The organism is Bacillus sp. EE-W1 (assembly GCF_009760835.1).
In the GTDB taxonomy this organism is placed as follows: domain Bacteria; phylum Bacillota; class Bacilli; order Bacillales; family Bacillaceae_G; genus Bacillus_A; species Bacillus_A wiedmannii.
Genome location: NZ_WIPE01000052.1, coordinates 70,540 through 120,258 on the forward strand (window position 1 = coordinate 70,540; position 49,719 = coordinate 120,258).

The following is a 49,719-nucleotide window of genomic DNA, read 5'->3' on the forward strand; positions in this document are numbered from 1 at the left end:
GTCCAGTTGGCCCAGTTGGCCCAGTTGGCCCAGTTGGTACAGTTGGCCCAGTCGGCCCAGTCGGTCCAGTCGGCCCAGTCGGTCCGGTAGGAAGGGTAAACGGTGGTATTGGTGGTAATGTTGGTCCTACAAGATTAGGGTCAAATGCACTAGCTGATAAAGATTCATCGGGATTCAATCCATCTGAATAATTATTATTTGACATAAATTCACCTCCATAAAGCGTTCATTATATAGTAGATGCAAAACCGGAAGAAAATGACACGGACATTTGAATTATTGAAAAGAAATCTTAAACTGCTTGTGCAAGTTAAAAAAGTGGAAAGTTTATTGTATGTATAACATATGATTGATTTGGAAGAGGGTGATTATGTTGAACAAGCAAGGAATTACAATTAGTTTATGTATGATTGTTCGAGATGAGGAAGATACAATAGGTCGATGTTTAGATGCAGTAGAAAAAATTGTTGATGAAATTATTATAGTTGATACAGGTTCCATTGATCGAACGAAAGAAATTGTAGCTCAATATACCTCTAACATATATGACTTTCCATGGATTAATGATTTTGCGGCAGCAAGAAATTTTTCTTTTTCAAAAGCAACGCAAGAGTATATATTGTGGCTAGATGCAGATGACGTATTATTAGAAGATGCTCAAGAAGCATTGAAACTCTTAAAAAGAGAATTAGATCCTAAAATTGATGCTGTTTCGATGCCTTATCATCTTGCAATGGATTCTAACGGGAAACCTTTATATTGTACAAAAAGAAATCGACTTGTAAAGCGTGAAAAACAATTTCAATGGTTTGGAAAGGTTCATGAGTATTTAGCTATTTCTGGTGAAACTTTTAGTAGTAATGTTGCTATTACACATAAAAAAGAAAAAAAGGTAACAAATCGTAATTTGAAAATTTTTCAAAATGCTGTAGCAGCTGGAGAAGAATTGAGTCCGAGAGATTTATTTTATTACGCAAATGAATCTATGGATAACCAAAAATATGATGATGCAGTTATGCTATATGAAACATTCCTTAATCAAGACGAAGGATGGTATGAAGAGAAAATTTATGCATGTGGTAAGTTAGGGGATTGCTATGCAAAGCTTGGATCATGGGAAAAGGCAATTGAATCTTGCGTGAAGTCGTTTCGATATGATGTTCCTAGAGGAGAGAATTGTACAAGAATAGGATATATATATATGGAACAACAAAAATATAACGAAGCGATATTTTGGTTTAAACTTGCAACGGAAGTACCAATGGCGACGGAGAGTCCGTTTCATAGTCCAGCGAGCTACACATGGCTTCCCTATTTACAAATGTGTATTTGTTATAGCAAGTTAGGAGAGCAAGACAAGGCTTATTATTACAATGAATTAGCAGCTGCTTATGTTCCAAATAATGCTGCAATCGAATATAACCGCAAATATTTTCGGGATGTTTTTGATAAACAATATAAAGTGTAATAAGTTTCGTTTTGTTAGAAATGGTTTATCGTTATTCTAACTCTAATAGATTGGTTATATATTAGTGTATCAGTAATGGAACCAATATTAGGTGAATGAGATTTATATTTCAAATTCAATTTGCATAAGGAGTGTGTAAAATGAATCGTGAAAAAAGTTCTCTATATGAAGAAAAGTCCGAGCATTATTACAATGCAGCGAATCCGAATTTATTAAAGCACATAAAAAAGGAATGGAAAGAAGTTCTTGATATTGGTTGCTCGGGCGGTGCATTGGGAGTAGCTATAAAAGAAAATGGCACACGTGTATCTGGAATTGAGGCATTCCCAGTGGCGGCAGAAAAAGCAAAAGAAAGACTTGATCATGTGATTTTAGGGGATATAGAAAAAATAGATCTTCCTTATGAGGAGGAGCAATTTGATTGCGTCATATTTGGGGATGTATTAGAGCATTTATTTGATCCTTGGGCTGTAATAGAAAAAGTAAAGCCATATATAAAAGAAAATGGTGTAATTTTAGCAAGTATACCAAACGTTGCTCATATTTCAGTATTAGCGCCGTTACTTGCTGGAAATTGGACGTATACAGAATATGGTTTATTAGATAAAACGCATATTCGTTTCTTTACATTTAATGAAATGCTCCGAATGTTTTTAAAAGCAGGATATTCGATTAGTAAAGTAGATCGTGTATATATTGATCATAAAATGTATGAACCGTTAATTGAGGAGTTATATGGAATTTGTAAGAAATATCGTCTTGGAAGTGGCTTCATGGCTGAGACGGTCGTATTTCAGTATATTATTGAAGCAGAAAAATCGCAGTTATGAGTGCTGCTGAAAAAACAATATTATTTGTTACGTGTATAAATGATCGGAAAATGTATGCACAGTGCGTGCGGCATATATTGAGATTGGGAGTGCCTCCAGGATATATTGTACAATTTATGCCAATTCGGAATGCGAAAAGTATGACGAGCGGATATAATCAAGCGCTTTCGCATCCAGCGAAATATAAAGTATATATACACCAAGATGTTTTCATTATGAATGTGGCATTTTTATATGGATTACTTCAATTATTTAACGAACATGAACATCTTGGAATGATTGGAATGATTGGAGCCCAATATGTTCCTCCAAACGGGATATGGAATGAAGGCAGAGGAGTTGTTGGGAAAGTAATTGGTTATATGAACGATTTATTTTATATGGCAACTCAAGAACAGCCATACCATGAGTCAAAAACATTTATGCCTGTGGAATGTATCGACGGTTTATTGATGGCAACGCAATACGATATTCCGTGGCGAGAAGACTTGTTTGATGGGTTTGACTATTATGATGTATCTCAGTCATTTGAATTTAGAAAAGCTGGCTATACAGTTGGGGTTCCTGTACAACGTGATGCGTGGTGCATTCACTATCATATTGATGTGAATATGACCAACTATGACAAGTATAGAAAGATATTTGTGGAGAACTATATGTCAGATGTAAATCAAGACGAATAGAGGGGCTACAAAATGAAGGATCGTACAATATTAGTTGTTGTTTGTGTAAATAATGAAGAGCTATTTGAACAATGCGAGAGACAAATAAGAAACCTTTTTGTTCCCCCTGATTATGTCGTACAAATTTTTCCGATACGAGATGCAAAAAGTATGGCAAGTGCATATAACCGAGCACTTTCATATCCCGCGAAGTATAAGGTTTATATACATCAGGATACTTATCTTATTAATCGAGAGATGTTTTATACACTCATTTCTCTTTTTAAAGATAACGAAAAACTTGGTTTAATTGGGGTAGCTGGTGCACAGTTTTTACCGAGTAACGGGATATGGTGGGAAGGGAAAAATTTAGTAGGAAAAGTGATTGAGCATAGAAGACGGAATTATCAATTATTAAATTTAGATCAGGGGTTTTATGGAAGCCAATCTTTTATGTCGGTGCAGGCAATTGATGGCTTATTCATGGCAACGCAGTATGATATTCCATGGCGAGAAGATTTGTTTCAAGGGTTCCACTTTTATGATGTATCACAGTCTTTAGAGTTTCAAAGGGCTGGTTATTTAATTGGTATCCCAAATCAATCAAATTTATGGTGTATTCATTATAACGGAGATGAATTTGATGCGGATACATATGAGAAAGATCGAAAAGTGTTTGTAGAACAGTATAAAGATATATTATCTCCATCATAAGGGAGAGATGCGGAGTGAAAGGGATTATTTTAGCAGGCGGTACTGGATCAAGGCTATATCCAATAACGAAAGTAACGAATAAACATTTGCTTCCTGTTGGACGTTATCCAATGATTTATCATGCAGTATATAAGCTAAAACAATGCGAAATTACAGATATTATGATTATTACAGGTAAAGAGCATATGGGAGATGTTGTTAGTTTTTTAGGAAGCGGTCAAGAGTTTGGCGTGTCCTTTACGTATCGTGTGCAAGATAAGGCTGGCGGAATTGCACAAGCATTAGGGCTTTGTGAAGATTTCGTTGGGAATGATCGTATGGTAGTTATATTAGGGGATAATATCTTTTCAGATGACATTCGTCCGTACGTGGAAGAGTTTGCAAATCAAAAAGAAGGTGCGAAAGTACTGCTGCAATCTGTAGATGATCCGGAGAGATTTGGCGTAGCAAATATTCAAAACCGCAAAATAATTGAAATTGAAGAAAAGCCGAAAGAGCCGAAAAGTTCCTATGCAGTTACAGGAATTTATTTGTATGACCCGAAAGTCTTTTCTTATATAAAAGAATTAAAACCTTCCGCAAGGGGAGAACTTGAAATTACAGATATCAATAATTGGTATTTAAAGCGAGGGGTACTTACTTATAATGAAATGAGTGGTTGGTGGACTGATGCGGGAACTCATGTTTCTCTTCAAAGGGCGAATACGTTAGCGCGGGATATAAACTTTGGTAAACAGTTTAACGGAGAATAGGTGAGAATATGAAAGTTCTAGAAACAAACTTTACCGACGCAAAATTGTTGGAACCGAGGTTATTTGGAGATGAGCGGGGCTTTTTTACTGAAAGTTATAATAAGAAGGTGCTAGAAACATTAGGGATTACGTATTCATTTGTACAGGATAATATTTCTTATTCAGCAGAAGCGGGAACGATTCGGGGATTACACTTTCAAAAAAATCCGAAAGCACAAACGAAACTTATTCAAGCTATGCAAGGAGCAATCTATGACGTTATCGTTGATTTGCGAAAAGATTCACCAACGTTTAAACAGTGGAGAGGATATATTTTAAGCGCGGATAATCATCGGCAATTGTTAGTGCCAAAAGGATTTGCACATGGTTTTTGTACACTTGTACCGCATACTATTGTTATGTATAAAGTAGATGAGTATTATAGTGCCGATCATGACTCAGGGGTACTTTGGGAAGATAAAGAATTAGCAATTCCATGGCCGGTAACAAATCCTATTTTGTCTGACAAAGATCGAATATTACCGTTGCTTCAGGAATGTGAAGATAGCTTTTGAGTAGGAGAGTTGTTTATGAATATATTAGTAACAGGTGGGGCTGGATTTATTGGAAGTAACTTTGTTCATTACATGTTACAAAGCTATGAAACATATAAAATCATTAATTACGACGCATTAACATATAGCGGGAATTTAAATAATGTGAAGTCTCTTCAAGGGCATCCTAATTACTCTTTTGTAAAAGGGGAAATTCAAAATGGAGAGCTGCTAGAGCATGTCATAAAAGAGCGAGACGTCCATGTGATTGTAAATTTCGCAGCTGAATCACATGTGGATCGTAGTATTGAAAATCCGATCCCTTTTTATGATACAAATGTAATTGGGACAGTCACATTATTAGAATTAGTAAAAAAATATCCACATATTAAACTCGTGCAAGTATCAACAGATGAGGTGTACGGCTCTTTAGGGAAAACAGGGCGATTTACCGAGGAAACCCCGTTAGCTCCAAATAGTCCATACTCTTCAAGCAAGGCGAGCGCCGACATGATAGCTTTATCTTATTATAAAACATATCAATTACCAGTTATAGTAACGCGTTGCTCCAATAACTATGGGCCGTATCAATATCCTGAAAAGTTAATTCCGTTAATGGTTACGAATGCGCTGGAAGGAAAAAAACTACCGTTATATGGCGATGGATTAAATGTAAGAGATTGGTTACATGTAACGGATCATTGTAGTGCGATTGACGTTGTTCTGCATAAGGGACGTATAGGAGAAGTATATAATATAGGTGGAAATAATGAAAAAACCAATGTAGATGTTGTGGAACAAATTATCTCTCTCTTAGGAAAAACGAAAGAAGATATTGCATATGTTACAGACCGTTTAGGGCATGATCGTCGTTATGCGATTGATGCGCAAAAGATGAAGAATGAGCTCGGGTGGGAACCACAGTATACGTTTGAACAGGGGCTAAAAGAAACGGTGGAATGGTATGAACATCATATAGAATGGTGGAAACCACTAAAAGAAAAATAAGGGGCATATAAATGAAAGAACGGATTATCATAACGGGAGCAAATGGTCAATTGGGAAAGCAACTACAAGAAGAGTTAAATGCTGAAGAATATGACATATATCCATTTGATAAAAAGTTACTAGATATAACAAATATATCCCGAATGCAGCAAGTGGTACAAGAAATAAGGCCACATATAATTATTCATTGTGCAGCGTATACGAAGGTTGATCATGCTGAGAAAGAACAAGACCTTGCTTATGTAATAAATGCAATAGGAGCTCGAAATGTAGCGGTTGCTTCACAATTAGTAGGGGCGAAATTAGTTTATATTAGTACCGATTATGTATTTCAAGGTGACAGACCAGATGGCTATCATGAGTTTCATAATCCATCACCGATAAATGTATACGGGGCTTCTAAGTATGCGGGAGAGCAGTTTGTCAAAGAGTTACATAATAAATATTTTATCGTTCGAACATCGTGGTTATATGGTAAGTATGGAAACAATTTTGTGAAAACGATGATGCGGTTAGGAAAAGAAAGAGCAGAATTATCTGTTGTAGCGGATCAAATTGGTTCTCCTACTTATGTGGCGGATTTAAATGTGATGATTAATAAGCTCATTCACACTTCTTTATACGGTACGTATCATGTATCAAATAGAGGCTCATGTTCTTGGTTTGAATTTGCAAAAAAAATATTCTCGGATGCAAATATGAAAGTGAATGTATTACCTGTTTCAACCGAAGAATTTGGATCGGCGGCAGCTAGACCAAAATATTCTGTTTTCCAACATAACATGCTACGATTAAATGGTTTTTCACAAATGCCTTCTTGGGAAGAAGGATTAGAGCGGTTTTTTATAGAAACAAAAAGTCATTAACAAAATTTAAGTTAATGACTTTTTTGTTTGCCTTTAAGAGGTTTTATGGTACTATAATTATAGTATCAGGTACTAATAACAAGTATAAGCAATTCTGGGAGGATATATCATGGAACTATTACAAGGGAAAACATTTGTTGTTATGGGCGTTGCGAACCAAAGAAGTATTGCGTGGGGAATTGCTCGCTCTTTGCATAATGCAGGTGCAAAATTAATATTCACATATGCAGGAGAACGTTTAGAAAGAAACGTTCGTGAATTAGCGGACACATTAGAAGGACAAGAATCACTTGTATTACCTTGTGATGTAACAAATGATGAAGAACTTACAGCTTGCTTTGAAACAATCAAGCAAGAGGTTGGTACAATTCACGGTGTTGCACACTGTATTGCTTTTGCAAATCGTGATGATTTAAAAGGTGAATTTGTAGATACTTCTCGCGATGGATTTTTACTTGCACAAAATATTAGTGCATTCTCTTTAACAGCTGTAGCAAGAGAAGCGAAGAAAGTAATGACAGAAGGCGGAAATATTTTAACGTTAACATACCTTGGCGGCGAGCGCGTTGTGAAAAACTATAACGTTATGGGTGTTGCGAAAGCTTCATTAGAAGCGAGCGTAAAATATTTAGCTAACGATTTAGGCCAACATGGCATTCGCGTTAACGCTATTTCTGCAGGACCAATTCGTACGTTATCTGCAAAAGGCGTAGGCGACTTTAACTCAATTTTAAGAGAAATTGAGGAGCGCGCACCACTTCGTCGTACGACAACTCCAGAAGAAGTTGGGGATACAGCAGTATTCTTATTCAGTGATTTAGCACGCGGCGTAACAGGAGAAAACATTCATGTTGATTCAGGGTATCATATCCTAGGATAAATATAATATTAATTTTTAAAGGACAATCTCTAAATGTTGAGATTGTCCTTTTTATTTGTTCTTAGAAAGAACGATTTTTAACGAAAGTTCTTACCACGTTATGAATATAACTATAATAGTACACGATTTATTCAGCTACGTATGGAAGTGGGAGGGACGAGTGTGAAGAATAAAAATAAAAGTTCAACAGTTGGAAAACCGTTGTTATATATTGCACAAGTAAATTTGGAACTTGCTGCACCGAAAATAAAAAGAATTATCTTAACAAACTTTGAAAATGAAGATCGAAAAGAGGAAAGTGATCGAAAAGAGGAAAGTAATAGAAACGAAAATATTGTAAGTAGTGCTGTGGAAGAGGTAATAGAGCAACAAGAAGAGCAACAAGTAGAAGAAAAAATAGAAGAAGAGGAACAAGTACAAGAGCAACAAGAACAACAAGAGCCAGTGAGAACTGTCCCGTATAATAAATCATTTAAGGATATGAATAATGAAGAGAAGATTCATTTTTTATTAAACCGCCCTCATTACATTCCGAAAATAAGGTGCAGAATAAAAACAGCTACAGTCTCATATGTTGGATCAATCATATCGTATCGTAATGGAATTGTAGCTATTATGCCGCCAAATAGTATGCGAGATATTAAGTTGTCTATAGATGATATCCAATCGATTAGTATGGCTGGCTTTTAAATATGTAAAGGTGGTAGAAAATCTTCTACCACCCCAATAGTTTTTTAGTTTACTTAACTTATTAGATAGAAACGTCGCGTAAGCACTGAATCGCACAGAAACAGCTTAAATCTACAGTGATACAAGTAGATGTCGATACTAGTCTTGCATTTGGTACAGCTAAAAACGTACAAATTGGGTCATCAGTAGGTGGTACAGGGGAAGTATCACCTAATACTACAGTTAACACACGTAGTACAGCACAGCTATCGTCATCTACACTTTCCACACGGAAAATTGGAGATCGGCAGCTAGTAAGGCTTGCAGATGGTGCAAATGCTTCAAATGGTGTGCCAGCTTTTGTGTATAAAATAAAAGGGCGTGTATTTGCTACTGATGCAGTGTTGTGTGCACCTAAAAATGGAATTTCACAACCAGATCCACACGTTGTTGTAGAACAATCTTGTAATTCATTGATGAATTTTACAACGTCAACTACACAATGAGAAGAGCTATGGTGTTTATTTTCGTTACAACTCATTAATGTCACTCCTTATCTTCTTGTTTGTATTTACATTAATAAGATATTGGAGTCGAGGAGATTTGGTCACAATCTCAAGACCTTTTTTTTTAAATAGGCGAAAGAAGATAAGGGAAGGTGGAATCATGCTGTTTACAAGCTGGCTTTTATTTTTTATTTTTGCGTTAGCTGCCTTTAGGCTCACTCGTTTAATTGTTTATGATAAAATTACAGCCTTTTTGCGAAGACCGTTTATTGATGAGTTAGAGATTACAGAGCCAGATGGAAGTGTATCAACTTTTACAAAAGTAAAAGGTAAAGGATTAAGAAAGTGGGTTGGCGAATTATTAAGCTGTTATTGGTGTACAGGTGTATGGGTTAGTGCTTTTTTATTAGTTTTATATAATTGGATTCCTATCGTTGCAGAGCCTTTACTTGCATTATTAGCTATTGCAGGAGCAGCGGCAATTATTGAAACGATTACAGGATATTTTATGGGAGAATAATATATTTTCATAATACGAGAAAAAGCGGAGTTTAAAAGAATGAGGGAACGGAAATAAAGAGTTGTTCATATAGTAAATAGACAGAATTGACAGTAGAGGAGATGTTTGCTGTGAGTAATAGTCCAAGGCAAAATTCATATGACCTGCAGCAATGGTATCATATACAGCAACAACACCAAGCACAACAACAGGCATACCAAGAACAATTACAACAACAAGGATTTGTGAAGAAAAAGGGATGTAATTGCGGGAAAAAGAAGAACACAATAAAACATTATGAAGAATGAAACACTCATATTACTGTGAGTGTTTTTTATTATAAATATAAAAAGCGGTATTTCTAATGAAGAAATACCGCTTTTTACTAGCTAATTTGTGCAACTGTTAATGCTGCAGCACGGATGTCCACAGTTCCAATTAACTCAACTGGTACAATTTGAATTAAATCACCAGGGTTCAAGTTAATAAGAATAACACCACTGGATACGTCTACTTCACCAGTACCAATAACGTTAGAACGAACTGCTGTACCTGATCCAGGAATAATGTTAGCTGGCGTACCTAATGATAAGAAGAAACGACCAGCTTCTGGTGCAACAGGTGAGTTATCAAGACTAATTGTTAATGTATAACTGATTTGATAAATACCAGCTCGTAGAATTCGAATACCATCTCCGACACTTACTGTATCATTTATTACAGGAACAGTAATATTTGGGTTTGGACTTACGCTAGGTAATAGTAATGGTGTGAATAGTGAAGCAAACTGAGGTGCAGACGCGTTGAAAGCAAAACCGAAGGCAGGTAGTGTACTAGCTGGTTTCGCCTCGCAATCGATTTTAGTAAATTCGCAATCAGAAGAGAACATGTTTTTCACTCCTTTATCTGTTTCTACTTTCAGTTAATGAAAAGGACAGGTTCTATGTTCTAGACAAGTTCCCAATTTTATGAAAAATACATAATAATAGCTTTTAAGCATGGATTGGGTGGCAGAAAACTCTGCCACCCAATCCATGCTTAAATTAATATTTAGTTTTATATAGAAACATCACGTAAGCATTGAATAGCGCAGAAACAACTTAAATCAACAGTAATACAAGTAGATGTCGATACTAACCTTGCATTTGGTACAGCTAAAAACGTACAGATTGGGTCGTCACCAGGTGGTACAGAGGTACCATCACCTAAAACTACAGTCAATACACGGAGTACAGCACAGTCATCATCATCTATACTTTCTACGCGGAAAATGGGAGATCGGCAACTAGTAAGGCTTGAAGATGGTGCAAATGCTTCAAAAGGTTCTCCAGTCTTTGTGTATAAAATAAAAGGACGTGTATTCGCTACTGATGCATTGTTATGTGCACCTAAAAATGGAACTTCGCAACCGGATCCACATGTTGTAGTTGCGCATTCTTGTAATTCATGTATAAAACGAACGACATTCGATACACAGTTGAAATCACAATCATGGTGATGATGGTCTTCGTTACAATTGCAGCTCATTATGTTCACTCCTTATCGTGAGTTCTGACATACACTATTACAATATGAATGAGATATGGTTGATATTACGTTAATTCTTACGATAAAAGCAGGGAATTTATATAGTAGGGATGTACATAATGCAATATAAAAAAAGACATCCTTATTTAGTGGATGTCTTTTCAGGTAAATCTTTTCGCGCAGTATATAAAAAACGAGATATATCTAATTTTTTTCCTCTAAAAAATTGCGGAGAGGAAATGTAAAGTTCTTCTTTCGCACGTGTAATTGCGACATAAAGTAGTCGACGTTCTTCTTCTAAAGCTTCAGAAGTCTCTGTAACACGATCATTTGCATCTTTTAAAGAAGAAGTATGGGGAAGAATACCATCGCTCGCTCCAAGTAAAAAGACGCATGGAAATTCAAGGCCTTTTGCGTTATGAATAGACATAAGCGAAACAGCATTTTTTTCCGGCATTGTTTTTAATGCTTCCATTTCTTTTTGACCTTGAATTGCTTCATCAATAAATTGTAAATAAGCTGGAATATCGGTGAAACGAGTTGCGGACTCCATTAATTCTTCTAACATTTCTTCTTGTATATCTTTATGCATCGTAAAGGAAGAACGATCGTTACTTTGTAAGTACTCTAAATACTTTCCTTTACCATGAATAATTTCTTTTAATGCTTTTTTCGGTTCTAATTCTTTTATAAATTTAATAAAATCGATACGCTCATTTACCTTTTTTACTTGAAAAGGTTTTAAGCTCGGATTTAATAATAAGAAATGAAGAAGAGAAGGGAACCGCCCCTCACCATATTTCCATTGTTCACGTTCAATAAATGAAATACAATCATCACGCCCGATATACATAGTTGGCAATATATTTGAAAGTGATTCTAGTCGAAACGGTTCAATCACCAGTCTTAAATGATCTAATACAGGCTTAATTAAAGAATGTTCATAAAATGATTGACTCGCCCCGTGCTTAATAAATGGGATTTTGTGAATTGTAAGCTGATCAAGTAACGAACGGCTTACAGAATGTGTGCGATACAGTAAACAAAAATCTTTATAGTTGCGTTCGCCGCTATCTACTTTTTCTTGAATGAGCTGCAAAATTTGATTTGCTTCATCAAGAGTCGTAGCAGGTCTTGCGTAAAAAGGTTGTACACCTTCTTCACGCACAGAATATAGCTCTTTATCAAAACGTTCTTGATTTAGTTTGATAACTTCATTTCCAAGTCCGACGATAAAAGGATTGGATCGATAATTCGTATTAAGTGCGATAATCGTAGTGTTATCAAATTCTTTTGGAAAAGATAAAATAATTTGGTGACTTGCTCCTCGCCAGCCATATATCGCCTGGTCGTCATCACCCGCGATAAATAAATTATTTCTTGGCGTGGCTAACAATTTTACAATTTCATATTGTGCATACGATGTATCTTGGAACTCATCTACTTCAATATAGTGGAAACGTTGTTGTAATTGGGTAAGCAAAGGAGCGTTATTTTCTAACATATAATATGTTTCTAATAAGATGTCATCGAAATCAATATAATTATATCGTTGTTTCACTTCTTCAAAACGCTCGTATACTTCTTTAAATTCTTGTTCAACGGGTGTTTTTGCTTTTACATCTTTCGGACGATTCAATTTGTTTTTCTCAAGTGAAATCATAGCGAGCATTGTTTCAGCATCATAATCGTCTTTTAGACGCAATTCTTTCAAGATTTTCTTTATCATAATTTGTTTATGTTTTTCGTTTGCTAAAATTTGCTGATTATATCCTTGACTACGAAGCAATTTTAAAAAGACAGAGTGGAATGTACCAGCAACAACGTAGCTACTTGCAGCACGATTCATACCTGGTAAATTTGCTACACGGTTTCGGATTTCTTCAGCTGCTTTTTGTGTAAATGTAAGCAATAAAATATTTCGTGGATGAACTTGTTTTACATTTACTAAATAACCTACGCGGGTTGTTAAAACAGATGTTTTCCCGCTTCCGGCACCAGCCAATGTAAGGACAGGGCCTTCTGTCGTTCGCACAGCCTCTAATTGTTTTTCATTTAAAAAAACATTTTGTTGTTCGAGAGCGCGAAAATACGCCGCATCTGCATCTTCTTCCATAATTAAATGGGTAGATGTTTTCGGAATATGATATGTTGCACGCGGAATGTCAGCGTGCGTTAATGATTTTTGTGAAAATTTTTCTTGTGTCATATATTCACCTTCAAAACTATAGCATCAACATTTAACTTTAGCGGAAGAAAAAGAAAATAGCAATGTAAAAAACAGGAGGGGATACCTCCTGTTTTCAAATTACAATTCTTTTATCATAACGATGTGAGGAATATTTGCTTCCATGAATACATCAGAATGCGTTACATATCCAAGCTTCTTATAGAAATCTTCAGCATGTGTTTGGGCATGCAGCTTTAATTTTGGTAGCGAGTTTTCATTCGCATACGCTTCAAGTGCATCCATAACAATTTTTCCAATGCCTTTTTTACGATGGGAAGCTAGTACGCAAATGCGTTCCATTTTTCCTATTCCATCCAGTATGCGAAAACGACCAGCACCAACTGGAACATCATTATCATATATAACAACGTGTGTTGAAGTTTCCTCAAACTCATCATACTCTTCGTCAGCAGAAACTTGTTGCTCATTCACAAATACTTGCTTACGTACAGAGAATGCATCTCTTAGTTGTTCGTCCGTTTGTACGATCTGTGCGTGCAAATTAGTTGTTCCCCTTTCCAAGGTGGAATGTTTCGTATACAGTCCACGTTCCGTTTTCTAATTGATATAGAAGATGGAAGCGATCAATTGGTTGTTCATAATAGAAATCTTTCATACGTAATCGACCTAATACATCAGCATGCTCTGCATCTGATAAGCCTTGTCCGATTGTTAAATGAGGTACGAAAGCGTACTCGCGTTCTTGTATAAAGAATTCGCTATGCATTTCCTCATTTAAGAAAGTAAGTTCAGGTGTTTTTTCTACTTTAAAATAAAGAACATTATTAACCGGTGCGAATGAACCAACTTTTCCGACATGAAGGGTGAAAGGGTTCGTTTTACTTGCGATTGTATGTAACTCTTTTACAATCGATTCTAATTGTTCATCTTGCGTCTCAAAGGGTGTTTTCAATGTAATATGTGGCGGAACTAATGCGTAGTGCGGATCATAACGTTTACGCAATCCGTTCGCTTTATCTTGAATCATTTTAGATGGAAAAATTACAATGCCTAATTTCATGTTCCAATTCCTCCCTTTGTAAGTCTAGTTAGATTTTGAGAAAATAACTCTCTTAATCTATTATATCAAATTATTCTGAATACTGCTCTCTATTATTTCATTGATAGAATATGAGAGAAAGCTTTCGGTAAATCAGTTTGCCAATATTTCCACGTGTGGTTACCTTCAAATTCTTCGTAATGCGTGATGAAATTTCTATCTGTCAGAAGCGTATTGAGCTCACGGTTCGGCCCAACGAAATCGGATACTTGTCCATCAGTGCGTTTTACAGCTGTTTCTTCTGTCCCAATGACGTGATAAAGGTCTAGCGCCTCCGGATTTTTAAAGTCTTTTGCTAAGTTCATCACTGTTTCATCCACAAATGGTGATTGCATAACGACTTTACCGAATGTATGCGGATACATAAGTGCAGTCATGAAGGAAACTGTCCCGCCAAGAGAATCACCAATTAACACACGACCTTTTCCCATTTGGTACGTTGGATAGTTTTCATCGATATATGGTGCAAGTTCATGAGCAAGGAAACGAATATACGCAGCGTTTTTCACTTCATTTGGGAAGTATTTTTCTTTACGATCGTGTACATTTTTATATGGAATACCGACAATAATTGTACGGTCAATTTCTTCAGTTTCACGAAGGCGCTCAATTACACGGTGCGCTTTACCAAGCTGAAAATAATCTCTACCATCTTGTGCAATTACAACTGTATGTTTGTGTAGTGGTGTGTAATTTACTGGTAAGTAAACGAGAAGTGTAACATCTTCTTGAAGTGATGCGCTATAAAATGAAATTTCTTCAATTCTCCCTATTGTTTGATTCATGTGGATCCCCCTAAATAAAAATTTACTGTAATGATTGTAAGAGCGACGCTTGTAGTGAAAAAGAAAGAAATATTCACTAATAGGTGCTTTCGTTTCTATTTTACCATAATGGTACGAAGAATCTAAAAAATTAGTATTTAAGTTATAAAAGAAAACGGATATAATGAAGTGGGATTTTTGACAGGTGAGAGGGGAGACGGAATTTGAAACAAGAAAGATCAATCGCACTACCATTAGCAATTTCCATTATAGCCATTTCATTCGCAGCAGTTTTTGTAAAGATGTCCTCAGCACCATCTTCAATATTAAGTATGTATCGATTATGGATTATCGTACTTATTATGCTGCCTATCGTTTGGAAAAAACGGGAAGAGTTTAGTAAGATTCAAATAAAAGATTGGGGATTTTTAATTGGATCTGGTTTCTTTTTAGCGCTTCATTTTCTTTTGTGGTTTGAATCTTTAAAGCATACGACAGTTGCTAGTTCGACGATTATTTTAGCACTTCAACCAATCGTATCTTTAGTTGGAGGTTTTTTCTTATTTAAAGAAAGAACAACATACTCAGCCATTGCGACAATGGGAATAGCGATACTAGGCGTAATGTGTATTGGGTGGGGAGATTTAGGATTAAGTGAACAAGCAATTTATGGAGATATATTATCCTTTTTAAGTGTAATAGCAGTTGTCGGTTATTTATTTATCGGACAAACGACGGTAAAGAAAGTATCACATTGGATTTACAGCTTTACAGTCTTTGCATTCGCAGGTATTTTTATGGGGATTTATAATATAGTATTGCAAGTGCCTTTTACAGGCTATACGAAGTGGGATTGGACCGTTTTTCTTTTACTTGCGGTCGTGCCGACAGTGTCACACGTCATTAATAATTGGTTATTAAACTACGTAAATGCAACAACAATTTCAATGAGTATTTTAGGTGAACCAGTTGGAGCATCTATATTAGCGTTCTTCTTACTCGGTGAAAGACTAAATGCCATGCAAATTATCGGTAGCATGCTCGTATTGTTTGGTGTATCTGTTTTCTTACTACAGCAACAAAAACGAACAGCAAAAAATGTAGTAAATGAGCCGGCGTATACACAGGAATTATAATGTTAGAGGAGAAAAGAGAAGTTGTGATACTTCTCTTTTTGTTTTACAGAAATATAGGGGAGGAAGGGAAGGTTAATGGAATTTCCATCAAAAAAAGATATATGGTTATATCCGATTTTTTTCGTTGTCATTGGAGCGTGTTTTGCTCCTCTATTTGCAGGAAAAGAGTATTTTCTTTTATTTTTTACAATTCCGTTAGCAATATTATTTATGTGGAGTTGGTTTTCGACAAAATACATCGTCGGAGAAGAAACAATTACAATTAGATCAGGTCTCGTTAAAAAAAGCATATTTATCCCGCTTTAATGGGCAGTAAGACCCCCACCTCAAAATTCAGCTGAAGCAAAGAAGTTAGGTGGGGGATCGACTGCCCGTAAAAGCCCGATTGGTTCAACTAATAATCAGTGGGGGATGAAGAAAACCCCCACTGATTAAAGTTTCACTTTATGCGAGATATAAAACAAATTTCAAATACGAAAAATCCAATAGCTGCTCATGCATTGTCATTGGATCGACTTGAAATTGTTTACGGCGCACATAAAACAGAAGTTATTTCTCCTAAAGATAAAGAACAATTCATCAACCTTGTTACAAGTAAAAATTCACACATTGAAATCAAGTAAAAGAGTGGCTAGGAAGCCACTCTTTTACTTTGGATTTGTCATATAAGGTTGTACATGAATAATACATAGGTCACGGAACTTTCCTTCAGTAGTTGTGACAATTACGACTGCTCTTCCGGCACTTTTTCCAGTAATCGTTACCGTATCACCTTTTGGATACATTGTGATAACATCAGCATTCATATTTGTCCAAATAAGTTCTTTATTCGTTGCTTGCACTGGTAAAACGGAGGCTGATAACTCAGTGCTTTGTCCAGTTCTTACTTTCAACTTATTTTTTTCCATATGAACACCAATGACTGAAATAACAGAAGGAGCGATTGAAATTTTAGGTGGATTAGGTTGTATGTTCAAACGAGACGCAGAAGTATTTGTAATAGGTGAAAATTTTCGTGTTTGTTGTTGCTGGAAAGCTGCTAACATGTTGGAGTCCCCTTCCTGTATAAGTGCTGATAGTACTACTATAAAGGACTAGTGTTATGTTTAATTTAACGAAACATAAAGAAATTGTTAAATTCGAGTAGAAGATTGTCGAACTTTCATAAAAAGAAAGCTCTGCTGATACGATAACAGCAGAGCTTTTCCTTTATAGATTATGACTATGTTGTTTTTCGAAATTCTCAAATTGCTCTTCAACTTCTTTTGAAGGTTGTGTTAGTAAACTAACAATTACGATGGCTAGTAAACTAATAGCGAAACCTGGAATCATTTCATATAAGAAATCTTTTAAGAATTCGAATTGAGTCCATATAATAACAGTAGCGGCACCAGAAATCATACCAGCAAGTGCGCCCCACTTCGTCATACGTTTCCAATATAAGCTTAATAAAATAGCAGGTCCGAATGAAGAACCGAAACCAGCCCAAGCGTATCCAACAAGAGCTAAAATCGTATCATTTTGTTTAAACGCTAATGCGCACCCAACTAATGCAATAACAAGTACAGCCATACGACCGACAAATACAAGCTCTTTATCAGAAGCAGAGCGTTTAAAGAAGGTACGATATAAGTCTTCGGTTATAGCACTAGAAGTAACGAGTAATTGAGATGAAATTGTACTCATAATAGCTGCTAAAATAGCTGCTAATAAAAATCCAGTAATAAGTGGGTGGAATAAAATTTTTCCTAGTTCAAGGAAAATTGTTTCTGGATTAGATAATGTTAACTCTTGTTGTGAGTAGTAAGCGATACCGATAAGACCAGTAAACATAGCTCCAACAACAGAGAAAATCATCCAGCTCATACCAATTCTTCGTGCGCTTTTAATCTCTTTTACAGAAGAAATCGCCATAAAGCGTACGATAATATGAGGTTGTCCAACATAACCAAGGCCCCATGCGAATAAGGAAATCATTCCTAAAGTAGAGGCACCTTTAAAAATATCTAGACGTGTTGGATCTACAGAACGAATTGTATCAAATGCAGGCCCAAGTCCGTTCGAATTCATAATTGTTACGATAGGAACAAGAATAAGAGCAATTACCATAATGATTCCTTGTACGAAGTCTGTCCAACTTACGGCTAAGAAACCACCAAATAATGTGTAAGCGACAACAACGCCAGCAACAATGAATAACCCAAAGTGGTAGTTCATACCAAATGAATTTTCAAATAATACAGCGCCTGAAACTAATCCTGAAGCTACATAAAAAGTAAAGAAAATCATAATAACAAGTCCGGATACTAAGCGTAGCATGTGAGATTTGTCGTGGAAGCGGTGTTCCAAAAATTCTGGGATAGTAATAGAGTTGTTTGCAATTTCAGAGTAGGTACGTAAGCGAGGAGCGACATAAAGCCAGTTTGCGTATGCGCCTAGTGTTAGGCCGATCGCAATCCAACTACTACTCAATCCAACGCTAAACATTGCACCGGGTAAGCCCATTAAAAGCCAACCACTCATATCGGATGCTCCAGCACTTAATGCTGTTACTGCGGGGCCTAGTGTACGCCCGCCAAGCATATAATCTGTTAAGTTGGACGTTCGTTTATAGGCGAAATAGCCAATGACTAACATCCCGAGCATGTAAATAGAGATTGAAGTTAAAGTTAACATCTGCGTACTCATGAAGTTCCCCTTCCTTTTGTCATGTCTTTTGATGCGTTATGCATATTTATAATCTATCATGATTATTCTGAAAAATCCATACAGAAATATGAATTTTCAGAAATGTAAGCGTTTTTTGATATCATTTTACTTTTTTAATATATAATATTCATACAAAAAACCTTATTTTTAATAGAGTATTTATTATATTTACATAAAAAGAGGTTGTTTTGTCAATATAATATTGAAAGGAGAGAAAAATAAAATTTTTTAAAAAGTATTGACTTATGAAAAAAGTAAGGTCTATAATGAGTGCAACTTAAAAAAATGCAAGCGTTGATGAAGAAGAGTACACATGATGAACATGTCAGAGAGCTGATGGTTGGTGCGAATCAGTATGGAATTGATGTGGAATGGGCTTCGGAGCTTCCAAACCGAAACGAAAGAAGTAGGCTTTGGCGACATGATCTCATCGATACAAGAGACACGTATTGTTTTTGATACGGTAAAGTGCGTTACATTCGTAACGAATTAAGGTGGCACCACGGGAGTACCCGTCCTTTCTATAGGATGAGTACTCCCTTTTTGTGTACAAAAAATTAAATAAATGAAATCGTTGAAGTAAGAAGAGTACGTATATTGGAGACGTTACAGAGAACCGGGGATAGGTGGGAGCCCGGTGCGGTGCCATATACGGAATGGGCTTACGAGAGGTATGCTGAACAATTATTTTCAGTAGGCAACCCGGGTTCCGCCGTTACAAGGATAAGGTATATATTTTGTACCTGAATAAAGCGGGATGCTTTTGCGTCCAACATGAGGTGGTACCACGGTAAATTTATCGTCCTCTACATATTTTCGATATGTAGGGGACTTTTTTATTTTTCAGATTGAGGTGAAAGGCATGATGACAAAAGAGGAATTTATGAAGCAAAAAGAACAGGGAAGAGCATTTTTAGTAATCGCTGAAGAAGAAGGAGATAGCATTACGCCAATTTCTTTATATAGACGTATGAAGGGAAAGAAAAAGTTTTTATTAGAAAGTTCGCAGCTTCATCAAGATAAAGGACGCTATTCTTACTTAGGATGTAATCCATATGGTGAAGTGAAAAGTGTTGGTACGGAAGTAGAACGAACGATTTACGGCCGGGCAGAAGAGTTGCAAGGTAACGTACTACAAGTGTTAGAAGAAGAAATCGCGTCAGCTCAAGTAGACAGTCCATTCCCATTTTGCGGAGGAGCAGTTGGTTATATTGGCTATGACGTCATTCGGCAATATGAAAACATTGGAGCAGATTTACACGATCCACTAAATATTCCAGAAGTACACCTTTTACTATATCGTGAGTTTATCGTGTATGACCATTTACGTCAAAAATTATCATTTGTATATGTATGCAGGGAAGATGATTCAGCAGATTATGAAGAAGTATATGAAAGATTGCAAGTATACAAAGAGGAAGTGCTGAGGGGAGAAGAAGCGGAAGTAACTGAAATAAAATCAACATTATCATTCACTTCTTCTATAACAGAAAAAGAATTTTGCGCGATGGTAGAAACGGCGAAAGAACATATAAGAGCGGGGGACATATTCCAAGTCGTATTATCTCAGCGTTTGCAAAGTGAATGTATTGGGGATCCATTCGCGTTATACCGAAAACTTCGAATTGCCAATCCGTCACCATATATGTTCTATATCGATTTTCAAGATTATGTTGTACTCGGTTCTTCGCCGGAAAGCTTGTTATCAGTTAGAGAAGATAAGGTGATGACGAATCCAATTGCGGGTACGAGGCCGAGAGGGAAAACGAAGGAGCAAGATGCGGAAATTGAAAAAGAACTGTTAGAAAATGAGAAAGAACGAGCGGAGCATATGATGCTTGTAGATCTTGGGCGAAATGATATTGGCAGAGTAAGTGAAATTGGATCCGTGACGATAGATAAATATATGAAAGTAGAAAAATACTCTCACGTTATGCACATTGTATCTGAAGTTTACGGAACATTGCGAAAACGGATGGGTGGATTTGATGCATTAGCGTATTGCCTACCAGCAGGAACAGTGTCGGGAGCTCCGAAAATTAGAGCGATGGAAATTATAAATGAGCTAGAGAATGAAAAAAGAAATGTATACGCAGGTGCAGTTGGATACGTTAGTTTTTCAGGGAACCTTGATATGGCGCTCGCCATTCGAACAATGGTTGTAAAGGATGAAAAAGCATACGTTCAGGCAGGAGCGGGAATTGTTTATGATTCAGACCCAGTAGCTGAATATGAAGAAACGTTAAATAAAGCGAGAGCACTATTGGAGGTAATGAAATGATTGTACTAATTGATAATTACGATTCATTCACATATAACTTGTATCAACTGTTAGGTGAATGCGAGGAAGAAATTGTTGTCGTAAGAAATGATCAAATAACGATAGAACAGTTAGAAGGGATGAATCCAACAGGAATTGTGCTATCACCAGGACCAGGAAAACCAGAGGATGCTGGCATTTGTATCGAAGTGATTCGTCATTTTTATAAGAACGTTCCCATATTAGGTATTTGCCTTGGTCATCAAGCAATTATATCAGCATTTGGAGGAGACATTGTAAGAGCAGGACGCATTAAACACGGTAAAACATCACGTGTAAAACATAATGGAACTTCAATCTTTTCATATGTAACACAGCCATTAACGGCGATGCGCTACCATTCCCTTGTTGCAGCGCAAACGAGCTTGCCAGAGTGTTTTGACATACTAGCGACAGCGATGGACGATGGAGAAATTATGGCAGTTCGTCACAATTATTATCCACTATTCGGATTACAGTTTCATCCGGAATCAATCGCGACAGAAGAAGGTGGAAAGTTAATACGTGCCTTTTTAACAGAAGTGAAGGAGGAGGAAAGAGTATGAATAACTATCTTCGTAAATTAGTGGAGGGACAACATTTAACAGAAGAGGAGATGTATAGAGCAGGGCTTCTTTTATTAAATGAAAACATATTGGAGAGTGAAATTGCAGCTTTCTTAGTATTACTGAAAGCGAAAGGTGAAACAGCAGAAGAAATATATGGCCTTGTTCGAGCTCTTCGTGAAAAGGCATTACCGTTTTCGAACCATATACAAGGAGCGATGGACAATTGTGGGACGGGTGGTGACGGTGCCCAAACGTTTAATATTAGTACAACATCGGCATTTGTACTGGCAGGAGCTGGCGTAAAGGTTGCAAAACATGGTAATCGAGCTGTTTCTAGTAAAACAGGAAGTGCAGATTTATTAGAAGAACTCGGTGTAAATATTAGCAGTACGCCAAACGAAATTGATCATTTATTAGAGCATGTCGGCATCGCATTTTTATTTGCACCAGCGATGCATCCAGCATTAAGACGCATTATGAAAATAAGAAAAGAATTGAATGTGCCGACGATTTTTAACTTAATTGGTCCTTTAACAAATCCGGTAAATTTAGAAACACAATTTGTCGGCATTTATAAACGAGATATGTTACTACCAGTTGCGCAAGTATTACAGAAACTAGGCAGAAAACAAGCGCTTGTCGTAAACGGAAGTGGATTTTTAGATGAAGCATCATTGCAAGGAGAAAATCATGTTGTCATTTTAAAAGATAATGAAATAGTAGAAACGAGTATTGAACCTGAGAAATATGGTTTCTCAATAGTGAAAAACGAAGAGATTAGAGGCGGAGATTCTAAAGGAAATGCAAAGATTACGCTCGGGGTATTAGGCGGAGAAAAGAGTGTTTACCGCGATACTGTTTTATTCAATGCAGGTCTAGCTCTTTTCGCAAATGGAAAAGTAGAAACGATTGAAGAAGGAATTACACTCGCGGCACATAGTATTGACTCTGGAAAAGCATTAGCCAAACTAAACTTATTAATTGCAGCAAGTAATGAAAAATTAGAAAGGGTGAATTAACGTGGGGACGATTTTAGATAAAATTGTAGACCAAAAGAAAAAGGAAGTTGCGGCATTATATGAAACGTATACACCATTAAAAGAAAGTAGAAAGACACTTTCACTTGTAGAAGCATTACAGCAGTTTACTGTCATTGCAGAAGTAAAGCGAGCATCACCATCAAAAGGAGATATTAATTTACACGTTGATGTACGAAAACAAGTGAAAATATATGAAGAATGCGGCGCAGGAGCAGTTTCTGTTTTAACAGACGGTCAATTTTTTAAAGGATCGTTTCATGATTTACAAACGGCAAGAGCAGAAAGTAACATTCCGCTTTTATGCAAAGATTTCATAATCGATACGATTCAAATTGATAGAGCGTATGAAGCTGGCGCAGATATTATTTTATTAATTGTAGCCGCGTTAACGAAAGAGAAGTTAAAAGAGTTGTATAGCTACGTACTAGAAAAAGGATTAGAAGCAATTGTTGAAGTTCATGATGAACAGGAATTAGAAATTGCGATCCAATTAAATCCGCACGTTATCGGTATTAACAACCGTAATTTAAAAACATTCGAAGTCGATTTAAACCAAACAGAAAAGCTTGGAAAACGATTAAACGAGGAGAAGTTACTTTGGATTAGTGAAAGCGGGATTCATTCAAAGGAAGATATTATTCGCGTCAAACGAGCTGGAGCAAAAGGTGTATTAGTTGGAGAAGCACTTATGACATCATCTTCTATTCATACCTTTTTTGAAGATTGTAAGGTGAACATATGAAAGTGAAAATTTGTGGCATCACGAATATCGAAACGGCAAAACGTGCTTGTGAATATGGAGCTGATGCACTCGGATTTGTTTTTGCAGAAAGTAAGCGAAAAATTACTCCAGGGTTAGCGAAAGAAATCATTCAGGAACTTCCAGCAAACGTGTTAAAGATCGGTGTTTTCGTAAATGAATCAGTAGAGGTAATCCAGAAAATTGCAGATGAATGCGGGTTAACGCATGTGCAGCTACATGGAGATGAAGATAATCACCAAATCAAAAGATTGAATATTCCGTCTATAAAATCACTTGGAGTAACTTCAGAGAATGATTTGAAAAATGCTCAAGCATATGAAACGGATTATATATTGTTTGATAGCCCGAAGGAAAAGTTTCACGGAGGAAATGGAAAGACATTTTCATGGGAGTTACTCGCGCATATGCCAAAAGAGTTACGAGAGAAAACGATATTAGCTGGTGGATTAAACGCTCTTAATATAGAAGAAGCGATTCGAACGATTCAGCCATACATGGTCGATGTAAGTAGCGGAGTGGAGACAGAAGGAAAGAAAGATGTAGAGAAAATAAAACAATTCATAAAAAAAGCGAAGGAGTGTTCCAAATGAATTACGCATATCCAGATGAAAAAGGTCACTACGGTATATACGGAGGACGATACGTTCCAGAAACGTTAATGCAATCTGTATTAGAGCTAGAAGAAGCATATAAAGAAGCGATGCAAGATGTAGGGTTTCAAAAGGAATTAAATCATTATTTAAAAACGTACGTCGGAAGAGAAACACCGCTTTATTTCGCTGAAAATATGACGAAGTATTGCGGGGGTGCAAAGATTTATTTAAAACGTGAAGATTTGAACCATACAGGAGCTCATAAAATTAACAATACAATCGGTCAGGCACTACTGGCAGTACGAATGGGCAAGAAAAAAGTTGTCGCTGAAACAGGAGCAGGACAACACGGAGTTGCAACAGCTACTGTATGTGCCCTACTCGGATTAGAATGCGTCATCTTTATGGGAGAAGAAGATGTGAGACGTCAAAAATTAAATGTGTTCCGAATGGAATTACTCGGAGCGAAAGTAGAAAGTGTAGCAGCAGGTAGCGGCACATTAAAAGATGCGGTGAACGAGGCGCTTCGTTACTGGGTTTCACACGTGCATGATACGCACTACATTATGGGATCTGTTCTCGGACCGCATCCATTCCCGCAAATTGTCCGTGATTTCCAAAGTGTAATTGGGAAAGAAACGAAAAAACAATATGAAGCGTTAGAAGGGAAAGTACCAGAGGCAGTCGTTGCATGTATTGGTGGTGGTAGTAATGCGATGGGCATGTTTTATCCGTTCGTACACGATGAAGAAGTCGCTCTTTACGGCGTAGAAGCAGCTGGGAAAGGTGTTCATACAGAAAAGCACGCAGCTACTTTAACGAAAGGAAGCGTTGGTGTTTTACACGGATCGATGATGTACCTTCTGCAAAATGAAGAAGGACAAATTCAAGAAGCGCATTCTATTTCAGCGGGGCTTGATTATCCAGGTGTTGGGCCAGAACATAGCTTGCTAAAAGATATTGGCCGCGTTTCTTATCATTCGATAACAGACGCAGAAGCGTTAGAAGCATTTCAATTATTAACGAAAAAAGAAGGGATTATTCCGGCGTTAGAAAGCTCACATGCTATCGCATACGCATTAAAATTAGCACCGCAAATGAAGAAAGACGAAGGACTTGTCATTTGTTTATCTGGCCGCGGGGATAAAGATGTAGAGAGTATAAAACGTTATATGGAAGAGGTGTAAAAAATGGGAGTAGAAAAAATTAAAGCAGCGTTTGAAAATGGTAAGAAAGCATTTATTCCGTACGTAATGGGCGGAGATGGTGGCCTTGAAAAATTAAAAGAAAGAATTTGTTTTCTAGACGAAGCAGGAGCAAGTATCGTTGAAATCGGTATTCCGTTTTCAGATCCAGTCGCAGACGGTCCAACGATTCAAAGAGCAGGGAAACGAGCGCTAGATAGCGGTGTAACATTAAAAGGTATTTTTCAAGCATTAATAGAGGTAAGGAAAAAAGTACAAATTCCGTTTGTACTCATGACATATTTAAATCCAGTACTCGCATTCGGAAAAGAACGATTCATCGAAAACTGTATAGAAGCAGGTGTAGACGGTATGATCGTTCCGGATTTACCGTATGAAGAACAAAATATTATTGCCCCGTTACTTCGAGAGGCAAACATTGCGCTAATTCCACTCGTTACAGTAACGAGCCCAATTGAGCGAATTGAAAAAATTACGAGTGAATCAGAAGGGTTCGTTTACGCTGTTACAGTAGCGGGCGTAACAGGAATACGTCAAAACTTTAAAGGTGAGATTCATAGTTACTTAGAAAAAGTAAAATCACATACACATTTACCGGTAGTAGCAGGGTTCGGTATTTCAACGAAGGAACATGTAGAAGAAATGATTACAATATGTGATGGAGTAGTCGTTGGAAGTAAAGTCATCGAGCTGTTAGAAAATGAAAAGCGAGAAGAAATATGTGAATTAATACAGGCAACAAAACAAAAAGAAGAGGCATAAGTCTCTTCTTTTTGTTTTACGTAATAAATGTTAAAATATACAGAAAATACATATAACTTAGAGGGTGAGAAAGCATGCTAAGACGGAAACTACTATATCTTCTTCTAACTGTACCATTATACGCTTGGCTTATTAGCATGACGAAAATAGAGGTGATGGCTCTATTTTTAGGATATGTATTCATCTTTTCCAACTTAAATCGCATTCAAGAGCAATCTATTTTAGAAATATGTATATTTTCGATTAGTATAGAACTATTTAGTATCGTTTCGATTGTATTATTAAACGAATTATTTCGCTGGATCCACTCATTTGAATTAATGAAATTTGGAAATGTTGTATTGCAAGTAATATGTGCTTATATTGTGTTTGTTGTATTAGACAAAATAGTTGGACAGCAGAGCGTTTTTCAGGATAAAAGAAAATGGGAGTGATTCAAAAAAGGAGCTAAATGGCTCCTTTTTTGAATCTGTAGTAAAAACAATTGAAAATTATGACATCTGTTATATAATAGTTAAAAATTGTATTTTTAATGAAAAGAGATGATAACATGGCCATATTGTTGGCACTTATCCCAATTATGATGATTTTCATTTGTTTATTTTTATTTAAACAAACGTCATTAAGGTCCTCTTTAATTGCTTACGTTGTGTCTGTTGGAATCGTTTTACTCTCGCCAACGTTTCAACTAGGGATAAGTGAAACTGTGCATGCAACGATTAAAGGTTGGTTAATTTGTTTTATTGTCGGGTACGTGTTGTTTTTCGGTATTTTTTTATTTCACCTCATGAATAAAATGGGGTACATCGATCAAGTAGCACGTTTTCTAGAAGAAGTGACGCGCGATCGTTTATTACAAATGCTCCTTATGTGTTTTGGTATTTGTCCGCTAATCGAATCAGTAAGTGGATTCGGAATTGGCTTCATGGTTGCAGCACCTATCTTTCTATCATTAGGCTATAAACCGTTTCAAGCTGTACTACTTTCATTTATTGGTTTACTAGCTAGTTCATGGGGCGCAATGGCAACTGGTACGATTATCGGTTCGCAGCTTATAAATATGCCGCTTACAACACTTGGCACGAATACGGCACTACTAAGCATTCCGATGTTTGCTTATTTCGTCATCCTTTCTTTACACGTTGTTGGTGGTTGGCAGGCTGTTATTGAAAAGTGGAAAGAAGGATTCGGTTTCTTTCTATTATTTTCTCTCGGAATTTATCTTTCTAACGCATACGTAAGTGTTGAACTAGCAGGTATATTGAGTTCCATCGTTACAATTGCATTTGGCTTTCTTATCATTAAATTAAAAGGGAAAAATGAACAAAATCTTATAACAGAACATGCTGCGGCAACGGAGAGAGAAGTATCTATTATAAAAATTATTAGCCCTTATATATTCCTAACAGTTTGTATTTTACTTTCTCGCCTCGTACCAGCATTACATGATGTATTCAGATCATATGCAGTCCTTGATTTAAAATCATACTCTTATAAACTGGAGCTACTATATTCACCAGGATTTTGGCTCGGTATGACTTGCCTATTTACTATTATTTTCTTCCGCATTCCATCTCATATTATGAAACAATCACTCTCGCAAACGATAAAACAATGGATTCCTTTTGCGATTACGACGACGATGTTTATCGCCATTTCAGAACTAATGGGTGCATCTGGCATGCATTCATTACTGGCAAAAACAGCTGGTGACACATTTGGAACGTTTTTCGTGTTCGTTGCTCCGTTTATCGGCGGAATCGGTGGCTTTTTAACAGGTAGTAACGCAGGATCAAATGCGATGTTCATAAAACTACAAATGCAAACTGCGCAAAACGTAGCACTTCCGTGGCAATACGTCACAACACTTCAAAACACCGCATCATCAGTAGCGACAATCGCTTGCCCGTCACGGATTACGTTAGGTGCTTATTTATGTAATATACCGTATCGTGAAAATGAACTATTAAAGAAGACGACGTTAATGATTTTTGGTGCGGTGTTGCTTGTGGTGGTAGAGGTTATTTTTTGGTATCTGTTGAGAAAATAAGAAATCCTCCTGAGAAAGGAGGATTTTCTTTTTATATGGATAATGCCTTAAGTATGAAAAGCTTCTACTAAATGAATAGGAGATGAAATGTATGCCCCTAAAAAACTACGGCGTGTTAAAAGGTACAGTTATACAATCAAAGATTGGAAAAGGGAAAACACCTCATTATCAAGTTCATTTACAAGGCGAAGCAGGAGTAGATTATCGTATTGCAATTAACGTGAAATCGCAAAGTTATCCGTCAGAGGTGTTATATTTTGCGAGTAACAATATTAGGTCAGAGGCGATTCATATTTTACCGACATTACCATTTGGTTTTACGGAAGTAAAAAATAATGAGCCGAAAGTGGCTTTAGATTATGTAAGAGGAAATCTATTTGACTCAAAACAAATGATTCCTTTACCTCCCGAAAAAGCAGGAACAGATAATGATTTAAACGAAAAAATAGAACGTTATATAAAACGAGCGATAGAAGAAAAGGCAACTATTTATGCGTTCGGTGAAAGATGGGGACCAGAAGAAAATACACCAGATTCCTATTTTCATTTCAAACCAGGAAACGGGATACACGATATTCACATGAATCAAGGGAATGTAGAGAAATGGAAAGGTGATAATGGTATATGGCAAGACGGGGGAATACTCATTCACTTTGAAAAGGAAGAAGAATGGATTGGTATCTTTCTTGCCTTCCAGTCGCAGTCATGGTGTACAGATGAAGAAGGACATGCTCGTGTTCCGGTTGAGCATTGTGATTATAAGGGAAATAAATGATGAGAGGAGGGCGTTCAAAACGAACGCCCTCCTCTTATTTTATAAAACCCAAAACTAACAAGTGTAGAAATACAAGAAAATAGTAGTGCCACACTAGAAAATGCGATGAGGTACATATTATACTTCATCACTTTGCCGATTAGCTGGTTACTGTCGTACTGAAATAGTCCTGCTATTATATTGAATAAAAATAATAGGATAAACATGACGATAACACCGTCTATTGATCCTTTAATATCTGGTTTACTTAAAGCGATATGTGCAGAAATACAAATGGCGATAAATAAAAATAGCCAAAAAGAAGGATTCAATAAATTATTCAGTGTAAATAAGCTTTTCAATAATACAAACGTCGACAAGAGCATGTTTTGAACCATTTCTACATTAATAGAAGTAGAAGCGATTGTTTTTTCGAGAGTTGTATTAAATAAGAAATATGAATTTGGTACGAAATAGCGCATTAAAAGGATTAACGCAGTAATACCAGAAATAATAGGACCGATTCCAATGAAGAAGTTCCCAATTCGTTGATATACACTTTTTTGATTGTATTGATGTTGTACGTAGCCTAAAGCACCTTGGCTTGTATCTGTTGGGAAAAACTGCGTTGCTACAATTTTATGACGAAATAGTACACACATAATGGCATGTCCAAGTTCATGAATAGGAACACCAATCCACGCCGTTAAAAGGAATCCTTTTCTTCCGAAAGCTCTCGACCAATACATGCGTGTGAGAGATTCTAAATAACCTAATAGAAATCCAATTACAATGATAACGCCAATTAAAGAAAATAATTGGATTACGCTTGTAAGGAGTATTTGAAAAATTGAGTTTACCAATTCCATTACCAGTCATCCAATCTGTTAAAAATGTTATTTGTTCTGTTTTATAATAGCATTATTTTTCAAGATTGCTAGCACATATATTTTCATTTGAAAGAAGGATTTCATAATCTTTTTCTTGTAGTCATGTTTTATGTACAAAGTCATATATTGAATTTGTAACACCCTATATGGTATCTGCTTAAGGGGGGGGAATGCGATAATGAAATGTCCGGCGTGTCATACGGAAAATACAGCAGAGGCAAAATTTTGCGGGAATTGTGGACATTCGTTGACGGAGGAAGCCGTAGCGAGTGGTGCACAGGAGGAAGGTGAGCAACAAGCACGCGTAGCACCAGCAAAGGAAACTCGATCAAATGAAACGGTAGAGCAAGCGAAGCGGTTTGCAAGTGGCTACTTTCAATTTTTTAAACACGCATTACAAGCACCGACAGCTATTATGAAAAGTGGCAAGGTTGAAGTACGAAATGGAATTGTAAGTCTTGTTCTTATTTGTTTTTTAGGGGCATGTATTTTTTATAGAATGATGAGTGCTGCAGCAGCTGTTACGAAAACATTTGCACCAGATATATCTACCCCTACATTCTTTTTGGACTCTGTAACGGTCTTTTTATTTTTACTCATTTTAACTTTATTTGTCGGATTTATTATTGTTGTCAGTGGGAAGATGATGAAATCATCTTTTTCGTTTCTTGAAGTATTTGGAATATGGGGAACGATAGCAACTCCGGTAATTGCTATATTAGTGCTTTCTTTTCTGTTTAGCTTTTTATTAATCTTTTTCTTACCAATTTTATTAGGGCTGGCTACAACATATATGGGAATTAGTATAATTGTAGCTACAGTAAAACTAGATAACGGTGGATTAGATCTTGTTTACACTCTTTTTATCGCAAATATTTTCATTGGAATTGCAACATTCATTGTACTGTGGTCTTACATTAGCACGATAATTCAAACCTTTACACAGGGATTAAAGGGCCTCTAAAGAAAAGGTGGTTGAATGGATGAATGTATGTACAAAGTGTGGGACTCAGCTTGAAGACGGTGTGCAATTTTGTCAAAGCTGCGGGAGGAAGAGGGAGAGTCTTGCAGTAAAGAAGAAAATGAGCAGCGGTACAAAGGTTGGCATTACAATTTTAACATTACTTGCTGTAGTGATTGTTGGACTGTATTTGTACGGATCATCGTATTATAAGCAGGCGGCACAAGTAGATCGGATCATTACTATTTTACAAGAGAGGAACGGGGAGAAGTTAGCTGAAATCGTCACGGCAGATGATCCATCAGTTACTGTAACGAGAGAGAGTCTAATGCCACTATTTTCGTATATAAAAGAAAATCCATCTTATGTGAATGAATTGAAAGAACAGTTGAGGATAGGTGAAAAACAAGGGAACGGAATCGAAAGAGCAGACTTTTCGTTAACGAAAGACGGAAAGTATTTCTTTTTATTTGATCGGTATAAATTGAAAGCGAAGACGTATTATACGACATTGCTTACAAATGAAAAAGGTACATCTTTAAAAATGAACGGAAAAGAAATAGATAAAACAGATGACAAAAAGTTTGAGAAGCAATATGGACCGTTTCTTCCAGGAACTCAAGTGTTTCAAGCAGAATATAAAAATGATTATGTGAAACTATCACGTGAAGAAAAGGTTGTACTTATGAAACAAGGTCAAAATAACGTAACGATAGATTTAACGTTGCAAGGACAATATATTACGGTTCAAACGAACGTGCCTGGTGCAACATTGTATGTGAATCAAAAACCAGTTACAGCGCTGGCAGGAGAAGAAATTACATGGGGGCCTGTAGCAACTGATGGAAGTGCGACGATTTATTTAGAACGAAATGGAGAAAGTGGAAGGGAAACGACAAAGGTAGAAACGGTAACGGCACTTTCGTCTTATAATCTTCCATTCGAAAAGAAAAGTGCGGAAAAAACAGTTGTTTACAATGTTACTCCGCCGCCTACGACTCGGTATGTATATAATGGTTTCATCTTCCCGGATAGTGATATTCGAAAACTAACGAGTGCAGAATTAACATATTTATCGAAAGAACAGTTGAAAATTGCTAGAAATGAAATATACGCAAGACATGGAAATATTTTTCAAACGAAAGATATGCAAGCGTACTTTTCAAAACAGTCTTGGTATAGAGAAAATCCGTATTTTTCAGGAACGTTAACCAATATTGAATCCTATAATGTGGAACTGATTAAAGCAAGAGAATAAACATGTGAAAAAGGTACAGTGCATAGCTGTACCTTTTCTATGGTTTTTTAGCTGAACCAGGATCCCTTGAAAAAAAGATATGAAAGAGGAATGTGACTTTACTTGCTCCTCCTGATGTACTTGCTTGCACATCAGATAATGCACTAGATGTTAACACACCTTCAGAATGAGGCGGTACCACTATTTTGAGGGCATCATCTGATTCTGATGATGCAGTAACTGTTATTGTATCATCAGATAAGTTTAAAATTTTTACAGTACCGATTGGTAAGATAGACTTGCCAGCGTGTGATGCTGAAGCGAAGTGAGAGCCTTTCCAAATCGTTTGTGCGAAGGTTTCATCATTAGATAACCAAGCGCGAGCGCTGTATAATGTTGCGTTAATGGAAAATTCTTGGTCAAGTGACACGGCGGGTTTCGGTTCTTGCGGTTCCTCTGGAGTTTGAGCGAGAAGGCCGGCACACATATATGTTTCACCTACTTTCGATAGTTACTGTTATAGCATATTAAACATGTTATTTATAAGACACGACGGCTACCTATTCAGGCATAGGTTTGTGCACCAAATTTGAAGATGAAATTATCTTTCTTTACAATGGAAGTAGGTGTTATTTCTGAAAAATATGGAAAACGTAAAGAGTATGTAGAAAAGAAGGAGTGGTAAAGTGAACTATGTCATTATTGGCGGAGATGCAGCTGGTATGAGCGCAGCTATGCAAATTGTTAGAAACGATGAAAATGCAACTGTTGTAACGTTAGAAAAAGGTGAAATTTATTCGTACGCGCAGTGTGGGTTACCATATGTCATTAGTGGTGCTATCGCTTCAACGGAAAAATTAATTGCGCGTAATGTGAAGACGTTTCGTGATAAATACGGAATTGATGCGAAAGTACGACATGAAGTAACGAAAGTAGATACGGAAAAGAAAGTGGTGTACGCAGAGCATACGAAGACGAAAGATATTTTTGAATTTCCGTACGAGCGTTTATTAATTGCAACTGGCGTACGTCCTGTTATGCCAGAGTGGGAAGGTCGAGATTTGCAAGGCGTTCATCTTTTAAAAACAATTCCAGATGCTGAGCGTATATTAAAAACGCTAGAAACGAATAAAGTTGAAGATGTAACCATTATTGGCGGTGGTGCGATTGGACTGGAGATGGCAGAAACATTCGTCGAACTTGGTAAGAAAGTAAGAATGATTGAGCGAAATGATCATATCGGTACGATTTATGATGCAGATATGGCTGAATATATACATAAAGAAGCAGATAAACACAATATTGAAATTTTAACGAATGAAAATGTGAAAGCATTTAAAGGAAATGAAAGAGTGGAACAAATTGAAACGGATAAAGGTACGTATAAAGCAGATCTTGTTTTAGTATCGGTTGGAGTGAAGCCGAATACTGATTTTCTTGAAGGAACAAATATACGTACAAATTATAAAGGGGCAATCGAAGTAAATGCATATATGCAAACGAATGTGCAGGACGTATATGCAGCTGGTGATTGCGCAACACATTACCATGTTATAAAGGAAATTCATGATCATATCCCGCTCGGAACGACTGCCAATAAACAAGGGCGACTTGCTGGACTGAATATGCTTGATAAACGAAGAGCATTTAAAGGTACGTTAGGTACAGGTATTATTAAATTTATGGATTTGACGCTTGCAAGAACAGGTTTAAATGAAAAAGAAGCAAAAGGGCTACATATTCCGTATAAAACAGTCAAAGTAGACTCCACAAATATGGCGGGCTATTATCCTAATGCGAAACCACTTTACTTGAAATTATTATATCGTTCTGACACGAAACAATTATTAGGTGGACAAGTAATTGGAGAAGAAGGTGTAGATAAACGAATTGATGTGATCGCAATGGCACTTTTCAATAAAATGAGCATTCACGATTTAGAAGATGTCGACTTAAGTTACGCACCACCATATAACAGCGTTTGGGATCCAATTCAGCAAGCGGCAAGGAGAGCAGAATAGCACTTTTTAAGTGCTATTTTTTTCGTTAAAGGGGAATCATTATTTTTGGCGAAAGAAGCGAATTGGAAATAGTTATATATAGGGAAGGGGATCATTAAAAATGTTTGTAACACTTCAAACAGTTCAAGAATCAGAAAAAGAAATATTACGTAATTTATATGCACTATATCTTCATGACCTCTCTACATTCACTCCTAATATAAAGATTGGGGCAAATGGATTTTTTGAATACGAAGATTTGTACATGTTTTGGGAAAATGACGGAATCACTCCGTATTTTATTAAAAGTAATAATGATATTGTAGGATTTTTATTACTACTGGAACGTCCATTTTTGAAAAAAGAAAATGACTTTTGTATTAATGACATTTTCATATTGAATCAGTACAAGGGAAAAGGAATCGGTAAACAAGTTATTGAGAATGTACTAAAAGAGAAACGAGGACAATATTTCGTTATCGAACTTGTGAAAAATGTACCAGCTGTTTCTTTTTGGAAGAAAGTATATAGGGAGCTAAACATCGAATTTGATGAAAAAACACAGTTAATCGATGATGAAGAATGTCTCGTTCAAACGTTTAAAATATAATGAAATCGGTGCCTCTAGTAGATTAATTTGAAATTTAACTTTATCCTGCATTAACGGGCAGTAAGACCCCCACCTCAAAATTCAGCTGAAGCAAAGAAGCTAAGTGGGGGGCGGGCTGCTCGTAAAAGCCCGATTGGTGAAGGCTGATAATCAGTGGGGGATGAAGAAAACCCCCACTGATTAAAGTTTCACTTTATTTCGAATATACCGTTCGCCCTTGAAAACATAGTACTTATCGCTTATATTTTCATATAGTATTTATTTTTTAATAAAGCAATGATCGAACCAGGGGGCACAGTATGGCAATTAACATGAAAACAATCGAAGAATGGATTGCTGAATCAAACGCAAGACAAGAAGAAGACTTTGGAAACGTTGTTGAAGAAATGAAAGAAGTATGCGTCGGACTTGATAATGCGACATTAATTTATACGAAAAATGTATTTTGTTTCGGTAAGAAAGTAGAAGTATTGTTCTTCTTCCAAGATCATGTCGTGATTGGACAAGAAAAAGATGAATATGTTGAAATCGAAAAATTAAAGTATGAAGCAATTACACATAGCAACTTAAAAACAAATGACAAAAATACAACGTTAGAATTAAAGTTTGCTAACGGACAATCTATCAATTTAGATAGTTTAAATGATAACTACGGTACGAAAAATTGGTTATTCGCGAGACAAATTAAGAGTATTTTTAAATTAATCTAGTAAAAAAGCACGCCGTCCACCGGCGTGCTTCTAATTACGCAAATCCCCTTTTAACCAATTCCGCGCTCGATACGCCCCAACAGGAATTTGAATGAGAGACGTTTCATTTCCAGTATCTATCCCGTATAACTGATCACATGAATTTGTATTAAAACTTAGTAATGGATGCCCGCCCATCCCCATCGCGGTTGCGGCGAAAACGAGTTTATGAACGAGTATGCCAGCTTCCATTTGGTGAATACGGTATCCTCTATAGCCTAATGCATTTGTATAGTAATCTTTCTTTCCGACTACATGTAGGCAAAGCGGTACTTGAAAAAGATTTACGTTATCCATCGTCATACTGGATTGAAGGGGATAACGAAGGTCTCCATATCGAAGTGGCTGTATGGAATGTGTTTTACTGTTATAAGAATAAGCACCGTTCTCTATATCTTTTACGTTATAAAAACATCCATATAATGAGACCCGTGCATTTTCATTTACATACTGACCATCAAGGTCGTTGTAATAAGGGAAGGAGAGACTCGCTTCTTGTAGTAAAGTAGCGAGCTCGGCTGTATCCCATTTCGTGAAAGTAAAGTCAGCATCAGGGGAATACCGTTCTTTACAAAGTTGTAAGAAATCATACGATAACCGTTCTACTTGCGGCAACTGTACAGCGTGCGCATGATGTTGATAGTGCTCTTCATGATGTAGTGTTTGGAAGTGTGCTGTCGATTCAATCATAGAAGCTTCATTTATTTTTGTTAACATTGGATATTCATTTACATGTTTTGAGCGAACGAAATGTTCGTGTGCTAACGGCGGAATTTGCTGTAACAACTCATGAGAAGTAACTTTTTTATTTTCACGGTAATCATTGTGAAACCAATTCGTTTGCGGTTCTGTACTTAAAGGAACGACAGCATACACACTTTCTTCGCCTTCTGACAGTCCGAGTAAATGATTGATTGCACGGTCTAGAAACTGAAAGTATACGCCATTTGTGTAACCGAATTGTTTGGCACATGCAAGTAATTGTCCGATGAGAACACCACTATCTAATCCTTGAAGTCGATACGAAAAATTATTGTATTTAAAGTAGTTTTTCCAAAACATAGTGGATACGAATGCAGCGCCAAAACAAGACTGTATGTTACAACGGTTGCCAAGTGCTTCTGTAATGTAAGAATCGAAATTTCCTTCGCGAAGTAAAATAAGTCGGTGGTGCGCAGCGTCGTAATGGTAAATACCGTCTGGATAATCATCGATCTTTAAATATATATACAATTCATTTGGATATAAAGCGCCACCTGAAGGGATAGATCTTCGGAATAAAATTTTTTCGCTATTTAGCTGACATAACTGTGTTAAACCAAATGAGGACCAAAGGTAATGACCAATCTCCTTCAAAGTAGGTGTAGTAGAAGAGTTAGGTAAAGATAATGGGATTTCTAAAGAGAGAGGAATGATAGGTACATTTCGGTATAATTTATAAGGAAGCGGTGCATCTTCCCAGTCCACTTCATGATTCGGCATAATTTCATCGATAGAAAAATGGAGATGATGTAAAAAAGTATCCAGCTGCATAAAATCCCCCCCTTTACTATGGAAACGGATGCGGATGTGGATTTAATTGTTCATTCGTTAAAGGTTCGTTTGTATATCCAAGTGTCATCGGCACAGTATATACTCTATCCAGTCCTGTAACTCGAATGAGATGGTGACCGAACGTCATCGGTAACATGCCTGGAATAATGACTTTTACGCAATGTAATCCGTTTTTTTCTATAAGAGGTACTGTTTGATCTACAACGATTACGTCAAGTCCAGATTGCTGCAGGCGGTTTAAAAGTTGATGAAGATCGGATGTTAAATCTAGATCAACTGATTGTAATGCATTCATTTCTTGGAACGATTGCACCGGGGCATCGTCACGTAAAAGAAAGTGAAGACGTTCTTCTGCTTCTTTTAATCCGTACAGCATACTATGGTCTTCCATTTTATTTACGAGATAAGGGTCTTGTAAGCAGTTTTCGTAGTGCTCTCTTTTTTGTTCGAGTTCATCGTCTGCTATTAGTAACATGCCTGCTATTTCATGGATGGCACTCTTTAAAGCGCGGACAGGGTCTAAATGAGAGCCTCCCGCACAAACAACGTTCATTCCATTTTCACGCGTATTTTTCGCAATTACCCATAAGCTTGGGATACCGTGTTCCATCGTTGCGTTAAAAGCATGTAATTCATACCCAGTAATCGTGTACAGCCGCTGAATCATTAATTGTAATTCCGTATCATTTGCTGAACTAAGATCAAGGCGAGGGAGAGGTAATTCGGCATACCAAGTGAGCAAAAAGGCGTCACGCTCTACAATTTCTAAAATGCCATGAAAAATTGCTTCTTCTAAACTACCACCAATTGCACATCCATTTGATGTTTCATACACGAAAGCATCTCGATGACCGAGGCTATAATAAGCAATTGATTCAGGAACTAAAAGTGGCCGGTTTTGTAATAAAGAGTAGCCCCATACCCAGTTTTGTTCATAGTCAGGATCAAACGGTTTAAACGGAAAACTATTACGATTATAATGTTCATTTGTATGTACACCGAGCAAGAGGGGATTAAGTGCATGATCCTCTAACTCACGAAAACTGCCGTGTACATTTGTCTTTTTTCCTCGAGGTGACATACCACAATATCGTTCTAAACCTTCTAAAATAGCAGTCGCTTCACTCATTGCAAATGAATGAGTTCGGCCTGCAACACCTTCATTTCCAAACATTAATGGCATGTTTATAATAACGTCAGCAAATGGTAATAAAGAATGCTGCATTTTTCCGTTCAACATACCGACGCGATAATCTAAATAATCTCTCGTTAAAAATGTGTTTAGTTCATGAATGGAACGACAGCGATATGCTGCTTCGCTTGTTTTTAAGCTCGGTTGTAACGAAATCGCTGCTGCATCTGCCGTATCATCAGGCAAATTGCTACATACAGGGCAGAGCGGATCGGGAAGAAAAGAATGCCGCGTACATTGCAGTGTTTGTAAGTTTAGTAAAATGAGTTCATTTTCTAAAGAAGAATGGTTATGAGTTAATATTTTCTCTGTTTCTGCACGAATAAGATGGCACATTTGTAACATACCATTTTGGGTGGCACGTACATCACGCCTTGTTACATTATCTGCCTTTAACGCATATTTCCGCTGTAGTGCCCACATTTCTTGTTGATCAAATCCAGCGATAAATCGGCGTCCATCAGAGCAGTTGGAACAGCCAGTTGCAAGAGGATGAATGTAAGGACCGATAATACCTTCACCAAATGAAGTGAATGCACGTAGCCATGGAATATGATTCGATCGAAACATTAGCTCGGCATCATGATGAATAGTAGAAGGAGAGCCATCATGTAATACGAGAGCGAGATGAATATTTTCAGGGAGTTCTTCTGTAAGGTTATGTTGGCGAATGATAGAATATTGTTTGCATAGTTGATCATGTACATAGTTTGCAAGTAAGCCATCTCCTATAAGCAATATATTTTGAGTCATAGACTGTCCTCCTTTGCAATTAATACACCGTACACACCATCTAAGTTTTCTTTCAAAAATGATTCAATGGCTAAATCAAACACGAATGGATAAAAATTATGTTCTTCTAAATGTTGCAAGGCAAGCTGCACAGATTGCACACCTGGAACTTCTTCTTCCGCTTGTATTTCCACTCTAAAAGAATCCGTGTCATATAAAATAATAGAGGATTCAGGCAAGATATTAGCTCTGTAAGGAGTCTCTTCATTTTGAATATGAAGTAGTGATAGTTGTAGTGCGTTTCGTAAGGCTAACGTCATATTAATATTAGATGCACCGTACCAGCGATCATTTATACCGACCCAAACGACAGGAAAGCTGAGAATCTCTTCACTCATTGCTATTTTAGGAGGTTCATGAATTGTAGAGAGAGCATCGTAATAAAATCTACAATGTTTATCATGAATTGCAGTTAAATCAATCGTCGTAATTTCTTCTAGCATATGTGACTGCCGCTCATACAATTTATTATTTAAATGTTGTTGTAGCGCCCGGTATACACCTTCTGTCATCGTTTCTCCAGCGCCAATACCGATATCATTATGTTCAGGAATAAGGCGGTGCATAATTTCCGCTACATATGTTTCAATTCCTGCTAAACCAGCTTCTCGGCGCGCTTCATTATGAGTTAAACCACCACAAGTCATAAGAGGCAGGAGGGAAGCAGGACCATCTGATAGTGGAGTAGCTACTTGAATATGGCATTGTGATAACGGTAATTGATATGAATCTTGTTCATCCCATACATGGAATAAACCAGCTTCTTTAGAAGTTAATGAGTCGAAAAAGCGGAATAAATCAGTTGAGGTATGTTGGTTGGACCGCTGCTCAAGTTGTTCAGAAAGATTTTCTATCGTATCAATTGTAAAACTTTCATCAGTTGCGAGAGGATGTTTTATAAAAGGATGCCATGCTCCTTCGAGTGTTTCGTAATTTAATAAAAAGAATTGTGGTTCTTTTTCTCGGTAAGAATCATCAGCGACATGCTTAAGTAATTCAAATACGATTATATTTGCTAACATTGCAGATGGAAGTGGTGAAAATGATGCTGATGAATGTTCATTTTGTAAAGTCGTTTCATGTAGCCGATGCCATGCGGATTCCCAGCATTCTTCACGATTAGCTGTTACGATAGGGCCGGCTATACCAAGTGCTGATAAACAGACGGCAGGTATGAAGTTCTTTCCTACTTCTCTACAAATCGTGTGAACTGCTCTTAGGCCTTCAATATCTCCATTTTGAGAAACATACAAAATCCAGTCGAAAGGCTCGAACACTTCATGCAGGGGACGATCAATTGTCGTATCTATTTCCTGAACTAGGACATGATCATCAACTTCATGTGCAAGTTCTACTAGCTCATGAATGCGATCGTAATTTGTTTCCTCATAATCTGTAACAAGGTAATGAAAGGTAGGTAATCCTGATTCTAATAAAGAAGAAACTAAGGAAGTAAGCATATCTCCAGAACCAATTATAAGGACGTTTGCCGCGCGATACGTTTCGAATTTTAGAGCGCCTGAATGAGAATCAGCTTCTAAAAATTCAATTTGTGAAGCGTATCTATCAAGTAATGCGCTATTTAATTCATGAGGTGCATCTTGACTTACATCCCGAACGAAACCATTTTCATATAAAATCTCTCCAATTTCAAATACACGATTTTGATAGGGGAGAGGGAGACCATCGGTTATTTCTGCTAAAGAATAATTCCCGTTAAACATTGGCATTAATTTTTCAATCCAGTTGTAAATTCCATCACCGTCCATACGAAATGAACTGGCATTATTTCGAAAATAGACACCCCCGTTTGAGTCGGGGAGGAAAAAAGTATCCTTATTTGCTTTAAGTTTTGCATCAATTGGAAGGTTATTCATTTTAATCCTCCTTACGTTCTAGGCATACATTATTAGCTTATGTAATGAAATTTGTCCCATATGAATGCAATAAAAAAAGGCTGTAGAATAATTCATTCTACAGCCTGTAATAGATTATTAATCTATCAACCTTCTAATAATAATGATTTTGGATCTTCAAGCATATCTTTAACAGCAACAAGGAAGCTAACTGCTTCTTTACCATCAACAATACGGTGATCGTAAGATAAAGCGATGTACATCATTGGACGGTTTTCCATACGTTCTGCATCAATTGCAACTGGACGTACTTGGATTTTGTGCATTCCTAAAATACCTACTTGTGGGCTGTTTAGGATTGGTGTTGACATTAGAGAACCGAATACACCACCGTTTGTAATTGTGAATGTACCACCTTGTAACTCTTTTAATGAAAGTTTGTTATCGCGTGCTTTCATACCTAAATTACGAATTTCGCTTTCGATTTCAGCGAAGTTTAATTGGTTAGCATCGCGTACAACTGGAACAACTAATCCATCTGGAGCTGCTACTGCAATACCGATATCATAGAATTTTTTAATGATAAGCTCATCGCCTTGAATTTCAGCATTTAATAATGGGAATTGTTTTAATGCTGCAACAACTGCTTTTGTGAAGAATGACATGAAGCCAAGACGTACATCATGTTTTTTCTCGAAAGCATCTTTACGCTCTTTACGTAATTCCATGATTGCAGTCATATCAACTTCGTTAAATGTTGTTAACATTGCAGATGTTTGTTGAACTTCTACAAGGCGTTTTGCAATTGTTTGACGGCGGCGGGACATTTTCACGCGCTCAACTGGTTTTTCGAATTCCGTTTTTGCAACTGGAGCAGGAGCTGGACTTTTTGGAGCAGCTGGTGCTTCTTTTGGTGCGGCAGCATGAGCTTGTACATCGTGTGGTCTCACACGTCCAAGTGGATCTGTGCTACGTACGTCGTTTAAGTCGATACCTAATTCACGAGCCATTTTTCTAGCAGCTGGTGATGCGATAGGACGGTTCGTATTCGGTAAACCTTGTAAAGTTGTAGTTTGCTCAGCATTTGGTGCCGCAGCTTTCGGTGCTTCAGTTGTTTCTTGTTTTGGCTGTTCAGCAGCCGGTGCAGGTGTACTTACTGCAACTGGTGCTCCGTTTGCATCTAAAATTGCGATAGTTGCACCAACTTCAACTGTATCCCCAGGTTCGCCTAGTAACTTCGATACAATACCTGAATCTTCTGCAATGATTTCTACATTGACTTTATCAGTTTCAAGCTCAACAACGCTGCCACCTTTCTCAACTTTGTCGCCTACGTTGATAAGCCATTGTGAGATAGTTCCTTCAGTAATAGATTCTGCAAGCTCAGGTACTTTAATTTCGATCATTTTAAATGTCCTCCCCTTATTTGCCTAACGGTGTGTTTTTTCTTCTTTTGTCTTCGGTAATCTCCATTTGTTAGCCTGCCCCCGGGCAGAATATCTGTCCGGGGAGCAAGCTAGAAACCTTCATTATTACTTTCAGTTGCTGAAAACTTCAATTTCTTGTTTATCTTGACGGAAGTTATACTTCACATCTAAAGCGTGTGCAACAATTAGTTCTTGCTCAGCTTTGTGAGCGAATGGATCGCCACCAGATGGGCTAGAGCGATCTGGGCGTCCAATGTAACCTGTTTTCACTTTATCTCCAGCAAGTTCAAACAGAATTGGAGCCATGTAATGCCATGCGCCCATATTACGAGGTTCTTCTTGAACCCAAATAATTTCTTCTAAGTTTTTAAAGCGTTTAATAATAGATTGAACTTTCTCAGCAGGGAATGGGTACAGCTGTTCAATACGAACGACATGAACTTCATCTAAGTTATACTCATGTTTACCAGACTCAATTTCTGCTGCTAAGTCAATCGCCATTTTACCTGTGCTTAAAACAAGACGTTTTACTTTAGTTGGTTTCATGCCAAGGTTTTCTTGTTCTAGAGCAGGTTGGAAACGTCCTTCGCTTAACTGACTAGCAGTTGAAAGCGTAAGTGGGTGACGTAATAAACTCTTTGGCGTCATCAATACTAATGGTCGAACAGCGTCTGTTCCTAAGATAGATGCTTGACGACGTAAAATATGGAAGTATTGTGCCGCGCTCGTTAAGTTTGCAACTGTCCAGTTATTCTCAGCGGCTAACTGTAAGAATCGCTCTGGACGTGCACTAGAATGCTCTGGTCCTTGACCTTCATAACCGTGCGGTAATAGAAGAACTAAACCAGATTTTTGACCCCATTTTGCTCTTCCTGCTGAAACATATTGATCAAATAATGCTTGCGCAGTATTTGAGAAGTCACCATATTGCGCTTCCCACATAACAAGAGTTTCTGGAGCGAATACGTTATAACCATACTCGTAACCAACAACAGCAGCTTCTGATAACGGACTGTTATGAACAGAGAAGGATGCATTAATGTTTGGTAAGCGATGTAATGGTGAATATGTTTCATTTGTATCAGTATCGTGTAATACGATATGACGGTGCGCGAATGTACCACGCTGTGAATCTTGACCAGTTAAACGAATTGGCGTACCTTCTTGTAAAATAGAAGCGAATGCTAATGACTCAGCAAGTGCCCATTCAATTTTACCGTTCTCTTCAAGAGCGTCTTTACGGCGTTCAAGAATTTTCTTTACTTTCGGATATACGTTAAAGCCTTCTGGCCAAGATAGTAGACCTTCATTAATTGCACGAAGTGAGTCAATCTCAACACCAGTATCAATTGGCTGAATGCCTTTTGCAACAACATCTGGCACTTTAACGTCAATTGTTGCAGCGCTCGTATCAGCTGGCGGTACTTGTGCATAGTCAGATTTTAATTGCTCTTGTATAAACTGAGTCATTGTTTCAACCTCATCTGCATTTAGAACACCAGCAGCTTGTAATTGATCTGCATAAATAGCTCTTACAGTTGGGTGATTTTTAATCTTTTTGTACACTTGTGGTTGCGTAACTGCTGGGTCATCCATTTCGTTATGACCGTAGCGGCGGTAACCAATTAAATCGATTAAGAAGTCTTTTTTGAACAATATACGATATTGAATCGCAAGGTTAGCAGCAGCAAGACAAGCTTCTGGATCATCAGCGTTCACGTGAACAATCGGAATATCGAAACCTTTTGCAAGGTCACTTGAATATTTCGTAGAACGAGAATCATAGCTATCAGTCGTAAAGCCAACTGCATTGTTTGCGATAACATGAATTGTTCCGCCTGTTTGGTACGCGTTCAATCTGCTTAAGTTCAACGTTTCAGATACAATACCTTGACCAGGGAATGCAGCATCACCATGAACTAAAATTACGAATGATTTTGAAGTATCTTGTTCTGGAAGACCAGATTTTTTACGATTCTCTTGAGCCGCACGTGCAAAACCTTCTACAACAGGGTTAACGAACTCAAGGTGACTTGGGTTATTTGCTAATGTAACGCGAGTGCTAACTTCTTCGTTACTAACGACTTGTTCTCTACCTAAATGGTATTTCACGTCACCAGTCCAGCCAGAATTTGCCACTGCGCCTTCTATTTTTGCATGTTTGAACTCAGCAAACATGTGACTATATGGTTTTTCTAATACGTGTGCAAGTACGCTTAGACGACCGCGGTGAGCCATACCAATCATGACATCTTCTACGCCGCCCTTTGCACCTTCGAGAACAATTTCATCTAGAACAGGTACAAGCATATCAACGCCCTCGATAGAGAAACGCTTTTGCCCAACGAATGTTTTATGCAAGAATTGCTCGAAACCTTCAACAGCTGTTAAACGTTTTAAAAGAGCAGTTCGTTTTTTATTTGATAGTGGTTGACGCAATGAATTTGATTCCACCATTTGATGCAACCACGCGCGTTCTTCACTATCTTGTATATGAGAAAATTCATAAGCTAAAGATTTTGTATAAACGTCTTTTAATCTATGAATTACATCAAGTGCAGTGTGAATACCTTCTGGTGCATCTTGCCATACTGTTTTCGCTGGAATCGCTTTCAAGTCAGCATCGCTCAGTTCGTTCATTGCTTTCTCAAGAAGAGATTGTCCATTAGCAGCATCTTCCATCGGATTGATGTGAGCCAACGTATGCCCGAATGAACGAATTTGTTCAACAAGCTGAACGACTTTAAGAATTTTTTCAATGTTCCCTGTGTTTTGAGGAGAAAAATGTGTTGCTGTGTTGTCCCCTGTTACGACATCATCTTGAAACGAAGGAGCTCCAAAAATTTCAAAAAGCTCTTGTAATTCCGGATCAACAGAACCTGCTCCAGTTACGTAAAGATCATATTGCTCAATAACATAACCAAGGTTCGGACCATGGAACTTGGCCCAAGGGTTTGTCGTTGTATTCTTCCTCGTCATTTGTTTAAACCTCCCAATGCATATAATCCTTTTTCCAAACAAAAGGTGCATTTTGCTCTTTTCAATAATTGATGAACCAACAATCAATGTAAATGTTTTCTTTATTCTTATGTTATTACAATAATTTACATAATACCAAACACTATTACTTATCTGTTTTGTAAAAAAACATTCACAATAACTTATCACCCAAGTTAATCTTTCATGTTATAAAGTAATTTCACAGAAAAATGGGGTGGATATATTTGGTATACCTACACGAATAACTAAAATTGTTGCATGTAAATATAAGTATAATAATTAGAATGTTTCGATAAAAATGAGTTCGAATTATGTATATTGAAATAATAAGCGCTTTCATTGATATTATACAACAATATAACGGAATATAGTATAAAAAATAAAAAATTATGAATTTATCGTAAACTTTATTTAGATAGTGTTAAATATTGAAAGGAAAGTGAAGGATTTCTACAAAAAAAGTTGCTAAACATAAAAAATGCTTCATAAACAGTTAGTTTCTATAAATATGACGAAAAACACCGTAAAACCAATAACGCATTTCGTGGAATAAAGAGATGAATGAAATATTTTAAAAGGATAAAACAAATAGGGAGATATTAAATTTAAAAAATAGAGAGGAGAAGATATAGTAACAATTATTTACAGTGTTCCGCGTTTCATTTCAAAATAGACGTGCTGAAATTGAAAAGTTTCTTCTATATAAATAGAGTGAAACAAACTAAAATGCATGTAAAGGAAACTTGACGTAAAGGTTGCTTTACATATATACTCACTGTAAGGAAGGAGGGAGAAATTTCCTTGGAAAATAAAATGGTTGAATACCGAAAAAAATTTGGACTATCTCAAGAAAAATTGGCTGAGAAACTTGGAGTTTCCAGGCAAACCATCATTTCAATTGAAAAGGGAAAATATGATCCATCACTTCCGTTAGCATTTGAAATAGCAAAAACATTTCAGACAACGATAGAACATGTATTTATTTATGAAGGAAAAGAAGAGGGGGAATAGGGATGAATTATTCACAAAAGTACTTTTTAATTATGGGAATTATTTTCTTTATTATGAGTGGAACCATGGTATTAGCGGGCATAATGACGCATTCCGCACCACCGGCTCCAACGTATACAGTACTTACGATGATGATTATGTGTTTCTGCTTAAGTTACTTACACCCGCAATTTAAAGAAAAAGATGAGCGAATGAAACTTATTCGTTATAAAGGAATGTTCTTCAGCTTTTTTGCGCTAACGGCATATTACCTTCTTTTCTCTTTCGGTTTAAATCTACACGTAATTACACTATCTGCGGTTGAACTATTAAACATACTTATGGCACTTACGATGAGTACAGTTTTTATCTCATTTGTTGTTTTATCGAAAAGATATTAAGATGGAAGAGAGAAAGGAAGATTAACATATGCAAATGATGTATGCTTTTGGCATTGGACTTGTATTATTTTTAGCCGTATTCTTATTTATTCGAAAAGACGTTCAAGGTGGGACGTTAACGAAAAGAGGCTTTTATAAAATGATCGGCTGTTTAGTCGTTATGTTTATAGCGATTATCGTAATGATCGTTTTAATAAATCAATCACTATAGAATATAAAAATGGAACCTTACTGTAGTAAGGTTTTTCTTTTTGATGTAAAATCCGAAAATTCCCACGACATCCATTTACTACATATAATGGATATTATATAATTTAATAAAATGATAGACAGGGAGCATAGTATATGAATAAAAAAACTATCTTCTTTTTATTAACATGCCTACTACTTATAGCTAGTATTACTTATATAATATGTAACAAACGAGAACAAGTGCCACCTATGTTAGTATGGGAGCACCAAGAATACTATGTTACGAATGAACCTGCCGAAGCTGAAAAAGTTGGACAAAGGCTCGGAGAAGTAACGAAGAAAATTGAAACAAGTAAAAAACCTACTAAAAACAGTGAATCCAACATAGTACAAGAAAAAACAGAAGTATTCACAATGATAGAGGAAGAAAAAAATCCTCACTCATCTTTAATCATAAAGGAGCCTTATAGTGACGAATATAGAGTAGTAAGACCGATGTTACATGTACTATAAAGTGAAAAGGGGACTCATATGCAGACAGTAACTTATCCATGGTCGTTAAGAAAAATGTTTGTTTTTTTCCTTTGCTTCATCCTTCCGCCAATCGGCGCAATTTATATTTTGATGAATCGAGAAGCGCTACAAAAGAGAGACTTCATTTTATACGTTTTATTTGCTTCTATCAATATATCGCTTTGGTTATCGCTTATGGTCTTTCATCGGACTATGTGGATGGTAGCGGGGCATTATGTACTTGGTGCAATTGTTATTGTTTTATCGAATATGAATAAGAGATAGGCCAGCAACCTTAAAGTTGCTGGTTTTTATTTTGCTATTTATAATGAAGAAACAAATTTTTAATAGAGAGTAGTGGGCGTTATGAGATGGAAAGAGGGAACGTTTGAAAAAATAGAAACGAATGACTTATCTATTGAGAAACTCATACATACATTCAAGGAACAAAACGTAAATGGCGGAGCGGTTATAAGCTGTTTTAAAGTAAATAACGAAAATTTTTTCAAAGAAATACCATATTGGAAAGATGGACACGAACACTTCTTTAGAAGAATCTGTAACTCTTTAGATATAATCAATAGCTTAGAAGAGTTAAAAATACATACGTCAGAAAAATATAAGTTTCATTTTAAAGAGCAATGGGCAGTCATGCTTGATGGTAGCATTGCCGCTCAAATTTTGTCGGGTGGAGCATATGAAACATTTAAGAAACGACCAGTTATCGCAAAACAATTAGCAGTTAATCTATGTCAATATATGTTCCAAGATCGATACGAAGATATTAAAGTTTTTGAAAGCTATAGCCCTTGGACAGATTGGTTTTATGATGTTGCGTGGGATGTTACTTGGATGGTGTTAGATAGTAAGGAGCAGAAAATGTGGTTCATCTGTGCTACGGATACGGATTGATAGAAAAGAGCCTTGTAGGAAAGCTGCAAGGCTCTTAATATTTTGGGAATGAATAGAAAATAAATCATATAAATGCTATACTAAAAAATGTTTGTAATGTCAGTTTCATACTATTATATAATGCTGACTTACTAGAAAAGATAAGAGGAGAATGAGCGTGCAAAAGATAAAGAAACTATTACTGTTAATGATGGTAGTAGGATTAACAGTAGGTGTTTTAGCAGGGTGTGCAAATCCGAAAGATACGACAGAAGAATTTTTAACAGCGATACAAAAAGGTGATATAGAAAAGGCTCGTACATTTGTTGAGAGTGACAAGGAATTTAACAAACTAAATGAAAAAACAGATGATGCTGAGGCAAAAGCAATGCTGAGTGCAATTACGAAAAACTTTAAATTTGAAAAGCTAGAAGAAGTATCGAAAAAGGATGACAAAGCAGAAGTGAAAGTGAAAATTACATCTGCTGATCTATCCGTTGCTGTAACAAAAGCAGTGGGAGAAGTTATGCCAATGGCCTTCGCTAGCGCTTTTAGCGAAGACAAAGAGCAATCTGAAAAAGCAATCGAAAAAACGATGACATCAGCAATCGTCAAACACTTATCAGATAAAGATGCAATCATGGCAACTCGCGAAGTTACATTGAACTTAAAGAAAAACAAAGATGGCGACTATAAAATCGTTGCAGATGATAACTTGAAAGAAGTATTGTTTGCTAATGCGAAGTCTTTGGAGAAGATGTTTCGTGGGAAGTGATTGATTTAGATAAAAAAGAGAAACCATATCACGTAGAAGGTTGATACGGTTTCTCTTTTTTTTATGACCCCGGAGAGGCTCGAACTCACGACCTCCACCCTGTCAAGGTGGCGCTCTCCCTGCTGAGCTACGGGATCTTCAAAAATGCGTATGTAACAGCATCTTTAATCTTTATGCTAAAGCAATTATATATAATTAACTGAAATTTTACAATATTTTTATAGTAAGTTTTAAAAGGGAAATCATATGCAATTATGCGAGTAGTGTCTGAAGGGATAATGATGAGAAGAAGACTTAGTAGAATGTAGCGGTCATATTATTTAATGTATTTATCCAAAGGGTTTTCATCGCTTAAATCAACAAGTAAAGGACATAAGAATAATAAAGGTAGAGCGGCATTAGCATGATGAAAGGTGTCATTTGATAGATACTGCCTTCCAAAACAATACGGGCAATCTTTTTCAAATGTCACGAGTATTGACCATACATCTTTTATTGTCCACTTCGTTTTACAATACGTACAACGCGCCATAGAGTTCCTCCTCATTTTAAGTCTTCTTCTAGTATATTCCATTTTATTGTACTGAAGTCATTTGTATTTGGTGTGATAAAATGTAAGTTGTTTTGTTTTTTTATGTGGATTTATTTAGTCATTTATGATCAATTACATATCGTTTCATGTTTTTGCAGGATGATAGATTTTCAGCTTCAATATGCAAATTGGCCAATATATCCTTTTTACAATTTACTTAAAATCATGTATAACAGAGATACAAGATTATTTTACCCCGCTATTTGCGGACGGTAAGATCCCCACCTCAAAATTTAGCGAAAGCAAAGA

The 49,719-nt window shown here is 36.8% G+C and carries 52 protein-coding genes, 1 tRNA gene, 3 pseudogenes and 2 other annotated features; of the genes and pseudogenes, 37 read left to right on the forward strand and 19 right to left on the reverse strand.

What is annotated here, in order from left to right:
- A pseudogene (bclA, locus tag GFJ36_RS29405) lies at positions 1 to 205 on the reverse strand (collagen-like protein BclA); the annotation flags it as partial.
- 165 nt (positions 206 to 370) lie between these two features.
- On the opposite strand from bclA, the gene GFJ36_RS05515 reads away from it, so the two are divergent.
- The 10 genes from GFJ36_RS05515 to GFJ36_RS05560 all read left to right on the forward strand — a co-directional run bounded on the left by GFJ36_RS05515 (position 371) and on the right by GFJ36_RS05560 (position 8,403).
- Entirely contained in the window at positions 371 to 1,468 is a 1,098-nt protein-coding gene (locus GFJ36_RS05515; RefSeq protein ID WP_087984744.1) for a glycosyltransferase, read from the forward strand.
- 140 nt (positions 1,469 to 1,608) lie between these two features.
- A complete protein-coding gene (locus GFJ36_RS05520; RefSeq protein WP_087984745.1) occupies positions 1,609 to 2,298 on the forward strand; it encodes a class I SAM-dependent methyltransferase in 690 nt (229 codons plus the stop codon).
- Positions 2,295 to 2,981: a glycosyltransferase family protein gene (locus GFJ36_RS05525; protein WP_001271201.1), complete on the forward strand. Its 687-nt coding sequence runs from the start codon at positions 2,295 to 2,297 to the stop codon at positions 2,979 to 2,981. The genes GFJ36_RS05520 and GFJ36_RS05525 overlap by 4 nt, the downstream gene beginning before the upstream one ends.
- A 12-nt stretch (positions 2,982 to 2,993) precedes the next feature.
- A complete protein-coding gene (locus GFJ36_RS05530) occupies positions 2,994 to 3,674 on the forward strand; it encodes a glycosyltransferase family protein (protein ID WP_087984746.1) in 681 nt (226 codons plus the stop codon).
- 14 nt (positions 3,675 to 3,688) lie between these two features.
- Positions 3,689 to 4,426, forward strand: a complete 738-nt coding sequence (locus tag GFJ36_RS05535) for a sugar phosphate nucleotidyltransferase (RefSeq protein WP_087984747.1) — start codon at positions 3,689 to 3,691, stop codon at positions 4,424 to 4,426.
- Between the two features lie 8 nt (positions 4,427 to 4,434).
- Positions 4,435 to 4,980: a dTDP-4-dehydrorhamnose 3,5-epimerase gene (gene rfbC / locus GFJ36_RS05540; protein ID WP_087984748.1), complete on the forward strand. Its 546-nt coding sequence runs from the start codon at positions 4,435 to 4,437 to the stop codon at positions 4,978 to 4,980.
- 15 nt (positions 4,981 to 4,995) lie between these two features.
- Positions 4,996 to 5,967: a dTDP-glucose 4,6-dehydratase gene (rfbB, locus tag GFJ36_RS05545; RefSeq protein ID WP_060489360.1), complete on the forward strand. Its 972-nt coding sequence runs from the start codon at positions 4,996 to 4,998 to the stop codon at positions 5,965 to 5,967.
- A gap of 11 nt (positions 5,968 to 5,978) precedes the next feature.
- Positions 5,979 to 6,833, forward strand: a complete 855-nt coding sequence (gene rfbD / locus GFJ36_RS05550) for a dTDP-4-dehydrorhamnose reductase (protein ID WP_046958302.1) — start codon at positions 5,979 to 5,981, stop codon at positions 6,831 to 6,833.
- A gap of 109 nt (positions 6,834 to 6,942) precedes the next feature.
- A complete protein-coding gene (gene fabI / locus GFJ36_RS05555) occupies positions 6,943 to 7,713 on the forward strand; it encodes an enoyl-ACP reductase FabI (protein ID WP_000421885.1) in 771 nt (256 codons plus the stop codon).
- 141 nt (positions 7,714 to 7,854) lie between these two features.
- Positions 7,855 to 8,403, forward strand: coding sequence for a spore coat CotO family protein (locus GFJ36_RS05560; protein WP_098230406.1), 549 nt, complete (start codon positions 7,855 to 7,857; stop codon positions 8,401 to 8,403).
- A gap of 61 nt (positions 8,404 to 8,464) precedes the next feature.
- On the opposite strand, the gene exsY is transcribed toward GFJ36_RS05560, so the two are convergent.
- On the reverse strand, positions 8,465 to 8,923 hold the full coding sequence (gene exsY / locus GFJ36_RS05565) for an exosporium assembly protein ExsY (protein WP_087984750.1): 459 nt from the start codon (positions 8,921 to 8,923) through the stop codon (positions 8,465 to 8,467).
- 125 nt (positions 8,924 to 9,048) lie between these two features.
- Between exsY and GFJ36_RS05570 the strand changes: the two genes are divergently transcribed.
- Positions 9,049 to 9,408, forward strand: coding sequence for a DUF1360 domain-containing protein (locus GFJ36_RS05570; RefSeq protein ID WP_000899663.1), 360 nt, complete (start codon positions 9,049 to 9,051; stop codon positions 9,406 to 9,408).
- 101 nt (positions 9,409 to 9,509) lie between these two features.
- On the forward strand, positions 9,510 to 9,695 hold the full coding sequence (locus GFJ36_RS05575) for a hypothetical protein (protein ID WP_033657682.1): 186 nt from the start codon (positions 9,510 to 9,512) through the stop codon (positions 9,693 to 9,695).
- Between the two features lie 77 nt (positions 9,696 to 9,772).
- On the opposite strand, the gene exsF is transcribed toward GFJ36_RS05575, so the two are convergent.
- The 6 genes from exsF to GFJ36_RS05605 form a co-directional block, all read right to left on the reverse strand.
- Positions 9,773 to 10,276 carry an exosporium protein ExsF gene (exsF, locus tag GFJ36_RS05580; RefSeq protein ID WP_000492937.1) on the reverse strand — a complete coding sequence of 168 codons (504 nt, stop codon included), beginning with the start codon at positions 10,274 to 10,276 and terminating at the stop codon, positions 9,773 to 9,775.
- Between the two features lie 167 nt (positions 10,277 to 10,443).
- Positions 10,444 to 10,914, reverse strand: coding sequence for a spore coat protein CotY (gene cotY / locus GFJ36_RS05585; RefSeq protein WP_001277699.1), 471 nt, complete (start codon positions 10,912 to 10,914; stop codon positions 10,444 to 10,446).
- A 142-nt stretch (positions 10,915 to 11,056) separates the two neighbouring features.
- Entirely contained in the window at positions 11,057 to 13,123 is a 2,067-nt protein-coding gene (locus GFJ36_RS05590; RefSeq protein ID WP_087984751.1) for an ATP-dependent helicase, read from the reverse strand.
- 99 nt (positions 13,124 to 13,222) lie between these two features.
- Positions 13,223 to 13,645 carry a GNAT family N-acetyltransferase gene (locus GFJ36_RS05595; protein ID WP_046957039.1) on the reverse strand — a complete coding sequence of 141 codons (423 nt, stop codon included), beginning with the start codon at positions 13,643 to 13,645 and terminating at the stop codon, positions 13,223 to 13,225.
- Between the two features lies 1 nt (position 13,646).
- Positions 13,647 to 14,165 carry a YjcG family protein gene (locus tag GFJ36_RS05600; RefSeq protein WP_000765870.1) on the reverse strand — a complete coding sequence of 173 codons (519 nt, stop codon included), beginning with the start codon at positions 14,163 to 14,165 and terminating at the stop codon, positions 13,647 to 13,649.
- A gap of 92 nt (positions 14,166 to 14,257) precedes the next feature.
- Complete coding sequence (locus GFJ36_RS05605; protein WP_001076844.1) at positions 14,258 to 14,989, reverse strand: alpha/beta hydrolase; 732 nt, start codon at positions 14,987 to 14,989, stop codon at positions 14,258 to 14,260.
- 203 nt (positions 14,990 to 15,192) lie between these two features.
- Between GFJ36_RS05605 and GFJ36_RS05610 the strand changes: the two genes are divergently transcribed.
- From GFJ36_RS05610 to GFJ36_RS05620, 3 genes and pseudogenes are all read left to right on the forward strand, one after another.
- Positions 15,193 to 16,104: a DMT family transporter gene (locus GFJ36_RS05610; protein WP_000808244.1), complete on the forward strand. Its 912-nt coding sequence runs from the start codon at positions 15,193 to 15,195 to the stop codon at positions 16,102 to 16,104.
- Between the two features lie 75 nt (positions 16,105 to 16,179).
- Positions 16,180 to 16,401: pseudogene (locus tag GFJ36_RS05615) on the forward strand (PH domain-containing protein); the annotation flags it as partial.
- Positions 16,402 to 16,553: 152 nt separating this feature from the next.
- Positions 16,554 to 16,727, forward strand: a pseudogene (locus GFJ36_RS05620) (PH domain-containing protein); the annotation flags it as partial.
- 24 nt (positions 16,728 to 16,751) lie between these two features.
- Here the strand turns inward: GFJ36_RS05620 and GFJ36_RS05625 are convergent.
- The gene (locus GFJ36_RS05625; protein ID WP_046958298.1) at positions 16,752 to 17,150 is read right to left on the reverse strand and encodes an Ig-like domain-containing protein; all 399 of its coding nucleotides are present in this window, start codon (positions 17,148 to 17,150) and stop codon (positions 16,752 to 16,754) included.
- Between the two features lie 163 nt (positions 17,151 to 17,313).
- Positions 17,314 to 18,792: a sodium/proline symporter PutP gene (gene putP / locus GFJ36_RS05630; RefSeq protein ID WP_087984752.1), complete on the reverse strand. Its 1,479-nt coding sequence runs from the start codon at positions 18,790 to 18,792 to the stop codon at positions 17,314 to 17,316.
- 306 nt (positions 18,793 to 19,098) lie between these two features.
- Positions 19,099 to 19,336: a binding site (T-box leader), on the forward strand.
- Between the two features lie 42 nt (positions 19,337 to 19,378).
- Positions 19,379 to 19,623 (forward strand) — a binding site (T-box leader).
- 52 nt (positions 19,624 to 19,675) lie between these two features.
- Between putP and trpE the strand changes: the two genes are divergently transcribed.
- The 10 genes from trpE (at position 19,676) to GFJ36_RS05680 (ending at position 28,869) form a co-directional block, all read left to right on the forward strand.
- Complete coding sequence (trpE, locus tag GFJ36_RS05635) at positions 19,676 to 21,094, forward strand: anthranilate synthase component I (protein ID WP_137035691.1); 1,419 nt, start codon at positions 19,676 to 19,678, stop codon at positions 21,092 to 21,094.
- Positions 21,091 to 21,678: an aminodeoxychorismate/anthranilate synthase component II gene (locus GFJ36_RS05640; protein ID WP_000636313.1), complete on the forward strand. Its 588-nt coding sequence runs from the start codon at positions 21,091 to 21,093 to the stop codon at positions 21,676 to 21,678. Before trpE ends, GFJ36_RS05640 begins: the two co-directional genes overlap by 4 nt.
- The gene (trpD, locus tag GFJ36_RS05645) at positions 21,675 to 22,700 is read left to right on the forward strand and encodes an anthranilate phosphoribosyltransferase (RefSeq protein WP_087984754.1); all 1,026 of its coding nucleotides are present in this window, start codon (positions 21,675 to 21,677) and stop codon (positions 22,698 to 22,700) included. Before GFJ36_RS05640 ends, trpD begins: the two co-directional genes overlap by 4 nt.
- A gap of 1 nt (position 22,701) precedes the next feature.
- The gene (gene trpC, locus GFJ36_RS05650) at positions 22,702 to 23,463 is read left to right on the forward strand and encodes an indole-3-glycerol phosphate synthase TrpC (protein ID WP_097907856.1); all 762 of its coding nucleotides are present in this window, start codon (positions 22,702 to 22,704) and stop codon (positions 23,461 to 23,463) included.
- Positions 23,460 to 24,074, forward strand: a complete 615-nt coding sequence (locus GFJ36_RS05655) for a phosphoribosylanthranilate isomerase (RefSeq protein WP_087984756.1) — start codon at positions 23,460 to 23,462, stop codon at positions 24,072 to 24,074. The genes trpC and GFJ36_RS05655 overlap by 4 nt, the downstream gene beginning before the upstream one ends.
- Positions 24,071 to 25,264 (forward strand): tryptophan synthase subunit beta, encoded by a 1,194-nt coding sequence (trpB, locus tag GFJ36_RS05660; RefSeq protein ID WP_087984757.1) that lies wholly within the window; start codon positions 24,071 to 24,073, stop codon positions 25,262 to 25,264. Before GFJ36_RS05655 ends, trpB begins: the two co-directional genes overlap by 4 nt.
- A 3-nt stretch (positions 25,265 to 25,267) precedes the next feature.
- Positions 25,268 to 26,044 carry a tryptophan synthase subunit alpha gene (trpA, locus tag GFJ36_RS05665; protein ID WP_087984758.1) on the forward strand — a complete coding sequence of 259 codons (777 nt, stop codon included), beginning with the start codon at positions 25,268 to 25,270 and terminating at the stop codon, positions 26,042 to 26,044.
- Between the two features lie 74 nt (positions 26,045 to 26,118).
- The gene (locus GFJ36_RS05670; RefSeq protein WP_087984759.1) at positions 26,119 to 26,478 is read left to right on the forward strand and encodes a DUF4029 domain-containing protein; all 360 of its coding nucleotides are present in this window, start codon (positions 26,119 to 26,121) and stop codon (positions 26,476 to 26,478) included.
- Positions 26,479 to 26,594: 116 nt separating this feature from the next.
- Positions 26,595 to 28,094 carry an L-lactate permease gene (locus tag GFJ36_RS05675; protein WP_098230407.1) on the forward strand — a complete coding sequence of 500 codons (1,500 nt, stop codon included), beginning with the start codon at positions 26,595 to 26,597 and terminating at the stop codon, positions 28,092 to 28,094.
- Between the two features lie 91 nt (positions 28,095 to 28,185).
- Entirely contained in the window at positions 28,186 to 28,869 is a 684-nt protein-coding gene (locus tag GFJ36_RS05680; RefSeq protein ID WP_097907859.1) for a DUF2278 family protein, read from the forward strand.
- A 14-nt stretch (positions 28,870 to 28,883) separates the two neighbouring features.
- On the opposite strand, the gene GFJ36_RS05685 is transcribed toward GFJ36_RS05680, so the two are convergent.
- Positions 28,884 to 29,717, reverse strand: a complete 834-nt coding sequence (locus GFJ36_RS05685; RefSeq protein WP_098146802.1) for a hypothetical protein — start codon at positions 29,715 to 29,717, stop codon at positions 28,884 to 28,886.
- Between the two features lie 199 nt (positions 29,718 to 29,916).
- Between GFJ36_RS05685 and GFJ36_RS05690 the strand changes: the two genes are divergently transcribed.
- Complete coding sequence (locus tag GFJ36_RS05690) at positions 29,917 to 30,702, forward strand: zinc ribbon domain-containing protein (RefSeq protein ID WP_098230408.1); 786 nt, start codon at positions 29,917 to 29,919, stop codon at positions 30,700 to 30,702.
- A 19-nt stretch (positions 30,703 to 30,721) separates the two neighbouring features.
- The gene (locus GFJ36_RS05695) at positions 30,722 to 31,957 is read left to right on the forward strand and encodes a TcaA 3rd/4th domain-containing protein (RefSeq protein WP_097890423.1); all 1,236 of its coding nucleotides are present in this window, start codon (positions 30,722 to 30,724) and stop codon (positions 31,955 to 31,957) included.
- 37 nt (positions 31,958 to 31,994) lie between these two features.
- Here GFJ36_RS05695 and GFJ36_RS05700 read toward each other — a convergent pair whose 3' ends face one another.
- The gene (locus GFJ36_RS05700) at positions 31,995 to 32,423 is read right to left on the reverse strand and encodes a hypothetical protein (protein WP_088062526.1); all 429 of its coding nucleotides are present in this window, start codon (positions 32,421 to 32,423) and stop codon (positions 31,995 to 31,997) included.
- 199 nt (positions 32,424 to 32,622) lie between these two features.
- On the opposite strand from GFJ36_RS05700, the gene GFJ36_RS05705 reads away from it, so the two are divergent.
- The 3 genes from GFJ36_RS05705 (at position 32,623) to GFJ36_RS05715 (ending at position 35,256) form a co-directional block, all read left to right on the forward strand.
- Entirely contained in the window at positions 32,623 to 33,957 is a 1,335-nt protein-coding gene (locus GFJ36_RS05705) for an FAD-dependent oxidoreductase (protein ID WP_098230409.1), read from the forward strand.
- Between the two features lie 100 nt (positions 33,958 to 34,057).
- Complete coding sequence (locus GFJ36_RS05710) at positions 34,058 to 34,546, forward strand: GNAT family N-acetyltransferase (RefSeq protein WP_087984769.1); 489 nt, start codon at positions 34,058 to 34,060, stop codon at positions 34,544 to 34,546.
- Between the two features lie 299 nt (positions 34,547 to 34,845).
- The gene (locus GFJ36_RS05715; protein ID WP_000996802.1) at positions 34,846 to 35,256 is read left to right on the forward strand and encodes a DUF3908 family protein; all 411 of its coding nucleotides are present in this window, start codon (positions 34,846 to 34,848) and stop codon (positions 35,254 to 35,256) included.
- Positions 35,257 to 35,286: 30 nt separating this feature from the next.
- Here GFJ36_RS05715 and GFJ36_RS05720 read toward each other — a convergent pair whose 3' ends face one another.
- The 5 genes from GFJ36_RS05720 to odhA form a co-directional block, all read right to left on the reverse strand.
- A complete protein-coding gene (locus GFJ36_RS05720) occupies positions 35,287 to 36,828 on the reverse strand; it encodes a SagB family peptide dehydrogenase (RefSeq protein WP_097890419.1) in 1,542 nt (513 codons plus the stop codon).
- 16 nt (positions 36,829 to 36,844) lie between these two features.
- Positions 36,845 to 38,794: a TOMM precursor leader peptide-binding protein gene (locus tag GFJ36_RS05725; protein ID WP_087984771.1), complete on the reverse strand. Its 1,950-nt coding sequence runs from the start codon at positions 38,792 to 38,794 to the stop codon at positions 36,845 to 36,847.
- Entirely contained in the window at positions 38,791 to 40,710 is a 1,920-nt protein-coding gene (locus GFJ36_RS05730) for a putative thiazole-containing bacteriocin maturation protein (protein ID WP_088062531.1), read from the reverse strand. Before GFJ36_RS05730 ends, GFJ36_RS05725 begins: the two co-directional genes overlap by 4 nt.
- A 125-nt stretch (positions 40,711 to 40,835) precedes the next feature.
- Positions 40,836 to 42,095 (reverse strand): 2-oxoglutarate dehydrogenase complex dihydrolipoyllysine-residue succinyltransferase, encoded by a 1,260-nt coding sequence (gene odhB / locus GFJ36_RS05735; protein WP_000569906.1) that lies wholly within the window; start codon positions 42,093 to 42,095, stop codon positions 40,836 to 40,838.
- A 132-nt stretch (positions 42,096 to 42,227) separates the two neighbouring features.
- Positions 42,228 to 45,095, reverse strand: coding sequence for a 2-oxoglutarate dehydrogenase E1 component (gene odhA, locus GFJ36_RS05740; RefSeq protein ID WP_088062533.1), 2,868 nt, complete (start codon positions 45,093 to 45,095; stop codon positions 42,228 to 42,230).
- Positions 45,096 to 45,917: 822 nt separating this feature from the next.
- Here odhA and GFJ36_RS05745 point away from each other — a divergent pair.
- From GFJ36_RS05745 to GFJ36_RS05775, 7 genes are all read left to right on the forward strand, one after another.
- Positions 45,918 to 46,127, forward strand: coding sequence for a helix-turn-helix transcriptional regulator (locus GFJ36_RS05745; protein ID WP_000428506.1), 210 nt, complete (start codon positions 45,918 to 45,920; stop codon positions 46,125 to 46,127).
- 2 nt (positions 46,128 to 46,129) lie between these two features.
- On the forward strand, positions 46,130 to 46,507 hold the full coding sequence (locus GFJ36_RS05750; protein WP_088062535.1) for a permease: 378 nt from the start codon (positions 46,130 to 46,132) through the stop codon (positions 46,505 to 46,507).
- Positions 46,508 to 46,535: 28 nt separating this feature from the next.
- Positions 46,536 to 46,718, forward strand: coding sequence for a DUF3976 domain-containing protein (locus GFJ36_RS05755; protein ID WP_001178300.1), 183 nt, complete (start codon positions 46,536 to 46,538; stop codon positions 46,716 to 46,718).
- A 134-nt stretch (positions 46,719 to 46,852) separates the two neighbouring features.
- The gene (locus tag GFJ36_RS05760) at positions 46,853 to 47,212 is read left to right on the forward strand and encodes a hypothetical protein (protein ID WP_088062537.1); all 360 of its coding nucleotides are present in this window, start codon (positions 46,853 to 46,855) and stop codon (positions 47,210 to 47,212) included.
- 18 nt (positions 47,213 to 47,230) lie between these two features.
- Complete coding sequence (locus tag GFJ36_RS05765) at positions 47,231 to 47,497, forward strand: hypothetical protein (RefSeq protein ID WP_097890417.1); 267 nt, start codon at positions 47,231 to 47,233, stop codon at positions 47,495 to 47,497.
- Positions 47,498 to 47,578: 81 nt separating this feature from the next.
- A complete protein-coding gene (locus GFJ36_RS05770) occupies positions 47,579 to 48,124 on the forward strand; it encodes a hypothetical protein (RefSeq protein ID WP_141542784.1) in 546 nt (181 codons plus the stop codon).
- A 157-nt stretch (positions 48,125 to 48,281) separates the two neighbouring features.
- Positions 48,282 to 48,878, forward strand: a complete 597-nt coding sequence (locus tag GFJ36_RS05775; RefSeq protein ID WP_141542783.1) for a hypothetical protein — start codon at positions 48,282 to 48,284, stop codon at positions 48,876 to 48,878.
- Between the two features lie 64 nt (positions 48,879 to 48,942).
- Here GFJ36_RS05775 and GFJ36_RS05780 read toward each other — a convergent pair.
- Positions 48,943 to 49,015 (reverse strand) — tRNA-Val (locus GFJ36_RS05780).
- A 179-nt stretch (positions 49,016 to 49,194) separates the two neighbouring features.
- The gene (locus GFJ36_RS05785) at positions 49,195 to 49,410 is read right to left on the reverse strand and encodes a hypothetical protein (protein WP_048526759.1); all 216 of its coding nucleotides are present in this window, start codon (positions 49,408 to 49,410) and stop codon (positions 49,195 to 49,197) included.
- Positions 49,411 to 49,719 lie beyond the last annotated feature (309 nt).

What these genes read in the sequence shown, in the direction of transcription:
- GFJ36_RS05515 (WP_087984744.1), top strand. Translation starts at nt 371, where the DNA reads ATGTTGAACAAGCAAGGAATTACAATTAGTTTATGTATGATTGTTCGA.
- GFJ36_RS05520 (WP_087984745.1), top strand. Translation starts at nt 1,609, where the DNA reads ATGAATCGTGAAAAAAGTTCTCTATATGAAGAAAAGTCCGAGCATTAT.
- GFJ36_RS05525 (WP_001271201.1), top strand. Translation starts at nt 2,295, where the DNA reads ATGAGTGCTGCTGAAAAAACAATATTATTTGTTACGTGTATAAATGAT.
- GFJ36_RS05530 (WP_087984746.1), top strand. Translation starts at nt 2,994, where the DNA reads ATGAAGGATCGTACAATATTAGTTGTTGTTTGTGTAAATAATGAAGAG.
- rfbC (WP_087984748.1), top strand. Translation starts at nt 4,435, where the DNA reads ATGAAAGTTCTAGAAACAAACTTTACCGACGCAAAATTGTTGGAACCG.
- rfbB (WP_060489360.1), top strand. Translation starts at nt 4,996, where the DNA reads ATGAATATATTAGTAACAGGTGGGGCTGGATTTATTGGAAGTAACTTT.
- rfbD (WP_046958302.1), top strand. Translation starts at nt 5,979, where the DNA reads ATGAAAGAACGGATTATCATAACGGGAGCAAATGGTCAATTGGGAAAG.
- fabI (WP_000421885.1), top strand. Translation starts at nt 6,943, where the DNA reads ATGGAACTATTACAAGGGAAAACATTTGTTGTTATGGGCGTTGCGAAC.
- GFJ36_RS05560 (WP_098230406.1), top strand. Translation starts at nt 7,855, where the DNA reads ATGGAAGTGGGAGGGACGAGTGTGAAGAATAAAAATAAAAGTTCAACA.
- exsY (WP_087984750.1), bottom strand. Translation starts at nt 8,923, where the DNA reads ATGAGTTGTAACGAAAATAAACACCATAGCTCTTCTCATTGTGTAGTT.
- GFJ36_RS05570 (WP_000899663.1), top strand. Translation starts at nt 9,049, where the DNA reads ATGCTGTTTACAAGCTGGCTTTTATTTTTTATTTTTGCGTTAGCTGCC.
- GFJ36_RS05575 (WP_033657682.1), top strand. Translation starts at nt 9,510, where the DNA reads ATGTTTGCTGTGAGTAATAGTCCAAGGCAAAATTCATATGACCTGCAG.
- exsF (WP_000492937.1), bottom strand. Translation starts at nt 10,276, where the DNA reads ATGTTCTCTTCTGATTGCGAATTTACTAAAATCGATTGCGAGGCGAAA.
- cotY (WP_001277699.1), bottom strand. Translation starts at nt 10,914, where the DNA reads ATGAGCTGCAATTGTAACGAAGACCATCATCACCATGATTGTGATTTC.
- GFJ36_RS05590 (WP_087984751.1), bottom strand. Translation starts at nt 13,123, where the DNA reads ATGACACAAGAAAAATTTTCACAAAAATCATTAACGCACGCTGACATT.
- GFJ36_RS05600 (WP_000765870.1), bottom strand. Translation starts at nt 14,165, where the DNA reads ATGAAATTAGGCATTGTAATTTTTCCATCTAAAATGATTCAAGATAAA.
- GFJ36_RS05605 (WP_001076844.1), bottom strand. Translation starts at nt 14,989, where the DNA reads ATGAATCAAACAATAGGGAGAATTGAAGAAATTTCATTTTATAGCGCA.
- GFJ36_RS05625 (WP_046958298.1), bottom strand. Translation starts at nt 17,150, where the DNA reads ATGTTAGCAGCTTTCCAGCAACAACAAACACGAAAATTTTCACCTATT.
- putP (WP_087984752.1), bottom strand. Translation starts at nt 18,792, where the DNA reads ATGAGTACGCAGATGTTAACTTTAACTTCAATCTCTATTTACATGCTC.
- trpE (WP_137035691.1), top strand. Translation starts at nt 19,676, where the DNA reads ATGATGACAAAAGAGGAATTTATGAAGCAAAAAGAACAGGGAAGAGCA.
- GFJ36_RS05640 (WP_000636313.1), top strand. Translation starts at nt 21,091, where the DNA reads ATGATTGTACTAATTGATAATTACGATTCATTCACATATAACTTGTAT.
- trpD (WP_087984754.1), top strand. Translation starts at nt 21,675, where the DNA reads ATGAATAACTATCTTCGTAAATTAGTGGAGGGACAACATTTAACAGAA.
- GFJ36_RS05655 (WP_087984756.1), top strand. Translation starts at nt 23,460, where the DNA reads ATGAAAGTGAAAATTTGTGGCATCACGAATATCGAAACGGCAAAACGT.
- trpB (WP_087984757.1), top strand. Translation starts at nt 24,071, where the DNA reads ATGAATTACGCATATCCAGATGAAAAAGGTCACTACGGTATATACGGA.
- trpA (WP_087984758.1), top strand. Translation starts at nt 25,268, where the DNA reads ATGGGAGTAGAAAAAATTAAAGCAGCGTTTGAAAATGGTAAGAAAGCA.
- GFJ36_RS05670 (WP_087984759.1), top strand. Translation starts at nt 26,119, where the DNA reads ATGCTAAGACGGAAACTACTATATCTTCTTCTAACTGTACCATTATAC.
- GFJ36_RS05675 (WP_098230407.1), top strand. Translation starts at nt 26,595, where the DNA reads ATGGCCATATTGTTGGCACTTATCCCAATTATGATGATTTTCATTTGT.
- GFJ36_RS05680 (WP_097907859.1), top strand. Translation starts at nt 28,186, where the DNA reads ATGCCCCTAAAAAACTACGGCGTGTTAAAAGGTACAGTTATACAATCA.
- GFJ36_RS05685 (WP_098146802.1), bottom strand. Translation starts at nt 29,717, where the DNA reads ATGGAATTGGTAAACTCAATTTTTCAAATACTCCTTACAAGCGTAATC.
- GFJ36_RS05690 (WP_098230408.1), top strand. Translation starts at nt 29,917, where the DNA reads ATGAAATGTCCGGCGTGTCATACGGAAAATACAGCAGAGGCAAAATTT.
- GFJ36_RS05695 (WP_097890423.1), top strand. Translation starts at nt 30,722, where the DNA reads ATGAATGTATGTACAAAGTGTGGGACTCAGCTTGAAGACGGTGTGCAA.
- GFJ36_RS05700 (WP_088062526.1), bottom strand. Translation starts at nt 32,423, where the DNA reads ATGTGTGCCGGCCTTCTCGCTCAAACTCCAGAGGAACCGCAAGAACCG.
- GFJ36_RS05710 (WP_087984769.1), top strand. Translation starts at nt 34,058, where the DNA reads ATGTTTGTAACACTTCAAACAGTTCAAGAATCAGAAAAAGAAATATTA.
- GFJ36_RS05715 (WP_000996802.1), top strand. Translation starts at nt 34,846, where the DNA reads ATGGCAATTAACATGAAAACAATCGAAGAATGGATTGCTGAATCAAAC.
- GFJ36_RS05720 (WP_097890419.1), bottom strand. Translation starts at nt 36,828, where the DNA reads ATGCAGCTGGATACTTTTTTACATCATCTCCATTTTTCTATCGATGAA.
- GFJ36_RS05725 (WP_087984771.1), bottom strand. Translation starts at nt 38,794, where the DNA reads ATGACTCAAAATATATTGCTTATAGGAGATGGCTTACTTGCAAACTAT.
- GFJ36_RS05730 (WP_088062531.1), bottom strand. Translation starts at nt 40,710, where the DNA reads ATGAATAACCTTCCAATTGATGCAAAACTTAAAGCAAATAAGGATACT.
- odhB (WP_000569906.1), bottom strand. Translation starts at nt 42,095, where the DNA reads ATGATCGAAATTAAAGTACCTGAGCTTGCAGAATCTATTACTGAAGGA.
- odhA (WP_088062533.1), bottom strand. Translation starts at nt 45,095, where the DNA reads ATGACGAGGAAGAATACAACGACAAACCCTTGGGCCAAGTTCCATGGT.
- GFJ36_RS05750 (WP_088062535.1), top strand. Translation starts at nt 46,130, where the DNA reads ATGAATTATTCACAAAAGTACTTTTTAATTATGGGAATTATTTTCTTT.
- GFJ36_RS05755 (WP_001178300.1), top strand. Translation starts at nt 46,536, where the DNA reads ATGCAAATGATGTATGCTTTTGGCATTGGACTTGTATTATTTTTAGCC.
- GFJ36_RS05760 (WP_088062537.1), top strand. Translation starts at nt 46,853, where the DNA reads ATGAATAAAAAAACTATCTTCTTTTTATTAACATGCCTACTACTTATA.
- GFJ36_RS05765 (WP_097890417.1), top strand. Translation starts at nt 47,231, where the DNA reads ATGCAGACAGTAACTTATCCATGGTCGTTAAGAAAAATGTTTGTTTTT.
- GFJ36_RS05770 (WP_141542784.1), top strand. Translation starts at nt 47,579, where the DNA reads ATGAGATGGAAAGAGGGAACGTTTGAAAAAATAGAAACGAATGACTTA.
- GFJ36_RS05785 (WP_048526759.1), bottom strand. Translation starts at nt 49,410, where the DNA reads ATGGCGCGTTGTACGTATTGTAAAACGAAGTGGACAATAAAAGATGTA.